Here is a 53,494-nt window from a genome sequence, read left to right on the forward strand (position 1 = left end):
CGGGGCGCGTCCGACGTTGGTGGGCACGGCGAGGCCCGTGACGATGCGGCGCTTGAGGCCGGCGACGCGCACCATGAAGAACTCGTCCAGGTTGCTCGCGAAGATCGCGAGGAAGTTCGCCCGCTCGAGCACCGGGAGCGTCTCGTCCTCGGCGAGCTCCAGCACGCGCTGGTTGAACGCCAGCCAGCTCAGCTCGCGGTCGAGGTACCGGTTCTCCGGGAGGAGCGCATCGTTCGGAGCGATGAGCTCGTCGAAGTCATCGTCCTCGGCATCGCCGAGTCCGGAGTCTGCCAGTGCGGGATCGATCATGCGCCCCATCATTGCAGGATGACGTGACCTGCAGGTGAACGCGACGAGATCCGGATCCGCGGTCCGCCTCACGGCCCGGATGACGCCGTCACGCGGACCCGCTCAGCGGGCGCCGGGGGCGACAGGGCGGGCCTCGTCCTCGTCGACGTTGAAGCGGTAGCCGACGTTGCGCACGGTGCCGATGATGTGCTCCTGGTCGCCGAGCTTGGCCCGCAGCCGCCGCACGTGCACGTCGACCGTGCGGGTGCCGCCGAAGTAGTCGTAGCCCCAGACTTCGCTGAGCAGCTGCTCGCGCGTGAACACGCGGGAGGGATGCGTGGCGAGGAAGTGCAGCAGCTGGAACTCCTTGTAGGTGAGATCCAGCGGGGTGCCGCGCAGCTTGGCGGAGTAGGACTGCTCGTCGATCGTCAGCCCCGAGGTCTGCACCTTGACGGGCTCGTTGGACGGCGCGTCACGGGACAGGGCGAGCCGGATGCGTGCGTCGATCTCGGCCGGGCCGGCCCCCGTGAGCAGCACGTCGTCGATGCGCCATTCGCCGTTCACCGCGGTCATCCCGCCCTCGGTGACGACCAGCAGCAGAGGCCCGCGCAGTCCCGTGGTGCGGATCAGCGTGCACAGCGACTTGGCCGCCACGAGGTCGGTGCGCGCATCCACGATCACGGCGTCCGCGTCGGGCGCGGTCACCAGCTCCGCCGGCTGCGCCGGAATCGTCCGGACGCGATGGCCGAGCAGTTCCAGGGCGGGCAGAACCGGCGCCTCGGCGGGAGACGACGTCAGAACCAGCAGTTGCGCCACGCGGATCCTTTCCTGTTGACACCTTACTCAGGACTGCACGCACAGCGCGGATGGGTGACAATGGGCGCATGGCCGATCCCGTCCTCGCTCCGCGCAGCCCCTTCGTCGGGCTCGTCGTCACCTGGGCCGTCGCCGCAGTGGGCGCGATCCTCATCGGCGTCGTCGCGCCCGACGATCGTCTGATGACCTGGTACGCGATCGGGTTCGGGATCTGCGTGCTGCTGTCCTTCGCCGTCCAGCTCTTCCGCGGCGAGACCCGCGGGTTCATCCTGCGCGTCTCGGCCGGGAGCCTCGGCGCGCTCCTGGTGATGGGGATCGTCTCCGCCGGCTTCGGCATCGCGGCGCTGTTCGGCGCCTGAGCCCCGTGCGTCACAGCGGGCCCCGCCCGGCGCGGCGGGGGCTGCGGACGGCATAGAGTAGTCGTATGGACATCGTCGCGCTCGAACTCTTCTTCGTCGGCCTGCTGGTCCTCGCGGGGCTCGCGATCACCTTCTGCGCAGGGGCCGTCCTGGTCAACCTGTTCCGCGGCCAGCGCTGATCAGCGCCTGCCCCGCGACGACTGCTGAGAGAAGGCTCCACGTGCTCGATCTCCCCTCCGACCTGCCCGCCGACATCGTGCCGCTGTCCTGGCTGCTCGGTGTCTGGGAGGGCACCGGCGTCATCGACTACGAGGTCCCAGGACCCGACGGCGATGATGACGCGCACCGCTATCAGGGCGAGTTCGCGCATCGCGTGAGCTTCAGCCACGACGGCGGGCCGTTCCTGAACTACGCGGCGACCGCGACCTTCACCCCGGAGGACGGCGAGCCGGTGGGGCTCGTCGCCGAGTCGGGGTTCTGGCGTCTGGCGCGTCCCGCCGAGGCGCAGGATGCCGGGCCGGGACTGCTCCCGCCACGCGAGGCCCGCGTCGCAGCGCGCACGGTGGATGACGTCGAAGCGCTGCGGCGGCCCGAGGGCGGTTTCGCGATCGAGGTCTCGATCGCGCACTCGGACGGCATGCTCGAGCTCTACCTCGGCCGCATCGACGGACCGCGCATCGACATCGCCACCGATGCCGTCGTGCGTGCCGAAGGAGCCAAGGAGTACGGCGCCGCGACCCGGATGTACGGCCTGGTCGATGGCCACCTGCTCTGGGCCTGGGACATCGCCGCGCTCGGCGCGGGGCTGCGCTCGCACGCATCCGCCCGACTGGCGAAGGTCTGATCATGGCCGGCTTCCCGTCCCTGGCCGGGGCGATCGCGGAGGGCGACGTCGTCCTGCACTTCGGGGATCCCATCCGCGAACAGCGCGCTCTGGAGCGCGGTGAGGCGCTGGTGCCGCTCGGGGACCGCACCGTGATCGAGCTGACCGGATCCGAACGGCTCACCTGGCTGGACTCCATCACCTCGCAGTCCGTCGCGCGTCTGCAGGCCGGGCAGAGTACGGAGTTGCTCGTGCTCGACCCGCAGGGGCGGGTCGAGCACGTCGCCGCCGTCTTCGACGACGGCTCCTCGACCTGGCTCATCGCCGACACCGCCGACGCCGAGCCTCTGGCGACCTGGCTGCAGCGCATGGTGTTCCGTGCCGACGTGAAGGTCGCGGTGCGACCGGAACTGCTCGTCGTCGGCTTCTTCGCCGGCGCGGGTGCGGAGCAGCGCGCGCAGCAGGCCGCGCTCGCCCCGCAAGGGCAGGCGGTCATCTGGACCGATCCGTGGCCGACCGTGCAGCCCGGCGGGCATCAGTACCACGTCGGCGAGCACCCCGGCTCCGGCTACCACTGGCGCACCGCTGTGCTCGACGAGCCTGCGGCCGCGGCGCTCGCCGCGGGCTCCGAGACGAGCTGGGCCGGAGCGCTCGCCGCGGAGGCCCTGCGGATCGCGGCCTGGCGTCCCCGTTGGGCCGCCGAGGTGGACGAGCGCTCGCTGCCGCACGAGACGGACTGGATCCGCAGCGCCGTGCATCTGAACAAGGGCTGCTACCGAGGCCAGGAGACCGTGGCGAAGGTGCACAACCTGGGGCACCCGCCCCGCCGTATCGCCGCCCTGCACCTGGACGGCAGCGAGAGCCTGCTGCCCGATGCGGGCGCTCCGGTGCTGGCCGTGGGTCCGGACGGCGCCGAAGACGAGGTCGGGCACATCACTTCGGCCGCACGACATCACGAGCTCGGCCCGATCGCCCTGGCGATCCTGTCGCGGCGCGCGCCGATCGGCGACCTCGTGGTGCGCACGCCGGACGGCGACGTCGCGGCCGCGCAGGAGGTCATCGTCCCCGGCGACGCCGGGGCGACGGCGGAGATCCCCCGGCTGACGCGACTCTCCCGCCGGCCGTCCGCGCCGGATCCGCGCGACGCGCACTGACGCGGTGCCACCGGTGGGCTCGGAGATCGAGAGCGCGGGGACCGATGCCGCCCCGGGTGCGGAGACCGGGGAGCCCCGGCCACTGCGCATCCTGCTGATCGACAATTACGACTCGTTCACGTACAACCTCGTGCACCAGATCGCGGCGACCGCCGGCCGGATCCCCGACGTCGTGCACAACGACTGGGCCGGGTGGGATCCGTCCGTCCTCGACCGGTACGACGCGGTCGTGCTGTCGCCGGGACCGGGCGATCCCCGTGTTCCGGAGGACTTCGGGATCTGCGCCGACGCGATCCGGACCGCGGCCGAGCAGCGCATCCCGCTGCTCGGCGTGTGCCTCGGTCACCAGGGGATCGGACACGCCTTCGGCGCCGCGGTGCGGCGCGCCCCCGAACCGCGGCACGGCAGGCCCTCCCTGGTCGCGCACGACGGCAGCGGCGTCTTCGGGGGGCTCCCCTCGCCCGTCGAGGTGGTCCGCTATCACTCGCTCATGATCGACGACGTCCCGGACGCGCTGGTCGTCACCGCGCGCGCGGACGACGGCGTGATCATGGGGATCCGGAACCGCGAGCTGCCGTTGTGGGGCGTGCAGTTCCACCCCGAGTCGATCGGCACCCTCGACGGTGCGCACATGATGGCGAACTTCGTGGCGTTCGCGCGCGCGACGCCGGCGCGCCGGCCGCCGCCCGTTTCCGCGGACGTCCCGGTGGAACCCCCGCCCCCCGCGCGCGCTGCGCGGCGCGCCGTGCGGCGACGCACGCTGCCCCTGCGCATCACGACTCGGACGCTGTTCACCGAGCTCTTCGGCGAGGCGACGCAGGCCGTGTGGCTGGACGGGAACCGCCCCGGGGATCCCCGCGCCCGCTACTCGATCCTCGGCGGTGGGGACGACCTGCCGACGGCGATCGCTGACGTGCAGGCGGGCACGGTGACGTTGCATGATGGCGCGGAGGAGCGCGTGCTGCGGACGGGCTTCTTCGACTGGCTCGACGCGGAACTCGCGGCCACCGCGACCGAGGAGGGCGACCTCCCGTTCGCGCTGGGCTGGGTCGGAGCGCTCGGCTACGAGCTGCGCGCGGAGTGCGGGTCCCCGCATGGGCGTCACGCCGCCACGCCCGACGCGGCGCTGGTCCGCCTCGATCGCGCGCTGGTGGTCGACCACGAGGAGGAGCGGATCCATCTGCTCGCCCTCGACGACGAGGCCTGGCTCACCCGGACGGCGGCCAGGATCGCCGCGCTCGAGACGGCGTCGTCCGACGGGGCAGGACCGCATCAGGATGCCTTCGTCGCGCCGTCGCTCGCGCTCACGGCGCGGCACTCCCGCGCCGACTATCTTCGGCTCATCGCCGAGGCGCAGGAGGAGATCGCGGCGGGCGAGACCTATGAGGCCTGCCTGACGAACCTGCTGCACGCCGCGGCGCCCGGCGCGGGGGATCCGCTCGCCGCCTACCTCGCGCTGCGCGCGCAGAATCCGGCGCCGTTCGGTGCGTTCCTGCGCCTCGGCGGGGTGAGCGTGCTGAGCACGTCGCCCGAGCGGTTCCTGCGGATCACGGCGGACGGCGCGGTCGAGTCCCGTCCGATCAAGGGCACCCGTCCGCGCGGGGGCACTCCGGAGGAAGACGAGCGGATCCGGGCGGAGCTCGCCGCATCGGAGAAGGATCGCGCGGAGAACCTCATGATCGTGGACCTCGTCCGCCACGATCTCGGGCGCACGGCGGAGCTCGGATCCGTGCACGTGGACGGACTGTTCCGCGTGGAGAGCTACGCGACCGTGCACCAGCTGGTCAGCACGGTGCGCTCCCGGCTCGCCGACAGCCCTGTGGCGTGCGTGCGCGCGGCTTTCCCTCCCGGTTCCATGACCGGTGCGCCGAAGCTGCGCACGATGGCGATCCTGGATCGGCTGGAGGGCGGCCCGCGCGGGCTGTACAGCGGCGCCCTGGGCTACTTCTCGTTCGACGGGTCGGTGGACCTCAGCGTCGTGATCCGCACCCTGGTCGCGCACGACGGCGGCTTCGACTACGGCGTCGGCGGGGCGATCGTCTCGCTCTCGGATCCCGACGAGGAGTACGCGGAGACCGTGGTCAAGGCGCGCCCGCTGCTGCGGCTGACCGGCGCGGCGTTCCCTGAGGCCTGAGGCCCGGCTCTATCGCTCGAGGATGAGGCGAGGACGCGGGCCTTCGATGCGCGCGATCGCGACCTTGACCTCGGTGAACTCGTGCTCGACGGAGGTGCGGAACTCGGCCTGGTTCTGCTCGACCCTGTCGATCCTCGCGCCGAGCTTCCGCTCGAGGGAGTCGATCCTCGTGCCGAGCTTCCGCTCGAGGGAGTCGATCCTCGTGCCGAGCTTCCGCTCGAGGGAGTCGATCTTCGTGTCGAGTCGCTGCTCGACCGTGTCGATCTTCGTGTCGAGTTTCGACTCGACCGAGCCGATCCCGGTGGCCAGTTTCTGCTCGACCGTGTCGATCCGGCGGATCACCCAGGCGAAGCCCGCGAACATCGCGAAGCCGAGTGTCAGCAGGCCGCCGAGGCCGCTGCCGATCACCGCGAGCGTGTCCGTGGACATGTACATGCCTCCATTCTGCGCGCCGTCCGTGATGAGGGCCAGCATAGATGGGCACTTGTACCCTCGGGGTGCGTCCCGCGAGATCCGTGCAGAAGTCGCTTCTTCGCTTCGCTGTGCGGACCGCTCAGGCCGGTGCGACCGCGCTCCAGGGCACCGTCAGCTCGCCGAGGCGCCAGCGGGCGCGCGTGCCGAGCACGGGGTGCCCGGCGTCGCGGAGGGCGGCGACCGCGGCGAGGAAGCGCTGGGTCGCCCCGAACGTGGACAGGGGAGCGGCGCGCTCCCACTCGCGGTCCAGGTCCTCGAGCAGGGTGTGGATCCGCTCGCCCGGCACGTTGTGATGGATGAGGGCCTTGGGCAGGCGCTCGGCGACGATCGACGGCCGTTCCAGGTCCGCGAGGCGGAGCGACAGTGTGAAGCGCTGCGCGACGCCGTCGGGATCCACATCGATGAAGCTCGCGATGCGGCCGATCTCGTCGCACGTGCCCTCCACGAGCAGCCCGCCCGGGGCGAGGCGCGACGCCATCCGCGCCCATGCGTCCGGCACGTCGCCCTCGTCATACTGCCGCAGCACGTTCATGGCGCGGATCACCGCAGGGCGCCGTCCATTCGGCAGCGGCACCTCGAAGCCGCCGCGCGCGAAGGACACCGGCAGGTCGGCGGCGAAGTGCCCCGCGCCGCCGCGGAGTTCGGCGAGCTGCGCGCGCGCCGTGGCGACCCGTTCGGGATCCAGTTCGAGCCCGAGCACCTCGGCGTCCGCGCGCACCCGGACGAGCCGCGTCGCGAGCTCGAACGCGGTCACCCCGCTCGCGCCGAATCCGAGGTCGATCACGAGCGGATCCGTCGCGCGGCGGAAGGCCGGTGACACGGCGATCCAGCGGTCGTTGCGCCGCAGCCGGTTGGTGCCGGTCGTGCCGCGAGTGGGCCGGCCGAGCGGAGAGGACGCCATGGATCCATCCTGCCCGGTCCGGAGTCCCGCACGGTCCGGTCGCCCTAGGCTTGTCTCCGTGCAGACGATCGAGGTCGGGATCCCCGGGACCGCGGACGCGGACGGGATCGTTCGCATCTACCTGACCGAGGTGGTCTCGCGGTACCACGGCAGGCCCGCCACGGACGGCGAACTCGACCTGGTCCTCGCGGACGAGCCGTACGACGACCTCCAGGGCGACACCGGGATCCTGCTCCTGACACGGGACGGCGGCGATGTGGTCGCCTCCGCCGGGGCGCGCTTCGTCGGCGACGATGCCGAGCTCACCAAGGTCTTCACGATGCCGGCGGCGCGGGGGCGGGGTGTTTCGCGCCGGCTGATCCTGGCGCTCGAGGAGGATGCTCGCGGGCGCGGCATACACGCGCTCCGGCTGAACACCCGCTCCGACCTCGTGGAGGCCTGCGCGATGTACGAGAGCCTCGGCTTCCGGTCGGTCGAGGCGTTCAATGCCGAGCCGTACGCCGATCGCTGGTACCGGAAGGACCTGGATCCCGCACCGCAGGGTACGCCGCCCCGGCCCTAGTCGCGCGCAGGTCAGCGCGGGCCGCCGCCCATCGATCCGCCGGTCGGGGCCGTCCGGGTGTCCACCCGCACGGTGAGCGTCGCCGTGTAGCCGCCTGCGGCGTCGCCGGTCATCGCGGCGATCTGCAGCGCCCCGCCGTCGTCGCCGAACACGTTGTCGGAGGAGAGCGAGGTCTGTGCGAGGTTCTGCGCGGAGCCGTCATAGCCCCCGGTCGCGTACACCGCCTCGCACGCCGACTGCGGCAGGGCGATCTGTGAGGTCGCGATCGCGTTCGCGGAGTCCGTGACGGCGGCGGCGTTCGGATAGACCTCGAAGTGGATGTGCGGCCACCGGCCCGAGTAGCAGCCGGGGAAGATGGAGGTGAACGACACCCGCCCATCCGCGTCGGCGACCTGCACCCCGCGCAGATAGGTCTCGTCCTCGATGCCGGACGAGTACATCGAGTATCCGCCGGCGGCGTTGCAGTGCCAGGCATAGACGGCAACGCCGGCGAACGGGGCATCTCCGTTCGCCATGTCGAGCACGTTCAGGGAGAACGTGAGCGGCACGCCCGGTGCCGTGGCGCCGCCGCCGATCGACGAGCGGATGTCCTGACGCACGATGCCCGAGTCGGCCAGCGCATCGGGGCCGTTCGAGCCGTCGCCGGGGTACGGACCCGCCGTCTCGTCGGGGATCTCCGCCGCAGGCACCGCTGTGGTCGCCGTCGACGTCGCGGAGGGGGCGGGCGTGCTCGTGACCGTGGGGCCCGCGGTCGACGCGGCGGTCGAAGCGGCGCTCGATGCGACAGGCGCGCAGGCCGCCAGCACCGCGCCGCCCGCGCCGAGCCCGACGAGGCTCAGCACCGTGCGGCGGGACATCAGGGTGCGGATGTCGAACGGCGCGCCCTGATCCACGACCTCCTCCTCCGGGCGGTCGAGCAGGCGGCCCTCGTATGCGGGGCCGTCGGGGGTGCGGGTCGGGTCGGGGAAGGTGCTCATGTCCGGATCCTTTCGTGGCTGACAGAAGGATCCTCTCGGGGCGACCGGATCCCGGCCTGTGCGCCTGCTATGCGTCGCATAAGCGATCTCCGTCATGCGAGGACCCCGGCTTCGGAGCGGCACGGCGCACGCCGTAGGCTGGGAGCATGACGCGCACCCTCATCCTGCTCCGTCATGGGCAGAGCGAATGGAACGAACTGAACCTGTTCACCGGCTGGGTGGATGTCCGCCTGACCGAGCAGGGCAAGAACGAGGCCCGCCGCGGCGGGGAGCTGCTGGCCGAGTCGGGAATACTGCCCGACGTGCTGCACACCTCCCTGCTCAGCCGCGCGATCCAGACCGCGAACATCGCGCTTGACGCCGCCGACCGGCTGTGGATCCCCGTGACCCGCTCGTGGCGGCTCAACGAGCGTCACTACGGCGCTCTGCAGGGCAAGGACAAGGCGCAGACGCTCGAGGAGTTCGGTCCCGAGCAGTTCCAGCTGTGGCGCCGCTCGTTCGATGTTCCGCCGCCCCCGCTCGACGACGCGAGCGAGTACAGCCAGGTGAACGACCCGCGCTACGCGGGCATCGACGGCGAGGTTCCGCGCACCGAGTCGCTCAAGCTCGTGATCGACCGGCTGCTGCCGTACTGGTCCTCGGCGATCGTGCCCGACCTCGAGGCCGGAAAGACCGTGCTCGTGACGGCGCACGGCAACTCGCTGCGCGGACTCGTGAAGCACCTCGACGGCATCAGCGACGAGGACATCGCCGAGCTGAACATCCCCACCGGCATCCCGCTGGTCTACGAGCTCGATGAGGACAACGTGCCCACGGGGCCCGGGCGCTACCTCGACCCGGAGGCCGCCGCCGCCGGCGCCGCCGCCGTGGCGAACCAGGGAAAGAAGTAGCCCCGCAGACGTCGATCCCGCCCCGACCGGTTCTCTGAGCCGGTCGGGGCGGGATCCGTCGTCTCGGGGCGCGTTCTCCCGGAGCTCGCGGCCGTGGCCCGCCCCGAAACGTGAAGATCCGCCCCGAACCGGACGGTGGGGCGGATCTTCGACGCGAGGGGTCAGGCGTGGCCGGATCCGGACTCCGCCTCGTGCTGCGCCTCGACGGCGAGGGCGATGTCCTCCTCGTCGATGGCCCAGTCGCCGGTGGCCAGGTAGACGACCTTCTTCGCGACGGCGACCGCGTGGTCGGCGAAACGCTCATGGTACCGGCTGGCCAGGGTGGCATCGACCGTCGCGCCCGCCTCGCCCTTCCAGTTGTCGCTGAGCACCTTCTCGAAGACGCTGGCGTGCAGCTCGTCCACGTCGTCGTCGGCGTTGCGGATGGTGTCCGCGAAGCGCAGGTCCTGAGTGCGGAGCAGCTCCGCGAGCGTGCGAGCGATCTCCACGTCCAGCTCGCCCATGCGGGTGAAGGTGCCCTTGAGGCCCTTCGGGATGGCGCGCTCGGGGAAGCGCAGCCGCGCGAGCTGGGCGATGTGCTCGGACATGTCGCCCATGCGCTCGAGCGATGCGCTCACGCGCAGCGCGGTGACGACGATGCGCAGGTCGCGGGCGACCGGCTGCTGACGGGCGAGGATCTCGATGGCCTGCTCGTCGAGCGCGACCGCGAGCTCGTCGATGCGGGCGTCGTCCGCGATGACCTCCTCGGCGAGGGCGACATCGCTGGTCGCGAACGAGCGGGTGGCCTTCTCGATCGACACGGCCACGAGGTCGGCGATCTCGACGAGCTGCGACTGCAGGTGCTCGAGGGACTGGTGGAAGACTTCGCGCATGGCTGCGCACCTTTCGTTCTGTGACCCGGGGCACCGGATGGTCTGAGTCGCACGGCGGCCCGCAGAGCGGGCACGGGACGGTGCCCGCCACGGGCCGTGACACGCACGTGGCGATTCTCTTCGGCGAAGGTTAACGATTGGTGCCGTCCTCGTGAACACTAGCGCGCCAGGGGGCGCGAGAGGCGCGAATCCGCCGATCCGGGGGGTGAACGACCTCTACGCTGGACCCATGGACAGCACTCTGCTCGCCCTCCTCGCCCTCGGGCTGGGAGTCGCGATCGGCGCAGGCATCGCCGCGATGATCGTGGCCGCGATGCGGGCGCGGACCGCCGCCGAGCAGCAGGCGTCCAGCGAGCTTCCGGACGGCCTCACCGACGTGCTGGCGGCCATGGACGACGCGGCCTGCGCGGTCGATCCCTCGGGTCTCGTCACCGCCGCGAGCGCGGCGGCCACGCGCTTCGGGATCGGGGTCGGCGCCACGCTGGAGAACCCGGAGCTGCGCCAGCTCGTGCGTTCGGTGCGCGAGGGCGGATCGCAGACCAGCACGCTGCGCCTGACGCGCGGCGGCCGCAACCTGGATCCGCGTCTGGTCGCAGCACGGGCGAGCCGGATCGGACCCCGGTTGACCCTGCTCATCATCCGCGACGTCACGGAGCAGGAGCGCCTCGAGCAGATGCGCACCGACTTCGTCGCCAACACGAGCCACGAGCTGAAGACCCCGGTCGGAGCGGTGAGCCTGCTGGCCGAGGCGATCGAGTCGGCCGCGGAGGATCCCGCCCAGGTGCGCGCGTTCGCCACCAGGATCCAGGCGGAGGCGGGACGACTCGGGCAGCTCACCGGGCGCATCATGAGCCTCTCCCGTCTGCAGTCCTCCGACGGGCTCGGAGCGTTCGGCCCGGTCGCGATCGACGAGGTCATCGCCACGAGCGTCGAGGGGCACGCGGTGCAGGCCGCTTCCGCCGGCGTCGAGCTCACCCGGGGCGGCGACCGCGGCGCGTGGGTGCAGGGCGACGCGCAGATCCTCATCGAGGCGGTCGGCAACCTCATCGCCAACGCGATCGTCTACTCGCCGCGCGGATCGCGCGTGGGGGTCGGCGTGCGGGTCGACGACGGCGTGGTCGAGATCTCGGTCTCGGACCAGGGGATCGGGATCGACGAGGCCGACCGCGACCGCATCTTCGAGCGCTTCTACCGAGCCGACGAAGCCCGCTCGCGACGCACCGGAGGCACCGGTCTCGGGCTGTCGATCGTGAAGCACGCCACGCAGCGCCACGGCGGCGAGGTGCGGCTGTGGTCGCGCCCGGGCCGCGGATCCACCTTCACCATGCGCCTGCCGCAGATCGCGGCGCCCGATGTCGAGGACGATGGGGGCAAGCGCAAGAAGCCCGCCAAGGACAAGAGCAAGAAGAAGCGCGAGGCGCGCAAAGCCGCGCGCCTCGCCGCGTCGCCCGCCACGACCACGGACCCGATCCGCACCGATACCGGAGAACTCGTATGACCCGCATCCTCCTCGTCGAAGACGAACCCGATCTCGCCGACCCGCTCGCGTACCTGCTGCGCCGCGAGGGCTACGAGGTCGAGATCGCCGAGGACGGTCCCACCGCTCTCGCCCTGTTCCGCGAGAGCGGGGCCGACATCGTCCTGCTCGACCTGATGCTGCCGGGGATGCCGGGCACCGAGGTGTGCCGACAGATCCGCACCGGCTCGGCCGTGCCGATCATCATGCTCACCGCCAAGGACTCCGAGGTGGACATCGTCGTGGGTCTCGAGCTCGGCGCCGACGACTACATCACCAAGCCCTACTCGTCGCGCGAGCTGCTCGCCCGCATGCGCGCCGTGCTGCGACGGGTCGTGCAGGCCGAGGAGGACGTCGACGAGCGGATCCTCGAGGGCGGTCGCGTCTCGGTCGACCTCGACCGGCACACCGTCGCGGTCGACGGCGAGGTGATCAACATGCCCCTCAAGGAGTTCGAGCTGCTCGAGGTGCTCATGCGCAACTCCGGCCGGGTGCTCACCCGCGGCCAGCTGATCGACCGGGTCTGGGGGAGCGACTACTTCGGCGACACCAAGACGCTCGACGTGCACATCAAGCGGATCCGCTCGCGCATCGAGCAGAACCCGTCCGAGCCGGTGATGCTCGTCACCGTGCGCGGACTCGGCTACCGCTTCGAGGGCTGAGTCCGCCGTTCGCGGGACGCCCCCGCCGCACACGCGAGAGCCCCCGGATCCTCACGGATCCCGGGGGCTCTCTGCGGAGAACGAAGGGCTCAGCCGACCGGGGTCTCGCTGGGCGTCGGGGTCACCTCGACGGCGGGCGCGACCGGCTTCGTGGTCGGGCTGGGCTGCGGGGTCGGGACCAGCTTCGAGTAGTACGGCAGGGTGCCGTCGAGCACGGGGATCGAGTACTTGATGCCCTCGGCGTCGCCGGACTGGAAGTAGACCTCGATGGTCTCCCCGGCCTTGGTGTCGAGGCTCTCGAAGGTCATCGGCTCCGCGTCGTCGCCGCCGAGGCTGACCGACTTCTGGCCCGCGATGCGCACGCTCTGGCTCGGGCCGTCCCCGACCGAGATGTGGATCGTCTGAGCGTCGGAGGTGGTGTTGACCAGACCCGCGACGAGGTTGCCGAGCGTGCCGGCCTCGTCCACGACGACGAAGGCGTTGCGGACCTCGATCGGGCCGCTCTTCGGCACGTTCGCGCCGTCGGAGGCCGAATAGTCGATGGTGGTCGCCTGCGGAGTGATCCCGGCGCATCCGGTGGCGCCGACGATGACGAGGGCGCTGAGGGCGATGGACGCAGCAAGGCGCGATTTCACGGGTCCTCCAGAAAATTCACGTGATGATCCAGCACCATTCTAGGGGCACGCGCCCGCGCCGCACGGCTCGCCCCGCCTGCGCGCGGGGCGGTCGGCCGGTGCAGGGGGCGCGAACCTTAGCGCATTCCCGCTGTGGTATCCTGGAGGTTGCCGAAAGGACACGACTTTATGCTTTTTGAGGTTGGTGAGACCGTGGTCTATCCGCACCACGGCGCCGCGACGATCATCGAGGTCAAGGACCGTGTGATCAAGGGGGAGACCAAGAAGTACCTGAAGCTGAACGTCACGCAGGGAGACCTCATCATCGAGGTGCCTGCGGAGAACGTCGACCTGGTCGGCGTTCGCGACGTGATCGGACAAGAGGGGCTGGATCGGGTGTTCGAGGTGCTGCGCGCCCCGTTCACCGAGGAGCCGACCAACTGGTCGCGCCGTTACAAGGCGAACCTCGAGAAACTCGCCTCCGGCGATGTGATCAAGGTCAGCGAGGTCGTCCGCGACCTGTGGCGCCGCGATCAGGACCGCGGGCTGTCCGCGGGGGAGAAGCGCATGCTGGCCAAGGCCCGTCAGATCCTCACCTCCGAGCTCGCGCTCGCGGAGAAGACCGACGAGGAGAAGGCCGGGGCGCTGCTCGACGAGGTCCTCGCCTCCTGAGTTCTGCGTGAGAAGGGGTGGATGCGATGGCATCCACCCCTTCTTCGCGCCCGCGGCAGGACCGACGGGCGTCAGATCGAACGCTGGTAGCTGCGGATCGCGCCGAGCGCCCAGGCGAACGCGAGCACGGCCAGTGCGGAGAGGCCCCCGGCCTGCCACCAGCCCTCGGCCGGGTAGGAGCCGGTGAGGCCGCCGCGACCGAGCTCGACCGCCCAGGTCATCGGATTCCACCGGGAGACGGTCTGCACCCAGTCCGGCATGGCCGTCGCGGGCATCATCGTCGTCGACAGGAACGTCGCGGGCAGCACGATCAGCTGGGACAGGCTGATGAGCGCGATCTGACTGCGCGAGGTGAGTGCGACCGCCGTGGAGGCGCAGCAGAAGATCGTCGCGAGCAGCGTCGCAACACCCAGGGCGACGAGCACGCCGCCGATGCCACCGGGATAGCGGGCTTCGCCGAGCCAGCCGATGCCGAGGACCACGAGGGACTGCAGGACGTTGATCACGAGCTGCTGCAGGAGCTGGCCCGCGATGATCGACGAGCGCCGCAGCGGCGAGGTCAGGTACTGGTCCATGACTCCGGAGTCGATGTCGTCGATGTAGCCGGTGCCCGCCCATGCGCCGGAGTACAGCACCGTCATCATCAGGATTCCGGGGACCAGATAGTCGACGTAGCCGTGTCCGCCGAACTGCGGGAGGGCGCCGAGCGTGCGGAACACCTGCCCGAACAGCAGGATCCAGATGACCGGCTGGATGAGACTCATGACGGGGCCCCAGGCCTGGCGGATCGACACGATCGACCAGCGGCGCAGCACCTGCCCGGTCTGGGTGAACCAGCCGGGGCGCGCGGGGGTGCCGGCGAAGGAGGGGGAGAGGGCGATCGCGCTCATGCGGCGACTTCTTCCGTGAGGGCGGCCGCAGGAGCGTCGCCGAAGGTGTGACCGACGAAGTGCAGGTACACGTCGTCGAGAGTGGGGTGGGACGCCGAGACCTGGCCGTAGCGGATCCCGGCGCCGTCGAGCGCGGCGATGACCGCACCGACCGCAGTGGCGGCGTCGTCCGTGCGGGCGACGAGCAGGCCGTCCACGCCGGCCGCTTCGACGAGCACGTCGCGGAGCCCTGGGACGGGGGAGACCGCGGCGCGGACGGCGAGCTGATCCGGCTCGATGAGCGTCACGCGGACCGCATCGCCGTGCAGGGCGGCCTTGAGCGCATCGGGCGTGCCCTGGGCGACGGCGCGCCCGCGGTTCACCAGCAGCAGCTCGTCGGCCAGCCGGTCGGCCTCCTCCATGTAGTGCGTGGTGAGCACCACGGTGAGGGACTCCTCGCCGGACAGGCGCCGGATCTCGGCCCACATCGCCGCACGGGCCTCGGGGTCGAGGCCCGTGGTGGGCTCGTCGAGGAACAGCACCTGTGGGCGGTGCACGAGGGCCGCGGCCACGTCGAGGCGCCGGCGCATTCCGCCGGAGAACGTGCGCACCGGCCGGCGGGTCGCGTCGTCGAGCCCGAACTCGGCCAGCAGCCGTGCGGCGCGCGCCCTGGCGTCGGGGCCGCCGAGGCCCCGCATGCGTCCGGCGATCTCCAGGTTCTCCGTCGCGGTGAGGTTGGGGTCCGTTCCGGTGCCCTGCGAGACGTAGCCGATCGCGGCGCGCACGTCGCCGGGGGCGTCGGTCACGTCGTGTCCGGCGACGCTGGCGCGGCCGGCGGTCGCCCGGGACAGGGTGGTGAGGATCTTGGTGGTGGTGGACTTGCCGGCGCCGTTCGGGCCGAGCAGCCCGAAGACGCGTCCGGCCGGGACGGCGAAGCTCAGGCCATCCAGGGCGCGGACGGCGGGGCGACGACCGCGGCCGCGGTACTCCTTGACGAGGTCTTCGGCGACGATGGCGTCGCCGTTGATGCGCTGGTGTGCGGGCATGACGAACATCCCTTCTGTTCTGAGGGTTTCTCTGCGTTGTGAGGGAGGGGGATCCGGTCTCATCCCGGTGACGGGACCGGATCCGCCGGACCGGTCAGCGGCGGTCGCCGGTGCGCGGTGCGAAGAGCATGCGTGCCAGGAGCAGCATCATGGCGGCGAGGCCTCCGATGAAGGCGACGGGCGCCCACCACCAGCCCGCGGTGAAGACGAGCACGACGATCACAGCGAGGGTGAGGAACCAGATCACCGCCGTGTAGATCCCGAAGCGGGCGGCGGACTCCGGGTCCGTCTCGAAGCGGTTCGGCGGCATCTGCCTCATGGCGCCGCGGGTCCAGGCCTTGTGCCGGTTGGTCTGCGTCGCCCCGAGATACGAGAACAGGGCGATGGATCCGACCAGGAGCACGGCCGCGAGGATCACGAGCCAGAGCTGGTCGAGGGCCAGGGCGAAGCCGCCGCCGAGGCCGAGCGCGAGCAGGGTGCCGCCGGTGGCCAGGCCGAAGCCGATCGCACGGGAAGCCGGCAGCGGGTGGTTCGTCGTGGTCTCCTGCCGCAGTGCGTCCGCGGTGACGATGCCGAGCGCGACCGCGACGACGGCGCCGAGTCCGGCGACGGCGAGCGGTGCGGCAGGCTGCACGAGCAGCACCACGAGGAGGATTCCGACGAGGGCGCCTGCCGCGATGAGGCTCAGCAGCACGGTGCGCACCACGAACCCTGGCTTCGGCCGCACCCTGTTGCGGGCGGTGAGCGCCTCCCAGCCCGGCGCATCGGATGCCCCGGCGGAAGGCTCGTCCTCGAGCAGCGCGCGCACGTCGCCGAGCTCGGTGATCGCGCTCTGCGCGGCTTCGGCGGGGGAGGAGCCTGCGGCGACCAGTTCGTCGACCTGTGCGGCGAGGTTCGCGCGGATCTCCTCCTTCAGGTCCTGTGCGGCCGGAGTCATCTCGATCCCGGCGAAGGCCTCGTCCAGGAGGCGGTGGATGTCGGTGTTCATGTGCTCAGTCCTTCGCGTCCAGAAGCGTGTCGATCACGCGGCGGGTGGCGACCCAGGCCGCGACGTTGCGCCGGTACACCGCGCGGCCCGCGTCGGTGATCCGGTAGTACTTGCGACGGCCGCCCTGCGTCTCGTCGCCCCAGTAGGACTCGACCAGCCCGTCCTTCTCCAGCCGGCGGTAGGTCGCGTAGAGGGTGGCCTCTTTGATCTCGTGGTGCCCTCCGGTCGCGTCCCGGATGGTCTTGTAGATCTCGAAGCCGTAGCGGTCGCCGCCGCGGAGCATGCCGAGCACGATCGTGTCGGTGTGCCCGCGCAGGAGGTCCGCGGAGAAGGCGTCATCGTTCATGTCAAGTACTGTATCAGGTCAAGTACTCATTCACGCAAGGCTTTGTTGCGAAAGGATCCGGACACGGGGGAGCGGAGGATCCGGCGCTAACGTGAGAGCGTGAACGACCTCCCTTCGCCGCTCGCGCGCACCGCCGTGATCATCGTGGCCGCCGGTTCCGGCACCCGGCTCGCGGCAGGCGCGCCCAAGGCGTTCGTGCCGCTCGGCGTCCGGACGATCCTGGAGCACGCGCTCGACGGCGTCTTCGCCGCGGCGCCGTCCCAGGTCATCCTCGTCGTGCCCGCAGGGCGCGAGGCCGACGTCTCGGCGATGACGGGCGACCGGCCCGTGCGGGTCGTCCCCGGAGGCGACACCCGGCAGCGCTCGGTGGCGGCGGGGCTCGCGGTGCTCGCCGACGGCGTCGACGTCGTGCTCGTGCACGACGCCGCCCGCGCGCTCACCCCGCCCGCGCAGTTCGGCGCTGTGGCTTCGGCCGTCCGCCCCGGCGTCGGCGTGATCCCCGCGCTGCCCGTCGTCGACACGCTCAAGCGCGTGCACGGCGACGAGGTCGTCGCGCCGGTGGACCGCGCAGAGCTCGCCGCCGCGCAGACGCCGCAGGGCTTCCCCCGGGCGGAGCTCGTGGCCGCGTATGCGCGGGCCGCGGACGAGGGCGTCGAGTACACCGACGACGCGGCGCTCTTCGCGGTCGCCGGGGGAGCGGTGCGTCATGTCCTCGGATCCGAGGAGGCCTTCAAGATCACCACCCCGCACGACCTGGAGCGCGCCCGCATGATCCTCTCGGCCTCGGCCTCGGCCTCGGCCTCGGCCTCGGCCTCCGCGCCTCGGCAGGCGCGGCACTCGGTCGCGGGGCCCGCGATCCCGCGCATCGGCATCGGCACCGATGTGCACGCCTTCGCCTCGGCCGGCATGCTGCGCCTCGCCGGCCTGGACTGGCCGGGCGAGCCCGCGCTCGAAGGCCACTCGGACGGCGACGCGGTCGCGCACGCGATCGTCGACGCGCTGCTGGGTGCGGCGGGGCTCGGCGACATCGGACAGCACTTCGGCACCGCGCACCCCGAATATGCGGGCGCGCACGGCGACGTGTTCCTCGCGCGCACCGCCGAGATCCTCGCCGAGGCCGGGTTCGCGATCGGCAACGTCTCCGTGCAGTTCCAGGGCAATCGGCCACGGTTCAGCGCGCGTCGCGCCGAGGCGGAGCGGGCTCTGTCGGCAGCGCTCGGCGGGGCGCCGGTCGCGGTCTCCGCCACGACGACGGACGGGCTCGGCTTCCCGGGGCGCGGCGAGGGCATCGCGGTCACGGCTGTGGCTCTCGTGCATCCGATCGCCCAGAGCTGAATCCTTAACCGTAGGGATCCTCCGGATTCGGATCCGTTCCCGCGCGCACGTGCCTACGCTGGATGCCGCGGCCACCCGCCGCACTCAACAGACGTCGCAGAGAGGGTCATCGTCATGCGCGCACTCGTCCACTCCTCCTTCGGGGATCCCGCCGAAGTCCTGTCCGTGCAGGACGTGCCGTCGCCCGAGCCCGGGCCGGGGCAGGTGCGACTGCGGGTGCTGCTGGCCACCGTGCACAACCACGACCTGCTGACCGTACGCGGCCTCTACGGCTACAAGCCCGAGCTGCCCGCCCGCTCCGGCACCGAGGCCGTCGGGGTCGTCGATGCGATCGGCGAGGGCGTCGACGCCGCGCTCCTCGGCCGCAGGGTCACCGTCGCGGGCGCCTTCGGAGCCTGGGCGGAGTTCGTGCTGGCCCCCGCCGTCGGGCTCATCCCGGTGCCCGACGACATCCCGGACGAGCAGGCCGCGCAGCTCGGATCCATGCCGTTCAGTGCGATCAGCGTGCTGGACTCGCTGGGCCTCGCGGCGGGCGACTGGATGATCCAGAACGCGGCCAACGGCGCCGTCGGGCGCATGGTCGCCCAGCTCGGCGCCGCCCGTGGCGTGCACGTGGTCAGCCTGGTCCGCCGTGCGGAGGGGATCGCAGAGCTCGAGGCGCAGGGCGTGCGGAACGTCGTCGCGACGGACGCGGAGGACTGGCAGGACCAGGTGCGCGCACTCACCGCCGGCGCGGCGATCCGCGCCGGCATCGACTCCGTCGGCGGCGACGCGAGCGGCCAGGTCGCCGCGATGCTCGGCGAGAGCGGTCTGCTCGTCGTCTTCGGCGCGATGGCGTCGCCGACCATGCGGATCTCCTCGGGCGACGTGATCTTCAAGCAGCTGACCGTGCGCGGCTTCTGGGGCTCCAAGGTCGCCGCGGCGATGCCCGCGGACCAGCGCGGTGCGCTCTTCGGAGAGCTGCTCCAGCGCATCCGCGAGGGCGTGCTCACCCTTCCGGTCTCCGCGGTGCTGCCTTTCGAGCGGATCTCGGAGGCGTCGGAGGACAACCTCCGCGCCGGGCGCGAGGGCAAGATCCTGCTCCGTCCCTGATCGCAGGCGGATCCCGGGGCGTGAACGCGCGAGCGGCACGCGAGACCGCCCCGGGAAACCCGCCGCGGTCTCGCAGGGGCGCCCCGGTAGGCTTGAGCGGTGACGATCCGCCTCCATGACACGCGCGCGCAGGAACTGCGCGACTTCGTTCCGCTCGATCCCTCGAACGTGACGATGTACGTGTGCGGACCCACGGTGCAGTCCGGCCCGCACATCGGGCACGTGCGCGCGGCGCTGAGCTTCGACCTGCTGCGGCGCTGGCTGCAGTTGCGCTACGGACGCGTCACGTTCGTCCGCAACGTCACCGACATCGACGACAAGGTGCTCGCGAACGCGACCGACGCCGAGCCGTGGTGGGGGCTGGCCTACCGGATGGAGCAGGAGTTCTCGGCGGCATACGCCGCCGTCGGGATCCAGCCGCCCACGTACGAGCCGCGGGCGACGGCATCGATCCCGCAGATGCAGGAGCTCATCGAGCGCCTCATCGAGCGCGGTCACGCCTACCCGGCCGCCGATGGATCGGGCGACGTCTACTTCGACGTGCGCAGCTGGGCCGCGTACGGCGAGCTCACCCATCAGTCCGTCGACGCGATGGAGGCCGCGGAGGACGCGGATCCTCGCGGCAAGCGCAACCCGCAGGACTTCGCCCTCTGGAAGGGCGCGAAGCCCGGCGAGCCGGCCGACGCGACCTGGGCGTCCCCCTGGGGCGCCGGGCGTCCCGGCTGGCACATCGAGTGCTCCGCCATGGCGCGGCGCTACCTCGGCGCCGAGTTCGACATCCACGGCGGCGGTCTCGACCTCCGCTTCCCGCACCATGAGAACGAACTGGCGCAGTCGACCGCGGCCGGCGACGCGTTCGCCCGGTACTGGGTGCACAACGGCCTCGTGACCGTCGACGGGCAGAAGATGTCGAAGTCGCTCGGCAACTTCACTCTCGCCGCCGACGTGCTCGGCCAGCACGATCCGCTCGTCGTTCGCTACGCGCTGGCCGCGGCGCACTACCGCTCGAGCCTCGACCTCTCGGACTCGTCGTGGAGCGAGGCCGAGGCGGCGCTGGGCCGGATCCGCACGTTCCTGGAGCGGGCGCAGCGTACGGCCGGCGGGCACGGCTGGATGGCGACGGGATCCCTTCCCTCCGCGTTCGCGTCCGCCATGGACGACGACCTCGGCGTGCCGCAGGCGCTGGCCGTGCTGCACGAGACCGTGCGGGCGGGCAACGCCGCGCTGGACCGCGGCGACGCCGACGAGGTGCGCGCATCGCTGAGCGCCGTGCGGGCGATGACCCGCGCGCTCGGCATCGATCCGTTCTCGCCCGAGTGGCGCGCGTCCGGATCCGACACGAAGACCACCACCGCGCTGGACGCGCTCGTGCAGGCGATGATCGCCCAGCGCGCGCAGGCCCGCGCGGACAAGGACTGGCCCGCCGCCGACCGCATCCGCGATGCGATCGGTGCGGCGGGCATCACCCTGGAGGACACTCCAGACGGAACTCATTGGAGTATCGATGGCTAAGCCGAGCAGGCCCGGAGCGGGCAACAGCAAGAAGAAGGGCGCCACCAAGGGCAGCGGCGGCAACGGCCGCAAGGCGCTCGAGGGCCGCGGCAACACGCCGAAGGCCGAGGACCGCGCCTGGCACGTCGCCGGCAAGCGCAAGGCGGCGCAGGAGCGCTACGCCGCCGCCGGCGGCAAGGGCCGTCCCGGGGCGCGATCGGGCGCGGGCCAGAAGCCGCAGGGCGGATCCAACCCGAACCGTCGTGTGTCCTCGTCCTCGGCCTCGAACGACACCGAGACCGTCACCGGGCGCAACTCGGTGCTCGAGGCCCTGCGCACCAAGATCCCCGCCACGACGATGTACATCGCCCAGCGCGTGGAGATGGACGACCGCGTGAAGGAGATGCTCGCGATCGCCCGGCACCGCGAGATCCCCGTGCTCGAGGTCACCCGTCAGGAACTGGACCGCATGGCCGGCTTCGACGGCGTGCACCAGGGCGTCGCGCTCAAGGTGCCGCCGTACGAGTACGCGCACCCGCAGGATCTGCTCGAGGAGATCATCGACCGCGGCCAGACCCCGCTGTTCGTGGCGCTGGACGGGATCACCGACCCTCGCAACCTCGGGGCGATCATCCGCTCGACGGCCGCGTTCGGCGGGCACGGCGTGATCCTGCCGCAGCGCCGCTCGGCGAGCGTGAACTCCGCCGCGTGGAAGACCAGTGCCGGAGCCGCCGCCCGGATCCCGGTCGCGCTCGCCGCGAACCTCACGTCCATGCTCAAGGAGTTCAAGAAGCAGGGCGTGTTCGTGCTGGGTCTCGACGGCGGCGGCGACGTCTCGCTGCCGGTGATCGAGCTCGCGGACCGACCGGTCGTCATCGTGGTCGGATCCGAGGGCAAGGGCCTCTCGCGTCTCGTCACGGAGACCTGCGATCAGATCGTCTCGATCCCGATCTCGGCCGCCACCGAGTCGCTCAACGCCGGCATCGCCGCCTCGGTCGCGCTGTACCAGGTCTCGACCGTCCGCGCCGCGAAGGGCTGACCTCCGCGGAGCCGCACGGCGCCTGATGCGTCGTGCGGCGCATGACCCACAGCGCATCGTGTTGACCGGACGTGCACATCCGTGCAGGATCCGGCGAGCGCGGAATAGTGCGCGGCCGCGGATCCTTGCACCTCCCGTGCCCGGTGCAGAAACCATCGGGACGGGAACGGAAGGAACGCGCATGGCTCGCATCGTCGTCATCGGAGGGACCGGCTACGCCGGTCGTCACATCGTCCAGGAAGCCGCGTCGCGCGGGCACGAGGTCGTCTCGATCTCGCGTTCCGAGCCGTCCGCTCCCGTGGACGGCGTCACGAACGTCCAGGGCTCGGTGACTGACCTCGACACCCTCGGCGACGTGTTCGAGAACGCCGATGCCGTGGTGTCCGCCCTGTCCCCGCGCGGCGACATGGAGAACGCGGTGATCCCCGCCCTGACCGCGCTGGTCGACAAGCTCCGCGGCACCGGAACGCGCGTGAGCGTCGTCGGCGGCGCCGGCGGCAGCCTTTCGGCGCCCGGCGGCCCGCGCCTGATCGACCTCGACTTCCCGGAGGAGTACAAGCACGAGGCGCAGGTCGGCATCGACTCCCTCGCCCTGCTGCAGAACGCCGACCCGTCGCTGGACTGGTTCTTCGTGCACCCGGCCGAGGTCTTCGGCCCGTGGGCCGAGGGCGAGCGCACCGGCTCCTACCGCGACGGCGGCGACGTGGTCGTGCGCGACGCCGACGGCCACTCGACCATCTCCGGCGCCGACTTCGCGATCGCCGTCGTCGACGAGATCGAGAACGGCAAGCACCGCCGCGAGCGCTTCACCGTCGGCTACTGACCCCGCCGCCCCCTCTCTGACCGCGAGACTCCATCTCCGCGACGAGAATGCACTCCAGCAGTGCAGTCTCGTCGCCCAGATGGAGTCTCGCGGTCGATAGGGGGCGGGGAGGGGCGGGGCGTCAGACGAGGTCGCGCCAGTCGATGTCGGGATCCTCGTCGACGGGGACGGATCCGGTGATCACCGGCAGCGACATGGTCTCGGTGGGCGGGCCCATGATCGTGGCCTCGTCGCGGCGGTGCCGCAGCACGTCGTTGATGTACGAGGTCAGCACCTCGGCCAGAGGCACCGACCGTCCCCGCGCCTGAGACATGTACCAGCGATGCTCGAGCACCTGGTGGAACACCTCGGCCGGCTCGAGCTTGGCGCGCAGGTCGTAGGGGATCGCGCGGACCACCGGTTCGAACACGCGCGTGAGCCACTCGTGCGCGTACATCTCCTCGTCCGCCCACTGCTTGGTGGAGCGGGCGCGGAACTCGTCCAGATCGTTCAGCAGTCGCCGGGCCTGGTTCTCCTCGACGTCGAGGCCGGTGAGGCGGATGAGGCGGCGCTGATGGTGACCGGCGTCCACGACCTTCGGCTCGATCTCCACCCTGGTGCCGTCGGCGGTGGTCTGGATCGACATCTCACCGATGTCGAAGCCGAGCGCGTTCAGCCGTTCCACGCGCTCCGTGATCCGCCAGGCCTCGCCCGCGGCGAACGACTCGTGCGCGGTGAGGGCGGCCCACAGCGACCGGTACGACGACACGATGCCGTCCGCGATCGCGACCGCGTCCACGCCCCGCTCGAGCCGTCCGCCGGCGGCGAGATCCAGGATCTCGCCGGCGATGTTGGTGCGGGCCAGATCCAGGTCGTAGGCGCGTTGGCCGTCGGTCAGCCCCTCCTCGTGCAGCTCGCCGGTCTCGGCGTCGACGAGGTAGGCGGCGAACGCCCCGGCGTCGCGGCGGAACAGCGCGTTCGACAGCGACACGTCGCCCCAGTAGAAGCCGACGTTGTGCAGGCGCACGAGCAGCAGCGCGAGCGCGTCGACCAGGCGCGTGGCGGTGTCCGGCCGCAGCACGCGCGTGAACAGCGCACGGTAGGGCATCGAGAAGCGCAGGTGCGAGGTCACCAGTGCCGCGGGCAGATGCTCGCCCTTGCTGTCGGTGCGGCCGGCGATCACCGCGACCCGGGACACGCAGGGCACATCGAGACGGGCGAGATTGCCCAGCATCTCGTACTCGCGGCGCGCCATCTCCTCCGTGGTCTCCTTCACGGCGACGACGGATCCGGACAGATCCGCGAAACGCACCAGATGGCGGGAAAGGCCTTTCGGCAGCGACACGATCACCTCGGACGGCCACTTCGACAGCGGCTGCGACCAGGGCAGCGACAGCAGGCCGGGATCCACGGCGCTCGCGGTGATGCTCAGCGCGTCCTTCAACGGTGCTCCTCGGGGGATCGGCGGGGGAGACGACGACGCGGCGCGGGGGAGAACCCCCGCGCCGCGTCGATCAGACGGTGATCAGGAAGCGGCGATCGGCTTCTTGTTCAGGCGCTCGCCCGACTCGAGGTCGAAGGCGTGCGCGTGGCCCGGGTTCGCCGCGAGCGTGACGGTCTCGCCCGCGTTCGGGTGGCTGCGGCCGTCGACGCGCGCGACCAGGTCGGTGCGCTTGCCGTTGATCTCGGTGTGGCCGTAGAGGTAGCCGTCCGCGCCGAGCTCCTCGACGAGGTCGACGACGACCGAGAGGCCCTTGCCGTCGGCCGGGCCGACGGTGATGTCCTCGGGGCGCACGCCGATCGTGACCTGCGAGCCGGTGGCGCCGCTGACCGTCTCGCGGTCGAGCGGGACGACCTCGGATCCGAACTGCACGCCGCCGTCGGCGAGGTCGGAGGTGAAGAGGTTCATCGCGGGCGAGCCGATGAAGCCGGCGACGAAGACGTTGCTCGGGTTCTCGTACAGGTCGCGCGGCGAGCCGACCTGCTGCAGCAGGCCGTCCTTGAGCACGGCGATCCGGTCGCCCATGGTGAGCGCCTCGGTCTGGTCGTGCGTGACGTAGACCGTGGTGACGCCGAGGCGGCGCTGCAGCGAGGCGATCTGCGTACGGGTCTGCACGCGCAGCTTGGCGTCGAGGTTCGACAGCGGCTCGTCCATGAGGAACACCTGGGGCTGGCGCACGATCGCGCGGCCCATGGCGACGCGCTGACGCTGACCACCGGAGAGGGCCTTCGGCTTGCGGGTCAGGTAGGGCTCGAGGTCGAGCAGCTTGGCGGCCTCGAGGACGCGGGCGGCGCGCTCCTCCTTGCCGACGCCGGCGATCTTGAGCGCGAAGCCCATGTTCTCGGCGACGGTCATGTGCGGGTACAGCGCGTAGTTCTGGAACACCATCGCGATGTCGCGGTCCTTCGGCGGGACGTCGGTCACGTCGCGGTCGCCGATGAGGATGCGGCCCGCGTTGACCTCTTCGAGGCCGGCGAGCATGCGCAGGGAGGTGGACTTTCCGCAGCCCGAGGGGCCGACCAGAACCAGGAACTCGCCGTCGGCGATCTCGATGTTCAGCTTGTCGACCGCGGGGCGGGTGCCGCCGGGGTAGAGCCGGGTGGCCTCGTCGAAGGTCACAGTTGCCATTGTCTTCTCCTTCACCGGCAGGTACGTGCCGGACGATCCGTAGTGAAAAAGCGACGAGGGTGAACCCGCCGTGGCCCGCCATCGGACCGGGATCAGTATGACATGGGAGCTCCCGGTGGGTCCAGCATCGCAGGTGAAGCGCTTTCCAAATCCGATCTCGCAGGGTCCGGCCAGGGGCCGTCTGGTCATTTCTCAGCCTCCCTGGCTAGCATCGAACCCGTGCCGTGCCGCTCCCGTCGGCAGCAGGCGACTGGGATGCCCATCCCGAGGAATCAAGAGGAACGATGTCGAGCGACGAAACGCCGAACGTCCCCACGCCCTCGCACTCTCGTGCGGCCGTGCGGGAGAAGGCCCAGCAGGTGAACGCCAAGCAGTCCCGCGCCCGAATCATGCGACGAGTGATCATCGCCGCGGTCGCGGTCGTCGTGGTCGGCGCCGCCGGAGGCGCCGTGGCCTGGGCCGTGGGCTCCGCTGTGTCGAAGCCGTCGCTCACTCCGTCGAACCTCCAGGATGACGGCGTCGTGGTGACCAAGGAGGATCTCGCCTCCGCGCGCGCCGGATCCGCGAGCACGCCCACTCCCTCTCCGACCACCGCCGGCACGCCTGCGGCGACCGAGACCGCTTCGCCAACGCCCGATCCGACGGCCACCGCTGGCACGGTCGACATCCACGTCTACGTCGATTACCTCTCGCCCGGTGCCAGCGACTTCGAGCGCGCGAACGCGAAGCAGCTCGCCACCTGGGTCGATCAGGACGCGGCCACCGTGACGTACCACCCCGTCGCGCTGCTGACGGCGAACTCCAACGGCACCAAGTACTCGCTGCGCGCCGCGTCCGCCGCCGCCTGTGTCGCCTCGATGCAGCCCGACGTCTTCTACGCGTTCAACCACGCGCTCCTCACCGACCAGCCGAAGCAGGACACCGACGGAAAGAGCGACAAGGAGCTCGTCGACCTCGCCGTCTCGAGCGGCGTCAAGGACGCGAAGGGCCTGCAGAGCTGCGTCGACGAGAGCACGTACGACTCCTGGGTGAAGGACGTCACGCAGCGCGCCGTGGACGGCCCGCTGCCCGGATCCAAGAAGGGCGCCCTGAGCGGCGCTCCGACGATCGTGGTGAACGGCCAGGTCTACGCGGGGTCCCTCACGGACGCCGCCGAGTTCAGCCAGTTCGTGCTGTCCGTCGCAAGCGACTCGTACTACGGTACGAGCGCACCGACGGTCTCGCCCACGCCGTCGCCCTCGACCGCGAAGTAACACGTGCGGATCCGCCCCCGTGCGTGCGTGCCGGGGCGTCGCGCGTTGCTACGCTGGGAGCGGCTCTCGGGCCACTCTCGCCTCCTTAGCTCATCTGGTAGAGCAGCGGCCTTGTAAACCGCAGGTGGCCGGTTCGAGTCCGGCAGGAGGCTCCAGATCCCGCTCAGGGCGCCGCGGTCATGGATGCGCTCTGCACCCACCGTGTCACGTCCGCCGAGGCCAGAAGCGCCTCGTCCATGAGCTCGCGCGTCGCCGCGCCGTCCAGCCAGTCCTGCGCGAACGCCGCCGGCAGCAGCACGGGCATGCGGTTATGGATCCCGGCCAGACGCGGGGGCGCGGGCTGCATCACGATCGAGTAGCACGTGAACCAGGATCCGTCCTCTGCGCGCCCGCGCTGCGTCACCGCCGCCATGCCGAACAGCGCGCCGTCCAGGCCGAATTCGTGCCAGGCCTTGGACGGCTTCTGCATCTCGAACCAGCGCGTGGCGGGCACGATCGCCCGGCCGCGCAGGCTTCCCGGACGCTCCTGCAGGCGCTCGGACCGGGTGTTGATCGACGGGAAGCGCGAGGGCCTGCCGTCGACGAGGAAGCCCCACCACGCCTCCTCGAGCTGCGGCGTCCGCGACTCCGAGGGCACGAGGATCGGATTGAGGTTGCGCAGCAGGCGTCCGGTGGGCCGCACGGTCTCATCCGCGTTACGCCGCGCCCAGGCGCGGATGCCCTCCATGAGTTCGTCGTCGGCCTCTTCGACCAGCTCCTGATCGCTGAACCGGGGATCCAGGCCGTAGTTCGCGCACATGGAGGGAGCGTACCTCCGCGCTCGGACATCGGCGAGACGGAGCGCAGACGGTCGGCGCTAGGCTCGGGACAGTGACAGTGCACCCTCCGACGCCGCGGCGCGGTCGCACCGCGCTGGCGCTCGGCGGAGCGGTCGCGATCGGTGCGATGACGGCGATCCAGGCGCGCGTGAACGGCCAGCTCGGGGTGCACCTCGACAACGGCATCCTCGCCGGCTGGGTGTCCTTCGCCGTGGGGCTGGTGCTGCTGAGCTTCCCCGTGCTGCTCACGCGCTCCGGACGCGCGGCGCTCGGGCGCCTCTGGCGGGGGATCCGCACCGGAGGCGTGCCGTGGTGGATGCTGCTGGGCGGGGCCTGCGGCGCGCTGACCGTGTCGACGCAGGGGCTCGTCGCGGGCGTCCTCGGGGTCGCGCTGTTCAGCGTCGGCGTCGTGGCAGGTCAGACGCTGCACGGCCTGCTGCTGGACCGGTTCGGCTTCGGCCCCGCCGGCGTGGTGGCGATCACCCCCGGCCGGCTCATCGGCGGCGCGTGCGCCCTCGTCGCGGTCGGTGTCTCCCTGGGCGGGGACGTGCTCGGGCGGGCGCCGTCGTGGATGCTGGTGCTGCCGTTCCTCACCGGGGCGGGCATCGCGTTCCAGTCCGCCGTGAACGGCAGGCTCGGACAGCGCATCGCGTCGCCCCTCGGCGCGACGTACATGAGCTTCCTCGGGGGAGTGCTGGTGCTGTCCGTGTCGGCGGGCGCGAGCCTGCTCGTCACGGGGGCGCCAGAGCCGTTCCCGACGGCGTTCCCCGGCGACCTGTGGCTGTACCTGGGCGGGCTGCTCGGCGCGTCCTACATCCTGCTGGGCGTCGTCATCGTGGCCCGTACCGGAGTGCTGCTGATGGGCCTCGGCGCCGTGCTCGGCCAGCTCGCGGTATCGGTGCTGATCGATCTCATCTGGCCGCCCGCCGCCGGACCCGCCGCGTGGCAGGTGGTCGTCATGGTGCTCGCCGCGGTGCTCTCGGTGCTGGCCGCGCTGCCGTGGCGCCGCCGCCGGCTCAGCGCCGCTTCTCAGCCTTCCTGAGCCGCCGCTCCGCCTTCTCGGCCTTCTTCCGCTTCTCGGCGCGTCTCTTCGCCTTCTTGGCGGCCTTCTTCGCCTTCTTCTTCGCCTTCTTCCCGCAGACGTCGGGCTGGCCGGGATCCTGCGCCGGTGCGTCGTCGTCTGCGCGCTCGGTCGGCATCCGGGAGAGCACGGCCTCGGCGTCGACGGGTGAGCGCCGACCCGGCTGCTTGCCCGGCTTGCCGCCCACGTAGAGCCATCCGAGCAGCTCCTCGTCGGGGCCGAGTCCGTGCGCGCGCGCCACGGCCGCGGTGCGGGTGTATCCGCCCGTGCGCCAGATGACGCCCCAGCCCGCCTCGTCGAGCAGCAGGCTGAGCACGTGCGCGACGCCGGAGGCGACCGCCTCCTGCTCCCAGCGCGGCACCTTGTCGCTGCGCCGGTAGCTGGCGACGACGGCGATCAGGAGGGAGGCGCGCAGCGGCTTGGACGACGGCGACGAGTCGCCCGTCGCCTCCGCGATCGCGGCTCCCAGCCGTTCCCGGTCCTCCCCGCGCAGCTCGATCAGGCGCCACGGCCGGAGCGAGGAGTGGTCCGCGACCCGGCCGGCGGCGGCGATCAGCGGCAGCAGCTGATCGCGCGTCGGCGCCTCGGGGGTCACCTTGGACCAGGACTGCCGGCGCCGGACGGCCTCGAGCGCGCTCATGCCTCGGTGGCGGATTCGTCCGGCTGGAAGGACAGCGCGATCGAGTTCATGCAGTAGCGGTCGCCGGTCGGCGTTCCGAACCCGTCCGGGAAGACGTGGCCCAGGTGCGAACCGCAGTTCGCGCAGCGCACCTCGGTGCGGGTCATCCCGAGACTGGTGTCCTCGATGAGCTGGACGGCCTCGGGGCGGACGGACTCGTAGAAGCTGGGCCAGCCGCAGCCCGAGTCGAACTTCGTGCCGCTGCGGAACAGCTCGGCACCGCAGGCGCCGCAGGTGTAGAGGCCGGCGCGGTGCTCGTCGAGCAGCTCGCCGGTCCATGCGCGTTCGGTCGCGGCCTCGCGCAGCACGGCGTACTGCTGCGGGTCGAGCTCGGCCCGCCATTCGGCGTCGGTCTTGGTCACGCGGTGCGACATGGATCCTCCCGGGGTCGGATCCATTCTCCCGCGTTCCGGGCGCTGAGGGGCCACGGGGCGGGCGCGCCGTCCCCGGGCGGCGCGCCCTGCGGCGTAGCCTGGGACGGTGACCGACCTCCTGAGCGACCGCGAACGCGTCATCCTCGCGTTCGAGGCGCGGCGTCCAGGGCACTCCAGCGCCAAGGAGGAGGCCATCCGCGCCGAGCTGGAGCTCACTCCGGCGCGGTACTACCAGCTGCTGGACCGGGTCATCGATTCCGAGCAGGCGCTGGTCGAGGATCCGATGCTGGTGCGTCGTCTGCGCAGGATCCGCGAGGACGCGGCCGCGCGCAGAGCCGGTCGCACTGCGCTCTCCGCAGGCTGAATCGCGGGACGCGCCTCGCGCTCGCGGCCTGTCGTTCACGGAAACCGCAGGAGCACCCCGGATAACATCATGGAATGCCTGAATCCGCCCGCGACCGATTCGACGTGATCCCGCACGCCCAGGGCCGGGTCGGCGCCCATCGTGCCGAGAACCCCGGGATGCGCGGCTGGTTCGTTCTGCTCTGGGCCGCCGTGGCGACGGCGGTGCTCATCGCCATCGGCATCTTCGCCGCGATGCTCGCCATGGGCAGGATCAGCTTCGACGGGGGCACGCCGGTGCCCAGCGTCTCGCGGACGGCGACGGCCTCCGCCCCGGCGCTGGACACGTCGTACGCGGTGCTGGTGCTGAACGCGACGACCGCGAACGGCCTCGCCGCGAGCACGCGCGACACGATCGTCGCCGCCGGGTTCGACGGGAACGCCGTGGCCGCGAGCGATGCCAGCACGCAGGACTTCCCGGCGACCACGGTCTACTACAAGACCGAGGCCGACAAGTCCGCGGCGCAAGCGCTCGCGAACCTCATCGGGGCGACGAAGATCGCCCTGAGCGATCAGTACGGCGACGACGTCGTGGCCGGGCAGAAGCAGCTTACGGTCGTGCTCGGGCTGGATCTCGCGAAGAACGCCCCGACGACCGAGCCGACCCCTGCGGACACCTCGGGCGACGGATCGCAGGGCTGAGGGCCGGCGCGCTCCGCGCCGCTTGCACTCTCAGGGGGCGAGTGCCAGACTGGGTTTAGCACTCGACTGATCTGAGTGCTAAACCCAATGTCTACGTCCAGGAGGGACGACAGTACTCATGGCAAAGATCATCGCTTTCGATGAGGAGGCCCGTCGCGGCCTCGAGCGCGGCCTGAACATCCTGGCCGACGCGGTCAAGGTGACCCTCGGCCCGCGTGGCCGCAACGTCGTGCTCGAGAAGAAGTGGGGCGCCCCCACGATCACGAACGACGGCGTGTCCATCGCCAAGGAGATCGAGCTCGACGACCCGTACGAGAAGATCGGCGCGGAGCTCGTCAAGGAGGTCGCGAAGAAGACCGACGACGTCGCCGGAGACGGCACCACGACCGCCACCGTCCTCGCTCAGGCGCTCGTCCGCGAGGGCCTGCGCAACGTGGCCGCCGGTGCCGACCCGATCAGCCTGAAGAAGGGCATCGAGAAGGCCGTCGCCGCGATCACCGCCGAGCTGCTCGCCTCCGCCAAGGAGATCGAGTCGAAGGAGCAGATCGCCGCGACCGCGTCGATCTCGGCCGCCGACCCGGAGATCGGCGAGCTCATCGCCGAGGCCATCGACAAGGTCGGCAAGGAGGGCGTGGTCACGGTCGAGGAGTCCCAGACCTTCGGCACCGAGCTCGAGCTCACCGAGGGCATGCGCTTCGACAAGGGCTACCTGAACCCCTACTTCGTCACGGACCCGGACCGCCAGGAGGCCGTCTTCGAGGACCCGTACATCCTCATCGCGAACCAGAAGATCTCGAACATCAAGGACCTTCTGCCCGTCGTCGACAAGGTGATCCAGGACGGCAAGGAGCTCGTCATCATCGCCGAGGACGTCGAGGGCGAAGCCCTCGCGACCCTGGTGCTGAACAAGATCCGCGGCATCTTCAAGTCCGTCGCCGTCAAGGCTCCGGGCTTCGGTGACCGCCGCAAGGCGCAGCTGCAGGACATCGCCATCCTCACCGGCGGCACCGTGATCACCGAGGAGGTCGGTCTCAAGCTCGAGAACGCGACCCTCGACCTGCTGGGCCGTGCGCGCAAGGTCATCGTCACCAAGGACGAGACCACGATCGTCGAGGGTGCCGGCGACGCCGAGCAGATCGCCGGTCGCGTGACCCAGATCCGTCGCGAGATCGAGAACACCGACAGCGACTACGACCGCGAGAAGCTGCAGGAGCGCCTCGCCAAGCTCGCCGGCGGCGTGGCCGTCATCAAGGCGGGCGCGGCCACCGAGGTCGAGCTCAAGGAGCGCAAGCACCGCATCGAGGACGCCGTCCGCAACGCGAAGGCAGCCGTCGAGGAGGGCATCGTCGCCGGTGGTGGCGTCGCGCTGATCCAGTCCGGCACGAAGGCCCTCAACGGCCTCGAGCTCACGGGTGACGAGGCGACCGGCGCGAACATCGTTCGTGTCGCGATCGAGGCGCCGCTCAAGCAGATCGCGCTCAACGCCGGTCTCGAGCCGGGCGTCGTCGCGCACAAGGTCTCCGAGCTCCCCACGGGTCACGGCCTCAACGCCGCGACCGGCGAGTACGGCGACATGTTCGCACAGGGCATCATCGACCCGGCCAAGGTCACCCGCTCGGCGCTGCAGAACGCCGCGTCGATCGCCGGCCTGTTCCTCACCACCGAGGCCGTCGTCGCCGACAAGCCGGAGAAGGCGTCCGCCATGCCGGCCGACCCGTCCGGCGGCATGGACTTCTGAGTCCATCCCCTTTTCGAGAAGGCCCCCGGGATCCGTCCCGGGGGCCTTCTCCGTCCGCGAGAGAGGGCTCGCGGCCTGAGGCGCGCCTCAGCGCCTGCCGTGCACGTCGCCCCACGTCGTGCGCGCCCGGTCAGCGGAACAGCGCCACAGACTCGCTCTCGGCCTGCGCGTAGAACTGCTCGGCGGATCCGAGCGCCTGGGCGATCGTCGCGAGAGCCTGCTCGACGTGGGCCTGCGCGCCGCGCCACTGCTCCGCGGCGTTCTGACAGGCGAGGGCGGCGGACCCTGTCCAGGACGTCTGCAACGAGGTGATCTGCGAGAGCATGGTCGCCGAGTCGCTCTGCAGCCGGTCGGCGGTGGCCTGCACGGCGAGCCGCGTGGTGGAGACCGCGTCGGTGTCGACGCTGAAGACGGTCATGGGGATCCTTTCGTCGAGGGGCATCGGATGCGTTCGACGATAGGGATCGGGGTGGCGCGGGGGCGGGCTCATCGCGCAATCCGTGCGGAAGTTGCGCCGCATCGGCGATGTGCGGACCGATCCGGGCGCCGGCGAAGGGCGCGGGCTCAGCGCGACAGATCCAACGGTTCGATGGGCTGCGTGTCCTGCAGCAGGTGCTCGGGCGTCGCCCGCGGCGGGGCGAGCGGCAGCGACACTGTGAAGGTCGCGCCGCCGCCCGGCGTCTCGGTCACCTGCACCGAGCCGTTCAGCGCTCGCACGATGGACGCCACGATCGCGAGACCGAGGCCTGCGCCGCCGGTGTCCCTGGTGCGCGAGGAGTCGGCGCGCCAGAAGCGCTGGAAGATCTGATCCCTGATCTGCTCGGGGACGCCCTCTCCGTGATCCACGATCGAGAACCAGCCCACGTCCCTGCGCCGGTCCGCGCCGACGACAACCTCGATCGGGGAGTCGCCGGGGGAGAAGCGCCGGGCGTTGCCGAGCAGGTTCGCGATCACCTGGCGCACCTTGTTCTCCTCGCCGAGCACGATCGGCGGGGTGGAGACGGGGGCGACGATCGCTTCGGAGAAGTCGATCTCGGGAACCGGGTCGCCGTCCCTCGGACGCCGGCGCAGGATCGCCGGTATGCGGCCGCGCGTGGGGGTGCTGCGCGTCACGGGGGCGGGCCGCATGATCGCGGTGGCGGAACGAACGGGCGGATCCGTGGGATGCGCCTCGGCGGTCATGTCGACGACCGTGACGGGGCGCTCCGGTGCGGCCGCACGCAGATCGAGTGCGGCGTCCTGCGCGAGCGGACGCAGATCGAGCGGTTCGATGGTCAGCTCGCGCTGCTCGTCCAGGCGGGCGAGGGCGAGCAGATCCTCGACGAGCACGCCCATCCGCAGCGCCTCCTTCTCGATCCGGTCCATCGCGCGTGCGGTGTCCTCGCCGGGCTTGATCGCGCCCATCCGGTACAGCTCGGCGTAGCCGCGTACGCTCACGAGCGGCGTGCGCAGCTCGTGGCTGGCGTCGCCGACGAAGCGGCGCATCTGCTGCACCGAGCGGTCGCGCTGGGAGATCGCCGCATCCAGGCGGTCGAGCATCGTGTTGATGGCGCCGTTCAGCCGCCCCACCTCGGTGGTCGGCTCGAGGTCGGTGAGCCGCTGGCTGAAGTCACCCGCGGCGATCGCCATCGCGGTGGACTCCACGCGCCCCAGCCGGCGGAACGCGAGCGTCACCAGCCCCCGGGTCGCGAGCGCGGCGATGATGATCGTCACGAGCGCCACAGTGGTGAACACCCCGAAGAACGTCGCGAGGATGCGGTCCGGCTCGTCCAGCGAGACCGCGACCATCTGCGTGTACGTGATGTTGGTGCTGGGATCCTCGCGCACCGCGACCGCCGCGCGGAACTCGGATCCGTCCGCGCCGCGCAGGACCATCGGCTCCGTGCGCCCGGCGTCGAGCGTCGCCCGGGCCAGGGGATAGGAGGTCGGGAATTCCGGCTTGACGGCCTTCGGTGCGCCGCCGCCGGAGTACACGAGCGCACCTGCCGCGTCGTACACGGCGACGAAGTAGTCGGCGAGGCCGAGCGTCTCGTCCTTCAGGGCGACGTTGAAAGCGCCGTATCCGTCAGGGGTGATCGTGGCGAGGTCGCTCGTCACGAGTGTCGGCAGCTGGGATTCGACGTTCTCGATGAGCAGATTGCGCAGGATCGGCATGGTGCCGATGCCGGTGACGACCAATCCGAGCGCGAGCACGCCGACGGTGACGCCGGTCACCTTCGCGCGAAGGCTGATCCGGCGCCACCATCGCGTGATCGCGTCGGGCTCTGCCATCCGTTACGCGGACTTCCCCACCTTGAGCATGTAGCCGAAGCCGCGCTTGGTCTGGATGACCGGCTCCTCGGTGTGCGGATCGATCTTGCGGCGGAGGTACGAGATGTAGCTCTCCACGATTCCCGCGTCGCCGTTGAAGTCGTACTCCCAGACATGGTCGAGGATCTGCGCCTTCGACAGCACACGATTGGGGTTGAGCATGAGGTAGCGGAGGAGCTTGAACTCGGTCGGGCTGAGCTCGATCGGGGTGGATCCGACGAACACGTCGTGCGTGTCCTGATCCATCGACAGCTCGCCGGCGCGGATCACGGACTCCTCATCCGCCTGCATCGTGCGGCGCAGGATGGCCTGCGCGCGGGCGACGATCTCGTCCAGCGCGAAGGGCTTGGTGACGTAGTCGTCGCCTCCGGCGTTCAGGCCCTCGATCTTGTCCTCGGTGTCGTCCTTCGCCGTGAGGAAGAGGATCGGCGCCGTGAATCCTGCGCCCCGCAGACGCTTGGTGACGCTGAATCCGTTCATGTCGGGGAGCATCACATCGAGGATGATGAGGTCGGGCTCCTCCTCCAGCACGGCCGAGATCGTGGCGGCGCCGTTGGCGACCGTCTTCACCGAGAAGCCGGCGAAGCTCAGGCCCGTGGAGAGGACATCGCGGATGTTGGGTTCGTCGTCGACGACCAGGATGCGCGCTTCAGTCATGCCCCCATTATGGTGACCCGATCCGTGTTCGCGCTGATTGCGGGCGGAACTTCCCTAGGGAATGGCTATGCGACGGCTCAGGATCCGTGACGATCCGGCCCCTCGGGGTGCAGAGTGAGACCCATGAAGATCGACATCATCGAGCACGAGGGACCGTACCGTGTCGGCGTCGTCATCGGCAGCCTCTCCCGGGAGTCCATCAATCGCCGCCTCGCGAACGCGCTGACGCATCTTGCCCCCGAAGGCTTCGAGTTCTTCGAGATCTCCTATGCCGAGCTGCCGTCGTACAACCGCGACTTCGACGCCGACTATCCGCAGGTCGCCCTCGACTTCAAGGCCGCGGTGGCGAGTGCGGACGCGGTGCTGTTCGTCACGCCCGAGTACAACCGTTCGCTGCCGGGGCCCTTGAAGAACGCGATCGACTGGGGGAGCAGGCCGTGGGGGCAGAACGTGTGGGCGCACAAGCCGACCGGCGTGGTGGGCGCGTCCATGGGCGCGATCGGCACCGCGGTCGGCCAGCAGTCGCTGCGTGCGACGCTGGGCTTCCTCAACGCCCGGCAGATGACGGCGCCTGAGGCGTACATCCACTACTCGCCGGGACTCATCGACGACGACGGCCGTGTCACGACGCCCGGGACCGAGGAGTTCCTGCGCCAGTTCATGGCTGCCTTCGCCGAGTTCACCGCCCGCGTGCTGACGGTCATCCCGCAGACCTGACCCGCCCCTCCTGCGTCCTTCCGGCGTCCTTCCTGACCGCGAGACTCCAACTGGGCGACGAGACTGCGCGTGGGAGCTGCAGTCTCGTCGCCCAGTTGGAGTCTCGCAGTAGGTGACGGGGGTCAGGTCTGCAGCGCGGCGTCGACCGCGCGAGCGATCACGTCGTCGATCGGCACGTCCGGATCCACCGTGAGGCGGTGCAGGAGAAGGCCGTCGCACGCCGCCATCAGGAAGGTCGTGTTGCGCGCCGCGCTCTCGCCGCCGAGCTCCGTCAGGACGCCGCGGATCCACTCCTCCATGCCCCGGCGCTGATCCCGCAGTGGTCGGATCGCGTCGTCATCGGCCTCGAGGAACAGCGCGTATCTCGCGCGGGTGCGCGTGGCCAGCGGGCCGGTCTGCGCGGCGCCCATGCGGGAGAGCAGTGTCACGAGCTCGTCCCGGCTATGGGGCTCGGGAAGACCTCCGTCCTGGCGCTCCTCGTGGGCGAGCCACTCGACCACGCCCGCGACGAGAGCAGCCCTGGTGCGGAAGTGATTCGACGTGGAGCCCGCGGGCAGCGCGGCCGCGGCGTCCACCTTCCCATGCGTGAGGGATCGGATGCCCTCCGTCCCGATCAGGGTCACGGCGGCATCGAGGGCGCGGCGGCGGGTGCTGCTCATGTAGAAGAGCGTAACTACTACGTTCCTAGTGACGCGACACTATGAACGTAGTAAAGTCAGGGCTGCGGGCACACGAACCCGCGTCGTGCGACGACAGGGAGGTCTCGCCATGGACATGCAGGCGTCTTCGCCGGGGGCGGTCGGACGGACGTGGTCGCCGCCGCTTCCCGAGGTGCACGGCTTCGAGCACCTCGTGGTCGAGACCCCGGGCATCCGCACGCACGTCGCGGTCATCGGGGAGGGCGAGCCGGTCGTCGCCCTGCACGGCTTCCCGATGCACTGGTGGCAATGGCGTGTCATCGCGCCCGCGATCGCCGCGCAGGGATATCGAGTGATCTGCCCGGACCTGCGAGGATCCGGCTGGACCGAGAGCGAGGATCCGGGATTCCACGCCGAGTCGCAGGTCGATGACGTCGAGGCCGTGCTCGACGCGCTCGGCATCGAGAGCGCGTTCCTCCTGTGCCACGACATGGGGGCGATCTCCGGGATGCAGCTCGCGTACCGGCGTCCGGAGCGCGTGCGTGCGATCGTCCAGGTCTCGGTGCCCCCGGGATTCATGGAGTTCACGCCCCGGGTCATGCCGGCGTTCGCGCACATGCCCGCTCTGCTCACGCATCATCCAGGGCGTCCGCTGCGGTATCTGTTCGGACCGCGCTATGCCGCGCAGCCGATGGCCGACAGCACGATCGATACGTATCTGAGCGTCCACGATCGACCCGAGGTCGAGCGCGCCGTCACCGCGCTGTACCGCGGCATGGTGATTCCGGTCTCGATGCGGCTCATGCGCGGGGTCTACACGCGAATGCGGCTGCATCCGCCGATGCTGTGCGTGTTCGGCCAGCAGGACGGGCCGTTCGCGGAGCCGATCGTGCACCGCATCTGTCGCAACCATGCCGAGCACGCCGATCGGTTCGCGTTGGCCTTCGTCGAGGGCGGCGCGCATTTCCTCACCGACGACAGGCCCGATGACGTCGTGCGGTTGAGTCTGGACTGGTTCGCCCGAGCCGCCTAGGGATGCCCCTCCCGACCGCGAGACTCCAACTGGGCGACGAGACTGCGCGTGGCGACTGCAGTCTCGTCGCCCAGTTGGAGTCTCGCGGACAAGGAAGCGGGCGGGAGAGAGCGGAAGCGGGCGGGGAGAGGGCGGTCAGGCGGCTTCGAGCTCGTGCGCGTCCAGGATCGTGTAGCTGTAGCCCTGTTCGGCGAGGAAGCGCTGGCGGTTCTGCGCGTAGTCCTGATCGACCGTGTCGCGGGCGATCAGCGTGTAGAAGCTCGCCGTGTGCCCGGATTGCTTCGGACGCAGCAGGCGTCCGAGCCGCTGCGCCTCCTCCTGCCGGGAGCCGAAGGATCCGGAGACCTGGATCGCGACCGAGGCCTCCGGCAGATCGATCGAGAAGTTCGCGACCTTCGACACCACGAGCAGTTCGATCTCGCCTTCGCGGAACTGCCGGTACAGCTCCTCGCGCTCGTCGACCGGGGTGGCCCCGGTGATCGACGGGGCGTCGAGGGCCTGGGACAGCTCCTCGAGCTGGTCCAGGTACTGCCCGATCACGAGGATGCGCTCGCCGGGGTGCTTCGCGATGAGCTCACGCACGGCGGTGATCTTGGCCGGCGCGGAGGCGGCGAGGCGGTAGCGCTCGTCGTCGGTCGCGGCAGCGTACTCCAGCCGGTCGTCCGGCGGCAGGTCCACGCGCACTTCGTAGCAGGCGGCCGGGGAGATGAAGCCCTGCGCCTCGATCTGCTTCCACGGCGCGTCGAAGCGCTTCGGTCCGATCAGGCTGAACACGTCGCCCTCGCGGCCGTCCTCGCGCACGAGCGTGGCGGTCAGGCCGATCCGCCGCCGCGCCTGCAGGTCGGCGGTGAGCTTGAACACCGGCGCGGGCAGCAGGTGCACCTCGTCGTAGACCACGAGACCCCAGTCCATCTCGTCCAGCAGCGACAGGTGCGCGTACTGGCCCTTCCGCTTCGCGGTGAGGATCTGGTACGTCGCGATCGTGACCGGCTTGACCTCCTTCACCTGTCCGGAGTACTCGCCGATCTCCTCCGCGGTCAGGCTGGTGCGCTTGATGAGCTCGTCGCGCCACTGCCTCGCCGAGACGGCGTTCGTGACCAGGATCAGCGTGGTCGTCTTGGTCGCGGCCATCGCGCCGGCGCCGACGATCGTCTTGCCGGCGCCGCAGGGGAGCACGACGACGCCGGATCCGTCCTTCGCGAACGCGTCGACCGCGTCCTGCTGATAGGGGCGCATCGTCCAGCCGTCTTCGGCCAGGGTGATCTCGTGCGGGGTGCCGGGCGTGTAACCGGCGAGGTCCTCGGCGGGCCAGCCGATCTTCAGCAGTTCCTGTTTGATCTGCCCGCGGGCCCAGGCGTCGATGACGTAGGTGTCGGGGGAGGGATGCCCCACGAGCAACGGCTGGATCCGCTTGTTCCCGGCGACCTGGGTGAGCACCGCGGGGTCGGTGGAGCGCAGGATGAGCAGGCCCTCCTCGTCCCGCTCGATCACGAGCCTGCCGTAGCGGTTCACGGTCTCGCGGATGTCGACCGACACGGACGGCGGCACCGGGAACCGCGACCAGCGGTCCAGGGTCTCGAGCATGTCCTCGGCCGTGTGGCCGGCCGCGCGGGCGTTCCACAGACCCAGGCGGGTGACGCGGTAGGTGTGGATGTGCTCGGGTGCGCGCTCCAGCTCCGCGAAGATCGCGAGTTCGTGCCGCGCGCTCTCGGCGTCGGGGTGCGCGACCTCGAGCAGCACGGTGCGGTCGCTCTGGACGATCAGCGGGCCATCAGACATAGCGGATCAGTCTACCGGTCGTGCCGGGGAAGAGGCGTCCGCCGCCGGCGCGGCCGTCGAGGACGGCATCAGGATCCGGTGTCCTCGATCGCGCGTGTGGACAGGATCGAGCGGATGGGCAGCGTGCGCTCGACGTCGCTCGCGCGGTCGCGGCCGCGCAGGCGCCCGCCTCCGAAGCCGGTCACCTCGAGCACGAGCTCCCGCGCCGTGCCGTCGGGCATCGCCACCTCGACGGCGAGCACGGCGCGCTGCTTCGCGGCGTGCTCGAGCTCGCGCTCCAGCCAGGCGGCGTCCGCGTCGCCCTCACGGGCCTCGCGCAGGTGCGCGATGAGCGCCGCGTAGCGCAGCGTGTCGGAGGGCGCCGGGGGAGCGCTCTCCGCGGTGGTGCGCACCGGGCGCTCGACGGCGCCGTCCGCGTCCACGAGGGCGGCGGGGTAGTGCTCGTCGGTGAGCGCCCAGAACACGGTGTCGCGGTTGACGCGCGTGGTCAGCACGGTCCCGTCCTCCGCGCTGTCCTCGGGGACGAGGCCCAGCGGGCGCAGAGCCTGATCCACGCCGATCGCCTGGAGCAGGTGCGGGTCGCGGCTGCGCACGCGGGTGCGCCCGGTCTCCGGATCCGCGCCCACCTGCACCTGGCCGTGCCGGCTCGCGCTCTGCGCCAGCAGGTAGCGCAGCGGCTGAGGCACGCCGGTGAGCGAGATCTCCTCGAGGAACGCCAGGACGCCGTGCTCCGTCTCGCCCGCGGACAGCGCGGTGCTGAGCGAGTCGGCGGTGAAGCGGTAGGAGGAGGCCTGGCTCGCCGACTCCCGGGCCGCCATGCCGCGCAGCCGCAGATCGAGGGCGGGCAGCAGGGGGCCCGGGGCGATCGCGGTGAGGTCGTTCTGCAGGAAGATCCGGTCGACCTCCGCGGGGACATAGGCGGCGAGGGCGGCCGGATCCGGATCCGCACCGCGGCGCGGCGCCTCGGCCCATGGGGTCTCGAGAGCCGAGCGACTCGCTCGATCGTCCATGACGAGGCCGAGCAGCCGTGCCTGCCGGAGCAGGGCGTCGGTGCGCGCGGGCCAGGCGGGATCCCAGGGATGCGCGTCCCCCCACTCCCGCAACGGGATCCAGCCGCCGTCTGCAGTGCGCAGCACCTCGGGGAGCGCGGCGCGGAAGCCGGAGACCAGCTGCGCCCACCGCTCGGCGCCGGGGAGCCGGAGCCACGCCGCGCCGGCGGCGGAGAGGAGCAGCGTGCGATCGATCGGCCGCAGCAGGCCCGCGGCCGTGCCCACCGCCAGCACGTCGTCGAGCAGTGCAGGGTCGTCCGGGAGACCGCGTTCGCTCAGCCGGCGCTTCTCCGAGAGCCCCACCGTGCCGCCGGCGAGCAGGGCGAGCGGTCCCTCCTCGGCGAGGAGCAGGGCGTCGGCGAGGGTGGCGACCGTGGTGAAGGCCCGCTCGGCCGCGCGGGCCGCCGAGGGTTCGTCGGCGTTCCCGGCGAAGGCGTCGGAATCGGGAGAGGCCGCGACCGCGGCGGCCGGTGCATCGCGCCCCGCGACAGCGGCCGCCACCGACGGCGGCAGCGTCGAACCGGAGGGCGGGAGCAGAGCGAGCGAGCGCAGGGACTCCGCGACGGGACCGGGATCCGCGCCGGCCGCGGCCGCCACGAGTCCGCCGGCCTCGGCGCGGGTCAGACGGGGGAGGATGCGTGCCAGCGACGACGGATCCAGTAGCGCCTCCGCGGCGTCGAAGAAGTCGTTCCAGCCGGCCTCGGGGCGCACCTCTCGACGGCCGAAGAGCGCGGCGAGCTCCTCGTCGGTGCGCGCGGACAGCGCCTCGGCGAGTAGGCGCGCATGGGTGCTCATGGGGAGAACAGCTCGCGGCGGCGTCAGGAGCGCCGCGCCGCGCGGCCTCTCCGCACGAAGCTCATGATGAGCAGCACGACGATCATCACGAACGCGATCGGCAGACCCCAGAACGGGAACACCCCCACGACCGGCCAGGCGCCGTGCGCGAAGTCGGCCTGCTTCATCCCCACCGCGGTCGCGATGATGATCACGAAGAAGCAGATCACGGAGAGTGCGGCCAGCGTCAGCGCGCCGAACGTCAGGAACCGATCGATCCGGCGGATCTCGGGCTCGGGGGCAGGCTGCCGAGTGCTCATCCGTCCCAGCCTACCCGCTCCGTGACCGGTAGGCTGGTGGGGTGCGGGGCTTCCGCACGCGTCCCGATCGGATCCGCTTGGATCCGGCGCCCGAGTATTGCAGCGAGGTTCTCCCATGCCCACCGGCAAGGTCAGGTTCTACGACGACGAGAAGGGGTTCGGCTTCATCACCACCGATGACGGCCAGGACGTCTTCCTGCACGCCACGTCCCTCCCCGCCGGGTCCGCGGTCAAGGCCGGCACCCGAGTCGAATTCGGTGTCGCCGACGGCAAGCGTGGTCTGCAGGCGCTGTCCGTGCGCGTGCTCGAGGCTCCGGTGAGCCTCGCGAAGACCAAGCGCAAGCCCGCGGACGACATGGCCGTGATCGTCGAGGACCTCGTGAAGCTGCTCGACGGCATCGGCGGAGACCTCCGCCGCGGCCGCTACCCCTCGTCCAGCCACGGCCGCAAGATCGCCGCCGTGCTGCGCAACGTGGCCGAGGACTTCGATGCCTGACGGTGACGTCACCGGCGCCGAGCCGGTCGAGCCGGGGCGGGCTGCGGACGAGACGGTCGCGCCGGCGGTCGAGGAGCGCTTCTCGATCGACGAGCCCCTTGCGATTCCGCTCGTGAGCGAGCGCCTGCTGGGCGCGCGCGATCTGGCGCTCGCGGCCCTGCACGAGATCACCCCCGCCGCGTCCGTGGGCCCGGCCGCCGGCTACCTCCCCGAGGTCGACGGCGTGGTCTCGCTGCGGTTCGAGAACCGCCTCGGCGGCTACCCGGGCTGGTACTGGACCGTGTCCGTCGCCCAGGTGGGCGACGAGGAGCCGACCGTGCTGGAGGCCGAGCTGATGCCGGGCGACGGCGCCCTGCTGGCACCCGAGTGGGTGCCGTGGGCCGAGCGTCTCGCCGACTACCGCGCGCATCAGGCCGAGCTCGCCGCTTCGGCTCAGAACGACGCGGAGGCGAGCGGCTCCGACGGTCTTCCCGGTGAGGAGCTCGTGGAGGGAACCGGCGACCTCGACGAGGACGATCTCGACGAGGACGAGCTGGACGAGGACGAGTTGGACGACGACGAACTGGACGATGAGGCAGCGCCGCGTCTGCACGCCGGCGACCTCGACGGCGTGGACATCGACGAGCTCGACGACTCCGCAGAGGACGACTCGGACGACGAGGACTCGGACGACGAGGACGACGACTCCGAAGAGGAGTGAGCATCCGTCTTCCCGGGCAGCGCCCGGGAAGCTCCCGATACGAGAGAAGGCGCCCCCGAGCGGGAGGCGCCTTCTCTCGTATCGCAGCGGGGCTCAGGCGCCCTGGTCGCAGCGGGGCTCAGGCGCCCTGGTGCTCCAGCACGTAGTCGATCGAGCGGATGAGCTGGCGCACGTCGTCCGGCTCGATCGAGACGAACGTCGCGATCCGCAGCTGGTTGCGGCCGAGCTTGCGATACGGCTCGGTGTCGACGATGCCGTTCGCACGCAGCGTCTTGGCGACGGCCGCGGCGTCGACCGAGTCGTCGAAGTCGATCGTCGCGACGACGGGGGAGCGGTCTGCGGGGTCCGCGACGAACGGCGTCGCCACGGAGCTCGCCTCCGCCCAGCGGTAGAGCTCCTGAGCGGACTCGGTCGTCCGCGCGGCGGCCCAGGCGAGTCCGCCGTTGCCGTTGATCCACTGCAGCTGGGAGTCGAGCAGGTGCAGCGTGGTCAACGCCGGAGTGTTGAGCGTCTGCTCGAGGCGGGAGTTGTCGACCGCGTTCTTCAGGCTGAGGAACTCGGGGATGTAGCGTCCGGACGCGGCGATCCGCTCGATCCGCTCGACGGCGGCGGGGGACACCGCCGCGAACCAGAGGCCCCCGTCGGATCCGAGGTTCTTCTGCGGGGCGAAGTAGTAGACGTCGGTCTCGGTCACGTCGAAGTCGATCCCGCCGGCGGCGCTGGTCGCGTCGATCACGGTGAGAGCGCCGTCCGCGGCGACGCGGCGGATCGGGGAGGCGACACCGGTCGAGGTCTCGTTGTGCGGCCAGGCGTACACGTCCACGCCCTCGACGATCTCGGCCTCGGCGCGCGAGCCGGGCTCGGCGCTTCGCACATCGGGCGCCTGCAGCCAGGGTGCTGCCGCCGCCTTCGCGAACTTTCCGCCGAACTCGCCCGAGACGAGGTTCTGCGCGCGGTTCTCGATGAGGCCGAACGCGGCGGCGTCCCAGAACGCGGTGGATCCGCCGTTGCCGAGGATGATCTCGTAGCCCTCGGGGAGGCGGAACAGTGCGGAAAGCTGCTCGCGGACACTGCGGACGAGGTTCTTCACCGGCGCCTGGCGGTGCGAGGTGCCCAGCAGGCTCGACCCGACGGCGGCGAGTGCGCTCACCTGCTCGGGGCGGATCTTGGACGGGCCGCATCCGAAGCGGCCGTCGACGGGCAGAAGTTCGCGGGGAATCTCGATCGCCATGCACAGATTCTAGGTGCCGTCGAGGGGGCGCCCCCGACCGTGTGACACCATGCGACGGGCTCCGCGCCGTCGCCCGTGATCCCGTGCCGCCGGGTGTGCGACGCCGGGTTGCGGTGCAGAGCCGGCGCCTATCCGCAGAAGGTAGGCTTGCCTAACAGCAGGCGACCGCATCCGCGGCACGACAAGGGGAATCGATGGCTGATCTGATCGACACCACGGAGATGTACCTCCGCACCATCCTCGAACTCGAGGAGGAGAACATCGTCCCCCTGCGCGCCCGGATCTCCGAGCGCCTCGGGCACTCCGGTCCCACGGTGTCGCAGACGGTCGGCCGGATGGAGCGCGACGGCCTCGTGGTCGTCTCCGAGGACCGCCGCCTCGAGCTGACTGAGGCCGGGCGCCGCAAGGCCGTGGACGTGATGCGCAAGCACCGCCTCGCGGAGCGCCTGCTCTCCGACGTGATCGGGCTGGACTGGGCCTACGTGCACGAGGAGGCCTGCCGCTGGGAGCACGTCATGAGCGAGCAGGTGGAGCGCCGCCTGGTCGAGCTGCTGGGGCACCCCACCGAGTCGCCGTACGGCAACCCGATCCCGGGGCTGGATCAGCTCGGAGGCGCACCTGCGCGCACCTTCGACGAGGGCGTGATCGGCCTCGTCGAGCACATGAACACCGCCGGCACGCCCACCGAGGGCACCGTGCGCCGTCTCGCCGAGCCCGCGCAGGTGGATCCCGAGCTGCTGGAGCAGCTCCGCGACGCCGGGGTCGTCCCCGGTGCGCGCGGCCGGTTCCGCTTCAACGAGGGCTACGTGCTCATCGAGGTCGACGGGCAGGACGAGGGACTCGAGCTCCCCGTCGAGCTCGCCTCGCACATCTTCCTGGTCGCCTGAGGGGCCTCGCACCGTTCCAGGCGGCCCCCGCCTGGACGTCGCCTGTACGCGCTCGACGGAATCCGCGGGAATCCGGCGTTCAGCGGATCCTTTGGGCAGCGTGACACGTTCGTGACTTTCCGGTAGCGTCGAGAGGGCCGTCGGCGAGAAGCCTGTCGACGGACTCCACGGCGCTCGCCTCATCGGCCCGTCGCCGCCGTGGGGAGACATGCGTCCGAACCCTGTGCGGACCGACCCGATCGACGACGGACCGGCGCGATCTCGCGCAGAGGCCGGAGGACAGACTTTGCCTGAGACCACGATCGAGACCCCGAGCCAGACGAGCGCCGACGCCCCCGCGCACCAGAAGGCTGCGAGCCGATCCGCTGCTTTCGTGCGCCCGGTGCGGACCGTGGCCATTCTCGGGGCCGTCGGCGCCCTGGTCGCCGCGATCGCCCTCCCGGCGTTCGTCTCGACGAGCGGTGCCGCGGATGCGGCTCCGGTGACCACCGAGCAGCTGGCAGCCGACAACGCGCAGTCGATCGTGGTCGCGTCCGAGGCCACGCAGGCCCCGAGCACGCGCGGGCAGTTCACCGCCACCACGCCCGACGAGATCGAGAAGCGCAAGGCCGAGGAGGCCGCCGCTGCGCGGGCCGCCGCCGCGGCCGCGGCTTCTGCGGCGTCGGCCGCGTCGACCAGCAGCTCCTCCCGCCCGTCCCTTGCCGGGATGGCACTGGTCGCTCCGGGTTCCGGCGCCGTGCGCTACCCGGTCACCAGCTTCACCCCCGGTGAAGGCCCTGGGTCCGGTCGCGGTCACGAGGGCTGGGACATGATCGCCCCCGAGGGCACCCCGATCTACGCGGCCGCCGCCGGCACCGTGACGGCCTCCGCCGAGAGCATCGGCGGCTACGGTGTCTCGATCATGATCATGAGCAACCTCAACGGCACCATGGTGGAGACCCGCTACGGTCACATGATCTACGGCAGCCGGATGGTGGAGGCGGGCGACCAGGTCTCCGCGGGCCAGCTCATCGGGCTCATGGGCAACACCGGGAACTCGTACGGATCCCACCTGCACTTCGAGGTGCGCATCGGCGGCTCGGTCATCGACCCCGAGCCCTGGCTCGCCGCGAACGCGGGCTGACCGGCATCAGCCACCCCGGGCGACCGCTCGGATATCGGTCATCCCGAATCGGGGGGTGACAGATTCATCACGATCGGGTAACGTCGGGGAGGTCGCCGACGAGAAGCCCGCCGGTGATAACCCCGGCGGCCGCCTCCCGGTTCGTCACCGCCGTGGTCATCCTGATGCACGTCGAAATCCCGACGTGCAGTGAGTACGGACGAGCCGACGCACGGCGCCGAGGCCTGGAGGAAGCCCTTGGCTGCAGAACTCGATCAGACCGATACGTCCGTCGACACGCATTCCCCGAAGCGTGCGAAGAACCCGGCCTCCCGTTCCGTCGTGCGCCCGATCCGCACCTTCGCGGTCCTCGCCGCCGTGGGCGCGCTGGTGACCGCGATCGCCCTGCCTGCCCTCGCGACCGGCGCCGCTCCCGCGACCGCCTCGCCGGTGACTGCTCAGCAGATCGCCGCCGGCCACGCGCAGTCGATCGTCGTCGCGTCCGAGGCGACGGCCGTCGCCGGCACCCGCGGTTCCTTCACCGCGACCACTCCTCAGGAGATCGAGCAGAAGAAGGCGCAGGAGGCCGCTGTCGCCGCCGCCAAGGCCGCGGCGGAAGCCGCCGCCGCCAAGCCCGCCGTCGCGTCCGTCCGCACGAGCATGGCGCCGATCGCGAACCCCGGGCAGGTCATCTACCCGATGGCGGCCGGCTCCTACACGCTGAGCGACGGCTTCGGGGCGGCCCGCAGCGGTCGCAGCCACATGGGTCAGGACTTCGCCGCGCCGATCGGCACGCCGATCTACGCGGCTGCCGACGGGTGCGTCACGATCTCCCAGGACGGCTACGGCGGCTATGGCGAGACGATCCAGCTCTCCCACCCCGCGCTGAGCGGATCCGCGGCGATCTCCACGCTGTACGGGCACATGAACTACGGCAGCCGGGCCGTCGGGGTGGGCCAGTGCGTGACCGCCGGCCAGTACCTCGGCGAGGTCGGGAACACGGGCTGGGTGTCCGGATCCTGCCTGCACTTCGAAGTGCTCGTGAACAACACCGAGATCGACCCGCTCGCGTGGCTCGAGGTCAACGTCCGCTGATCCAGTACGGCGTTCACCGGAAGTTCTCCGCGTCGTCGTCGGGGCATGGGTTAGCCTGATTCCGTCGTCGCAAGGGCGGAGGAACACGATGGGACGAATACCGAGCATCCGAACCACGGATGCACTCGGTCGACTCGTCCTTCGGCATTGCCCGCAGGAACTGCACGGATCACCCGTGCGCTCACGGCGCTGTCTCTCGTAGACAGCGCCGTTTTCGTATCCTGCGGACCCTCAGTCCGCGCACGGTCGAGAGACCGGGAAGCCGTCCCGGTCGGATCGAAGGGATGCAGGATGCGCACACTGGTGCTCAACGCCGGGTACGAACCGCTCGCGGTCGTGTCGTTCAGACGCGCGATCGTACTGGTCATGAACAAGAAGGCCTCCGTCGTCGAATGCGCCGTCGACGATCCCGTCTGGGCGGCGAGCGGCCGTTTCGACCGCCCCGCAGTGATCGTGCTGAGCCGGTACGTGCGGATGCCGAGAGCCCGGTACACGCCCGTCACGAGACGCGGGGTGCTGCGCCGCGACGGCAATCGCTGTGGATACTGCGGGAAGTCCGCGTCCACGATCGACCACGTGATGCCGCGCTCGCGCGGGGGCAAGAACTCCTGGGAGAACCTCGTCGCCTGCTGCTTGCGCTGCAACAACGTCAAGAGCGACCGCACCCCGCAGGAGATGGGGTGGGAGCTGCGCCTGACGCCCGCTCCGCCACGCGGGACGGGATGGACGGTGCGCGGATCCGAACGGGGCGACCCCCGCTGGGAGCCATACCTGGCGATGGCGGCGTAGGACCGCGAGCGCTCGTTAGACTGGGGGAGCGCCTTCGTAGCTCAGTCGGATAGAGCGGCCCTCTCCTAAAGGGCAGGTCGCAGGTTCGAATCCTGTCGGGGGCACGAACAGGAAAGGGACCGCCCGAATGGGCGGTCCCTTTCCTGTTCGATCGCGATCAGTGCGCGGCGCGGTAGGCCTCGATCACATCGGCCGGAATGCGGCCGCGCTCGGAGAGCTTGTAGCCGTTGTCGCCGGCCCAGGAGCGGATCGCCGCGGTCTCCGGGTTGCGGTTGGGGCGCTTGGCCGCCGCGGACGGCCGGCCGGCCGCCGCGCGCTGCGTGCGCCGACCCGAGGAGATGAACGGAGCGAGCGCCGCACGCAGGTCTGCGGCGTGCGCGCTGGTCAGATCGATCTCATAGGCGGAACCGTCGAGCGAGAAATGCACAGTCTCGCCCTCGCCCACCTCGAGAACGGAACCGTCGATATCGTCGACGAGCTGATGAACGATTTTGCGTGCCATGGCGACAAATCTACGTGCAGGAATTGTCCGTGGCAATGATTGGAATGCGGAATGTCATGAATGCCCCGGATCGATCAACTTCAATCCGACAATGCATCCCACCAGACCGAGGATCAACAGGATCCGGATCCAGGACACCTCGGAATCACCGGTGAGCATGGCCCAGACGACGGTGAGCGAGGCTCCGATGCCGACCCACACCGCATAGGCGGTGGCGGTCGGTATCTCCCGCATCGCCCAGGCCAGCCCGAACATCGATGCGGCCAGGCCGATCACGAAGACGATGCTGGGCCAGAGCCGTGTGAACCCCTCGGCTTTGCCGAGGGCCGTCGCCCAGACGGCCTCGAGGACTCCGGAGATGATGAGCACGATCCACGCCATGGCGGGCCTCCTGAGAGCCAGTCTTTTCGCTGTCCGGGTACTGGCCCGCCTCGTCCGGGTGCGCAATGCGCTGTGTCGAGACTACTGCGGACGCCTGGGCAGGAGCAGGGCATCCCGGCTCAGGGGATCAGACCGTCGCGTCGCGCCCGCGCGACGGCGGCATGCCGGGTCGGCGCGTCGAGCTTCGACATCGCCGTTCCCAGATACGCCTTCACCGTCGATTCGCGCAGCCCCAGCTCTGCCGCGATCCGGGCGTTGGTCTGCCCGAGGGCAGCGCAGCTCAGCACGTCCAGCTCGCGCGGGGAGAGGTGCACGTCGGAAGCGCCGTGCAGCGGTGGTGGCGCGGAGAGGGCCAGCAGGCGGCGCTCGAGGTCTCCGAGGCGTTCCCGCACCGCCTCATCCGGCACGAGGGCGGCGATCGATCGCAGTTCGGCGAAGCTCTCCCGCAGCTCTTCGAGGTGTGCGGGGCTCAATGCCGGCGGAGGAGCGGGCGCGCCCGCGGAGCGCACGCGGCGCTCGACCTCCTCGCGAATGCGCAGCTCACCGGCGAGCGCGTCCGCGATCTGCATCGCCGGGGCGGTGGTGACCCCGCCGGCCGGCGGTTCCTCCCAGGCGCCGGCGTACAGCACGCCGCGCGGCCTCCCCGATACGATCACCGGGATCGCGAGCAGGGTGCGGAGCCCCTCGCCCAGGACGAAGCCGTCGTAATCGTGCGTGATCTGCTGCGATGCGCCGTAGTCGTGCGTCATGCGCGGGCGCAGCTCGATCATCGCCCGTCCGCCGAGACCGCGTTGCGGCTGGACGCGCAACCCCTCGAGGCTTCGGGTGCGCGAGCCGACGATCGCGGTGACCGGGACCTCGCCGCTGTCCAGCAGCCCGCCGAATGCCACGGGGAAGCGGGTGCGCCGGATCAGTTCGCGCACGGCCTGCGCGACCAGATCCGCATCGGATCCGACGGTCTCGAAAGAGTTCACCCGACTACCAGCTTCCGGGGTTTCCACCCCGTTGTTTCGTAGCGTCGACGCTATCACTCGGGCGCGCGCGAGGGCGTGCCGGAGAATGCCGATGGGGGCCGAAGAGGCCCGCGCCCGATCCGCCATTCCCTCTGCGTCCGGAACGCGCGGGTGTCGGCGCAATACGGGCACGGCGTCAGCGCCTCTCCGGAACGGGAGGCGTCCGCCCCGGCGGCCTACACGCCGGGGCGGACGTCGTGCACGGTAGGGGCTCGGGTGGCTGCATCCGCCTCCAGGTCCAGGAGATATCGCTTCCGTTCGGGATGCGCGCCGTACTCGCCGGGCGAGCCGTCCGCACGCACCACGCGGTGCACGGGCACGACGATCGAGAAGGGAGTGTTCCTGCACGCCGTGCCCACCGCCCTGGCGGCGCCCGGGCTGCCGGCCATCGCCGCGACCTCGCCGTAGCTCGCGCTCTGGCCCCAGGGGATCTCGCACACGGACTGCAGCGCGGAGCGGGTGAAGCCGTTCGCCAGACGCCAGTCCAGGGCGAGCTCCTGATCGAAGCGGATCGGCTCTCCCGAGAAGTACGCGTGCAGCAGCTCGTCGATCTCGGCGCTCGCGCCCGGATCCGGCTCCGGTACGGCGTGCAGCATCCGGGCGGTCGCCTCGAGCGCCCAGGGCGAGTCGCGGTGCATCCCCTCCGGCAGGTCGAACGTCACCAGCCCCTCGTCGGAGAACACACACAGCGCATCCCCGAACGGGGTGTCGGCGAAGTCGTAGCGGTAGGTCATGCACCCATCCTCTGCCACCGCGTGCGCGCAGGACGGCCGGATCCGCAATCGGTGCGAAGGATCCGGAAAAGGCCCGCTGTGGAGGGGGAAACCACCTGAATCCGGCGAAACCCAGTGGATCTGACGGTTCTGCCCATCCCGCACGCCTAGTCTTTGTCGTGTGTGGCGACGTGACGGGAAGAACGCGGAGGAGAAGTCCGTGATGCCCGGCGACGTCGATGTGGCAGAGCCGGGCGTGCAGGCGGTGCACGCCGCGACAGCGGAGCGAGCCCGCCTCAGGGCGGAAGCGGCGGAACTCGGCGGCCCCTCGCCGCTGACCGCATACCGCGATGTCGCGGCCGGCGGAATCGACATCTCGCGCGCCCACCCCGGCAGCCTGCCGCAGTTCATCACGGGCCGTTCCACCCTGCTGTCCAACCTGTTCCGCGATGAGGTGGGGCTCCGCGGCGCTCGTCTCGCCGCCGACCGGATCACGGCGAAGAACACCGAGCTGCGCACCGTGCGCGGCCTCGACGCCGTGCACCTCGCGGTCGGGCTGTGCACCTGGCGGATCGGCGGCGTCGACTACGCCGCCCCGATGCTGCTGCGTCCGCTCGCGATCCGCCGGCACTACGCGGACTACGAGCTGAAGCTGCACGGGCAGTTCTTCCTCAACCCAGAGCTCGTGCGCATCGCGCGCGATCACTTCGGGATCACGATCGACGACGCCCGCCTCGCCGCCCTGGCATATCAGAACGGCGTGTTCGCGCCGCAGCCGGCGATCGACATGCTGCGCGCGGCCACCTCGTCCGTCGACACGTTCTCGGTGCAGCCGCGCATGATGGTGTCCACGTTCGCCGACGTCGGCACCGCGATGGCGCGCGACGCGCACGACCTCGACCATCTGATGCTCAACGCGCTGGCCGGCCATGCCGCCGACCGCGAGCGCGTCTCCGCGCCGGGACCGCAGCCGTCCACAGCCGGGCCCGATGACCGTGCCCCTGCCTCCGACAACCTCCTGCTCGACGCCGACAACGAGCAGGAGCAGGTGCTCGCCCGCATCGCGGCGGGGCACTCCCTCACGGTCTCGACGCTTCCGGGGACCGGCGGGACGCAGACCGTGATCAACGCGATCGGTGAACTGGTGCGCGCGGGCAAGCGTGTGCTCGTCGTCTCGCCTCGGCGCTCGACGCTCGACGGCGTGCGGCACCGACTGAGCGGGATCGGGCTGGACGGGTTCGCCGTCTCGCCGGCCTCGGTGCGCCGGGATCTGGTGCGCGCCATCGGTCGCAACGAGAAGGCCGCGGCGCCCAAGCTCGCCGAGATCGACGACGCCCTGCTGCGGCTGCGCACGGTGCTGCGCGATTACCGCCGCGCGCTGACCGAGACGGATCCGGCGCTGGGCGCCAGCGTGCTCGACGCGACCCGCATGCTCACCCGGCTGGCGCTGCTCCCGACACCGCCGACCACGACGGCGCGGCTCGGGCGCCCTGCGCTGCAGAACCTCGCGGAGGATCGCACCCACGCCGCGGAAGCGCTCGCGCAGGCCGCGCGGCTGGGGGAGTTCCGGTTCGGCCCCGACGACTCGCCCTGGTACGGGGTCGTCTTCTCCTCGTCGGACGAGGCGCACCGCGTGCACGCGCTCGCCGAGACACTGCACGCGCGCACCGTGCCGGATCTTCTCGAGCTGGGCTACGAGCTCGTCGCCCAGACGCGCATGCGCCCGTTCGCGACGATCTCGGAGCTGGGCGAGTACCTTCGTCTGCTCCGGGGGATCCGCGACTCGCTCGACCATTTCACTCCGGCGGTGTTCGAGCGCCCGCTCGGGGAGCTCATCAAGGCGCACGGCAACCGGCGGGACAGCGCGGCGATGACCGGCGCGAACCGCCGGCGGCTGCGCCAGCTGGCCAAGGAGTACGTGCGCCCCGGCGCGCACGTGGGCGACATGCACGACGCGCTCACGCGCATCCAGGCCCAGCGCACCGAGTGGCAGCGGTACGTCGACGCCGGCGTCGCACCGGAGGTGCCGCTCGGACTCGCCGACGTCTCCGTCGCCTGGCGGGACGTCGACGCGCAGCTCGCCGAGCTCGACACGGCTCTGGGGCGCAGGGAGCCGCTCGCGACGCTTCCGGTCGCGCGCCTGCTGCGCACGCTCGCCGGACTCGCGGCCAAGTCGGATGTCTTCGACAACCTCATCGAGCGCGCCCGCATCCGCGACGAGCTGGCGGGACTCGGCCTCGAGCCGCTCCTCATCGACCTGTCCACCCGGCACCTCTCCGAGGATCGGGTGGGCGCGGAGCTGGAGTACGCCTGGTGGCAGTCCCTGCTCGAGCAGGCGCTGCGGCAGAACCGCTCCCTGCTGGGGGCGAATACCTCGGTCGTCGACCAGCTCGAGCGCGACTTCCGCCTCGTGGACGAGGCGCACGCCGGGGCAGCCGGCCCGCTGCTCGCCTGGCAGCTGAGCGGCCAGTGGCGGATCTCGATCGTGGACGAGGCGGCGGAGGCGCAGAACCTCCGGCACGGGCTCACGCAGCACCGCACCACGGTCGCCGAGCTCGTGGCCGCGGCCCCGACGCTCATGCGCGTCCTTGCGCCGGTCTGGATCGCCTCGCCCTATCAGGTGCCGGACCTGCCGGACTCCGTGGAGTTCGACACCGTGATCCTCGTCGACGCCGCGGCCATCAACCTCGCCGAGGCGACGCCGGCGATCCGCCGCGCCCGCCAGATCGTCGCGTTCGGCGACCCCGTGCTGCAGAAGCCGACCGCGTTCCAGGTCGCCACGATGCCTGCGGAGGACCGCGAGGAGGAGGTGCCGTTCGACGAGGTGTCGGTTTTCGAGCGCCTCTCCGAGCTGCTGCCCGTGGTCACGCTGACCCGCAGCTACCGCGCGGGCGGCGAGGATCTGGCCTCGCTCATCAACGACGCCTTCTACGGCGGCGAGATCGTGTCGCTGCCCTGGGCCGGGTCCTA

Annotated in this window: 55 protein-coding genes, 2 tRNA genes, 1 pseudogene and 1 riboswitch (2 of these 59 cut by a window edge); of the genes and pseudogenes, 30 read left to right on the forward strand and 28 right to left on the reverse strand. The window is 71.0% G+C overall.

Annotation, left to right across the window (positions count from 1 at the left end):
• Both ACFC1J_RS15725 and ACFC1J_RS15730 read right to left on the reverse strand, forming a co-directional pair.
• Positions 1-309: the 5' portion of an RNA degradosome polyphosphate kinase gene (locus ACFC1J_RS15725; protein ID WP_375908049.1), read on the reverse strand. Its footprint begins 1,857 nt before the window's first position; only the first 309 of its 2,166 coding nucleotides appear in the window; the start codon lies at positions 307-309; its stop codon lies off the left edge, out of view.
• Positions 310-411: 102 nt separating this feature from the next.
• Positions 412-1,104, reverse strand: a complete 693-nt coding sequence (locus ACFC1J_RS15730; RefSeq protein ID WP_375908052.1) for a winged-helix domain-containing protein — start codon at positions 1,102-1,104, stop codon at positions 412-414.
• Between the two features lie 68 nt (positions 1,105-1,172).
• Here ACFC1J_RS15730 and ACFC1J_RS15735 point away from each other — a divergent pair, with 68 nt between their 5' ends.
• The 4 genes from ACFC1J_RS15735 to pabB all read left to right on the forward strand — a co-directional run bounded on the left by ACFC1J_RS15735 (position 1,173) and on the right by pabB (position 5,574).
• Positions 1,173-1,463 (forward strand): hypothetical protein, encoded by a 291-nt coding sequence (locus ACFC1J_RS15735; protein ID WP_045273450.1) that lies wholly within the window; start codon positions 1,173-1,175, stop codon positions 1,461-1,463.
• Between the two features lie 220 nt (positions 1,464-1,683).
• Entirely contained in the window at positions 1,684-2,307 is a 624-nt protein-coding gene (locus ACFC1J_RS15740; RefSeq protein ID WP_375908056.1) for an FABP family protein, read from the forward strand.
• Between the two features lie 2 nt (positions 2,308-2,309).
• Complete coding sequence (locus ACFC1J_RS15745; RefSeq protein ID WP_375908059.1) at positions 2,310-3,440, forward strand: YgfZ/GcvT domain-containing protein; 1,131 nt, start codon at positions 2,310-2,312, stop codon at positions 3,438-3,440.
• 13 nt (positions 3,441-3,453) lie between these two features.
• A complete protein-coding gene (gene pabB, locus ACFC1J_RS15750) occupies positions 3,454-5,574 on the forward strand; it encodes an aminodeoxychorismate synthase component I (RefSeq protein ID WP_375908062.1) in 2,121 nt (706 codons plus the stop codon).
• Between the two features lie 9 nt (positions 5,575-5,583).
• Here the strand turns inward: pabB and ACFC1J_RS15755 are convergent, their stop codons facing one another.
• Both ACFC1J_RS15755 and ACFC1J_RS15760 read right to left on the reverse strand, forming a co-directional pair.
• Entirely contained in the window at positions 5,584-6,009 is a 426-nt protein-coding gene (locus ACFC1J_RS15755) for a hypothetical protein (protein ID WP_375908065.1), read from the reverse strand.
• A gap of 118 nt (positions 6,010-6,127) precedes the next feature.
• On the reverse strand, positions 6,128-6,949 hold the full coding sequence (locus tag ACFC1J_RS15760; RefSeq protein WP_375908068.1) for a class I SAM-dependent methyltransferase: 822 nt from the start codon (positions 6,947-6,949) through the stop codon (positions 6,128-6,130).
• Between the two features lie 58 nt (positions 6,950-7,007).
• On the opposite strand from ACFC1J_RS15760, the gene ACFC1J_RS15765 reads away from it, so the two are divergent.
• Complete coding sequence (locus ACFC1J_RS15765) at positions 7,008-7,511, forward strand: GNAT family N-acetyltransferase (protein WP_375908071.1); 504 nt, start codon at positions 7,008-7,010, stop codon at positions 7,509-7,511.
• Positions 7,512-7,522: 11 nt separating this feature from the next.
• Here the strand turns inward: ACFC1J_RS15765 and ACFC1J_RS15770 are convergent, their stop codons facing one another.
• Positions 7,523-8,488, reverse strand: coding sequence for an intradiol ring-cleavage dioxygenase (locus tag ACFC1J_RS15770; protein WP_375908074.1), 966 nt, complete (start codon positions 8,486-8,488; stop codon positions 7,523-7,525).
• Between the two features lie 146 nt (positions 8,489-8,634).
• On the opposite strand from ACFC1J_RS15770, the gene ACFC1J_RS15775 reads away from it, so the two are divergent.
• Complete coding sequence (locus ACFC1J_RS15775; RefSeq protein ID WP_375908077.1) at positions 8,635-9,378, forward strand: phosphoglyceromutase; 744 nt, start codon at positions 8,635-8,637, stop codon at positions 9,376-9,378.
• Positions 9,379-9,539: 161 nt separating this feature from the next.
• Here ACFC1J_RS15775 and phoU read toward each other — a convergent pair whose 3' ends face one another.
• The gene (gene phoU, locus ACFC1J_RS15780) at positions 9,540-10,250 is read right to left on the reverse strand and encodes a phosphate signaling complex protein PhoU (protein ID WP_292718393.1); all 711 of its coding nucleotides are present in this window, start codon (positions 10,248-10,250) and stop codon (positions 9,540-9,542) included.
• A 229-nt stretch (positions 10,251-10,479) separates the two neighbouring features.
• On the opposite strand from phoU, the gene ACFC1J_RS15785 reads away from it, so the two are divergent.
• On the forward strand, positions 10,480-11,748 hold the full coding sequence (locus ACFC1J_RS15785) for a sensor histidine kinase (protein ID WP_375908081.1): 1,269 nt from the start codon (positions 10,480-10,482) through the stop codon (positions 11,746-11,748).
• Positions 11,745-12,428 carry a response regulator gene (locus ACFC1J_RS15790; RefSeq protein ID WP_375908084.1) on the forward strand — a complete coding sequence of 228 codons (684 nt, stop codon included), beginning with the start codon at positions 11,745-11,747 and terminating at the stop codon, positions 12,426-12,428. Before ACFC1J_RS15785 ends, ACFC1J_RS15790 begins: the two co-directional genes overlap by 4 nt.
• A gap of 89 nt (positions 12,429-12,517) precedes the next feature.
• Here ACFC1J_RS15790 and ACFC1J_RS15795 read toward each other — a convergent pair whose 3' ends face one another.
• Complete coding sequence (locus ACFC1J_RS15795) at positions 12,518-13,063, reverse strand: DNA modification methylase (protein ID WP_375908087.1); 546 nt, start codon at positions 13,061-13,063, stop codon at positions 12,518-12,520.
• 168 nt (positions 13,064-13,231) lie between these two features.
• Here ACFC1J_RS15795 and ACFC1J_RS15800 point away from each other — a divergent pair, with 168 nt between their 5' ends.
• The gene (locus ACFC1J_RS15800) at positions 13,232-13,714 is read left to right on the forward strand and encodes a CarD family transcriptional regulator (RefSeq protein ID WP_045273462.1); all 483 of its coding nucleotides are present in this window, start codon (positions 13,232-13,234) and stop codon (positions 13,712-13,714) included.
• A 71-nt stretch (positions 13,715-13,785) separates the two neighbouring features.
• Here the strand turns inward: ACFC1J_RS15800 and ACFC1J_RS15805 are convergent, their stop codons facing one another.
• From ACFC1J_RS15805 to ACFC1J_RS15820, 4 genes are all read right to left on the reverse strand, one after another.
• The gene (locus ACFC1J_RS15805) at positions 13,786-14,604 is read right to left on the reverse strand and encodes an ABC transporter permease (protein WP_375908090.1); all 819 of its coding nucleotides are present in this window, start codon (positions 14,602-14,604) and stop codon (positions 13,786-13,788) included.
• Entirely contained in the window at positions 14,601-15,629 is a 1,029-nt protein-coding gene (locus ACFC1J_RS15810) for an ABC transporter ATP-binding protein (RefSeq protein WP_375908093.1), read from the reverse strand. The genes ACFC1J_RS15805 and ACFC1J_RS15810 overlap by 4 nt, the downstream gene beginning before the upstream one ends.
• Before the next feature lie 94 nt (positions 15,630-15,723).
• Positions 15,724-16,617: a permease prefix domain 1-containing protein gene (locus ACFC1J_RS15815; protein WP_375908096.1), complete on the reverse strand. Its 894-nt coding sequence runs from the start codon at positions 16,615-16,617 to the stop codon at positions 15,724-15,726.
• A 4-nt stretch (positions 16,618-16,621) separates the two neighbouring features.
• On the reverse strand, positions 16,622-16,963 hold the full coding sequence (locus ACFC1J_RS15820) for a PadR family transcriptional regulator (RefSeq protein WP_375908099.1): 342 nt from the start codon (positions 16,961-16,963) through the stop codon (positions 16,622-16,624).
• 99 nt (positions 16,964-17,062) lie between these two features.
• Here ACFC1J_RS15820 and ispD point away from each other — a divergent pair, with 99 nt between their 5' ends.
• The 5 genes from ispD (at position 17,063) to ACFC1J_RS15845 (ending at position 22,743) form a co-directional block, all read left to right on the forward strand.
• Entirely contained in the window at positions 17,063-18,298 is a 1,236-nt protein-coding gene (gene ispD, locus ACFC1J_RS15825; protein ID WP_375908102.1) for a 2-C-methyl-D-erythritol 4-phosphate cytidylyltransferase, read from the forward strand.
• 114 nt (positions 18,299-18,412) lie between these two features.
• Positions 18,413-19,390: a zinc-binding dehydrogenase gene (locus ACFC1J_RS15830; RefSeq protein ID WP_375908105.1), complete on the forward strand. Its 978-nt coding sequence runs from the start codon at positions 18,413-18,415 to the stop codon at positions 19,388-19,390.
• 99 nt (positions 19,391-19,489) lie between these two features.
• Positions 19,490-20,902 (forward strand): cysteine--tRNA ligase, encoded by a 1,413-nt coding sequence (gene cysS, locus ACFC1J_RS15835; RefSeq protein WP_375908108.1) that lies wholly within the window; start codon positions 19,490-19,492, stop codon positions 20,900-20,902.
• Positions 20,895-21,920 (forward strand): 23S rRNA (guanosine(2251)-2'-O)-methyltransferase RlmB, encoded by a 1,026-nt coding sequence (gene rlmB / locus ACFC1J_RS15840; RefSeq protein ID WP_375908111.1) that lies wholly within the window; start codon positions 20,895-20,897, stop codon positions 21,918-21,920. Before cysS ends, rlmB begins: the two co-directional genes overlap by 8 nt.
• 181 nt (positions 21,921-22,101) lie before the next feature.
• The gene (locus ACFC1J_RS15845) at positions 22,102-22,743 is read left to right on the forward strand and encodes an NAD(P)-dependent oxidoreductase (RefSeq protein ID WP_375908114.1); all 642 of its coding nucleotides are present in this window, start codon (positions 22,102-22,104) and stop codon (positions 22,741-22,743) included.
• 121 nt (positions 22,744-22,864) lie between these two features.
• On the opposite strand, the gene ACFC1J_RS15850 is transcribed toward ACFC1J_RS15845, so the two are convergent.
• Both ACFC1J_RS15850 and ACFC1J_RS15855 read right to left on the reverse strand, forming a co-directional pair.
• Positions 22,865-24,166 carry a DUF4032 domain-containing protein gene (locus ACFC1J_RS15850; RefSeq protein WP_375908117.1) on the reverse strand — a complete coding sequence of 434 codons (1,302 nt, stop codon included), beginning with the start codon at positions 24,164-24,166 and terminating at the stop codon, positions 22,865-22,867.
• A gap of 81 nt (positions 24,167-24,247) precedes the next feature.
• Entirely contained in the window at positions 24,248-25,351 is a 1,104-nt protein-coding gene (locus tag ACFC1J_RS15855; protein ID WP_375908120.1) for an ABC transporter ATP-binding protein, read from the reverse strand.
• A gap of 284 nt (positions 25,352-25,635) precedes the next feature.
• Here ACFC1J_RS15855 and ACFC1J_RS15860 point away from each other — a divergent pair, with 284 nt between their 5' ends.
• Both ACFC1J_RS15860 and ACFC1J_RS15865 read left to right on the forward strand, forming a co-directional pair.
• Entirely contained in the window at positions 25,636-26,604 is a 969-nt protein-coding gene (locus tag ACFC1J_RS15860) for a DsbA family protein (protein WP_375908123.1), read from the forward strand.
• A gap of 79 nt (positions 26,605-26,683) precedes the next feature.
• Positions 26,684-26,759, forward strand: a tRNA-Thr gene (locus ACFC1J_RS15865).
• Between the two features lie 8 nt (positions 26,760-26,767).
• Here ACFC1J_RS15865 and ACFC1J_RS15870 read toward each other — a convergent pair.
• Positions 26,768-27,403 carry an SOS response-associated peptidase family protein gene (locus ACFC1J_RS15870; protein WP_375908126.1) on the reverse strand — a complete coding sequence of 212 codons (636 nt, stop codon included), beginning with the start codon at positions 27,401-27,403 and terminating at the stop codon, positions 26,768-26,770.
• Positions 27,404-27,474: 71 nt separating this feature from the next.
• Here ACFC1J_RS15870 and ACFC1J_RS15875 point away from each other — a divergent pair, with 71 nt between their 5' ends.
• On the forward strand, positions 27,475-28,464 hold the full coding sequence (locus ACFC1J_RS15875; protein WP_375908128.1) for a DMT family transporter: 990 nt from the start codon (positions 27,475-27,477) through the stop codon (positions 28,462-28,464).
• Positions 28,465-28,615: 151 nt separating this feature from the next.
• Here ACFC1J_RS15875 and ACFC1J_RS15880 read toward each other — a convergent pair.
• Both ACFC1J_RS15880 and msrB read right to left on the reverse strand, forming a co-directional pair.
• A pseudogene (locus ACFC1J_RS15880) lies at positions 28,616-29,143 on the reverse strand (nitroreductase family protein); the annotation flags it as partial.
• Complete coding sequence (gene msrB / locus ACFC1J_RS15885; protein ID WP_292720660.1) at positions 29,140-29,556, reverse strand: peptide-methionine (R)-S-oxide reductase MsrB; 417 nt, start codon at positions 29,554-29,556, stop codon at positions 29,140-29,142. The gene msrB and the pseudogene ACFC1J_RS15880, both read right to left, overlap by 4 nt.
• 106 nt (positions 29,557-29,662) lie before the next feature.
• Between msrB and ACFC1J_RS15890 the strand changes: the two genes are divergently transcribed.
• From ACFC1J_RS15890 to groL, 3 genes are all read left to right on the forward strand, one after another.
• A complete protein-coding gene (locus ACFC1J_RS15890; RefSeq protein WP_292720663.1) occupies positions 29,663-29,920 on the forward strand; it encodes a DUF3263 domain-containing protein in 258 nt (85 codons plus the stop codon).
• A 74-nt stretch (positions 29,921-29,994) separates the two neighbouring features.
• Positions 29,995-30,600: a LytR C-terminal domain-containing protein gene (locus ACFC1J_RS15895; protein ID WP_375908133.1), complete on the forward strand. Its 606-nt coding sequence runs from the start codon at positions 29,995-29,997 to the stop codon at positions 30,598-30,600.
• A gap of 118 nt (positions 30,601-30,718) precedes the next feature.
• Positions 30,719-32,338: a chaperonin GroEL gene (groL, locus tag ACFC1J_RS15900; RefSeq protein WP_375908136.1), complete on the forward strand. Its 1,620-nt coding sequence runs from the start codon at positions 30,719-30,721 to the stop codon at positions 32,336-32,338.
• Positions 32,339-32,468: 130 nt separating this feature from the next.
• Here the strand turns inward: groL and ACFC1J_RS15905 are convergent, their stop codons facing one another.
• The 3 genes from ACFC1J_RS15905 to ACFC1J_RS15915 form a co-directional block, all read right to left on the reverse strand.
• Complete coding sequence (locus ACFC1J_RS15905) at positions 32,469-32,756, reverse strand: WXG100 family type VII secretion target (RefSeq protein WP_375908139.1); 288 nt, start codon at positions 32,754-32,756, stop codon at positions 32,469-32,471.
• A 146-nt stretch (positions 32,757-32,902) separates the two neighbouring features.
• Positions 32,903-34,609 (reverse strand): sensor histidine kinase, encoded by a 1,707-nt coding sequence (locus tag ACFC1J_RS15910; RefSeq protein WP_375908142.1) that lies wholly within the window; start codon positions 34,607-34,609, stop codon positions 32,903-32,905.
• Positions 34,610-34,612: 3 nt separating this feature from the next.
• Positions 34,613-35,305, reverse strand: coding sequence for a response regulator transcription factor (locus ACFC1J_RS15915; RefSeq protein ID WP_292720678.1), 693 nt, complete (start codon positions 35,303-35,305; stop codon positions 34,613-34,615).
• Between the two features lie 123 nt (positions 35,306-35,428).
• Between ACFC1J_RS15915 and ACFC1J_RS15920 the strand changes: the two genes are divergently transcribed.
• A complete protein-coding gene (locus ACFC1J_RS15920; RefSeq protein WP_375908145.1) occupies positions 35,429-36,022 on the forward strand; it encodes an NADPH-dependent FMN reductase in 594 nt (197 codons plus the stop codon).
• A gap of 122 nt (positions 36,023-36,144) precedes the next feature.
• Here the strand turns inward: ACFC1J_RS15920 and ACFC1J_RS15925 are convergent, their stop codons facing one another.
• Complete coding sequence (locus ACFC1J_RS15925) at positions 36,145-36,681, reverse strand: TetR/AcrR family transcriptional regulator (RefSeq protein WP_375908148.1); 537 nt, start codon at positions 36,679-36,681, stop codon at positions 36,145-36,147.
• 109 nt (positions 36,682-36,790) lie between these two features.
• Between ACFC1J_RS15925 and ACFC1J_RS15930 the strand changes: the two genes are divergently transcribed.
• A complete protein-coding gene (locus tag ACFC1J_RS15930) occupies positions 36,791-37,693 on the forward strand; it encodes an alpha/beta fold hydrolase (RefSeq protein ID WP_375908151.1) in 903 nt (300 codons plus the stop codon).
• 135 nt (positions 37,694-37,828) lie between these two features.
• Here the strand turns inward: ACFC1J_RS15930 and ACFC1J_RS15935 are convergent, their stop codons facing one another.
• From ACFC1J_RS15935 to ACFC1J_RS15945, 3 genes are all read right to left on the reverse strand, one after another.
• The gene (locus ACFC1J_RS15935; protein WP_375908154.1) at positions 37,829-39,472 is read right to left on the reverse strand and encodes a DNA repair helicase XPB; all 1,644 of its coding nucleotides are present in this window, start codon (positions 39,470-39,472) and stop codon (positions 37,829-37,831) included.
• Positions 39,473-39,540: 68 nt separating this feature from the next.
• A complete protein-coding gene (locus ACFC1J_RS15940; RefSeq protein ID WP_375908157.1) occupies positions 39,541-41,316 on the reverse strand; it encodes a helicase-associated domain-containing protein in 1,776 nt (591 codons plus the stop codon).
• A 23-nt stretch (positions 41,317-41,339) separates the two neighbouring features.
• The gene (locus ACFC1J_RS15945) at positions 41,340-41,615 is read right to left on the reverse strand and encodes a hypothetical protein (protein WP_045273484.1); all 276 of its coding nucleotides are present in this window, start codon (positions 41,613-41,615) and stop codon (positions 41,340-41,342) included.
• 115 nt (positions 41,616-41,730) lie between these two features.
• Between ACFC1J_RS15945 and ACFC1J_RS15950 the strand changes: the two genes are divergently transcribed.
• Together ACFC1J_RS15950 and ACFC1J_RS15955 are read left to right on the forward strand one after the other, a co-directional pair.
• Positions 41,731-42,111, forward strand: coding sequence for a cold-shock protein (locus ACFC1J_RS15950; protein ID WP_251446244.1), 381 nt, complete (start codon positions 41,731-41,733; stop codon positions 42,109-42,111).
• On the forward strand, positions 42,104-42,811 hold the full coding sequence (locus ACFC1J_RS15955) for a DUF3027 domain-containing protein (RefSeq protein WP_375908161.1): 708 nt from the start codon (positions 42,104-42,106) through the stop codon (positions 42,809-42,811). The genes ACFC1J_RS15950 and ACFC1J_RS15955 overlap by 8 nt, the downstream gene beginning before the upstream one ends.
• Positions 42,812-42,929: 118 nt before the next feature.
• Here ACFC1J_RS15955 and serC read toward each other — a convergent pair whose 3' ends face one another.
• Positions 42,930-44,042: a phosphoserine transaminase gene (gene serC, locus ACFC1J_RS15960; protein WP_375908164.1), complete on the reverse strand. Its 1,113-nt coding sequence runs from the start codon at positions 44,040-44,042 to the stop codon at positions 42,930-42,932.
• 194 nt (positions 44,043-44,236) lie between these two features.
• Here serC and ACFC1J_RS15965 point away from each other — a divergent pair, with 194 nt between their 5' ends.
• The 5 genes from ACFC1J_RS15965 to ACFC1J_RS15985 all read left to right on the forward strand — a co-directional run bounded on the left by ACFC1J_RS15965 (position 44,237) and on the right by ACFC1J_RS15985 (position 48,019).
• The gene (locus ACFC1J_RS15965; RefSeq protein WP_375908167.1) at positions 44,237-44,929 is read left to right on the forward strand and encodes a metal-dependent transcriptional regulator; all 693 of its coding nucleotides are present in this window, start codon (positions 44,237-44,239) and stop codon (positions 44,927-44,929) included.
• 286 nt (positions 44,930-45,215) lie between these two features.
• Complete coding sequence (locus ACFC1J_RS15970; RefSeq protein WP_375908170.1) at positions 45,216-46,052, forward strand: peptidoglycan DD-metalloendopeptidase family protein; 837 nt, start codon at positions 45,216-45,218, stop codon at positions 46,050-46,052.
• Positions 46,053-46,289: 237 nt separating this feature from the next.
• Positions 46,290-47,126, forward strand: a complete 837-nt coding sequence (locus ACFC1J_RS15975; protein ID WP_375908173.1) for a M23 family metallopeptidase — start codon at positions 46,290-46,292, stop codon at positions 47,124-47,126.
• Positions 47,127-47,417: 291 nt separating this feature from the next.
• Positions 47,418-47,915: an HNH endonuclease gene (locus ACFC1J_RS15980; RefSeq protein ID WP_375908176.1), complete on the forward strand. Its 498-nt coding sequence runs from the start codon at positions 47,418-47,420 to the stop codon at positions 47,913-47,915.
• A gap of 30 nt (positions 47,916-47,945) precedes the next feature.
• Positions 47,946-48,019, forward strand: a tRNA-Arg gene (locus tag ACFC1J_RS15985).
• Positions 48,020-48,072: 53 nt separating this feature from the next.
• On the opposite strand, the gene ACFC1J_RS15990 is transcribed toward ACFC1J_RS15985, so the two are convergent.
• The 4 genes from ACFC1J_RS15990 to ACFC1J_RS16005 all read right to left on the reverse strand — a co-directional run bounded on the left by ACFC1J_RS15990 (position 48,073) and on the right by ACFC1J_RS16005 (position 50,545).
• A complete protein-coding gene (locus ACFC1J_RS15990) occupies positions 48,073-48,417 on the reverse strand; it encodes an Lsr2 family protein (protein ID WP_375908179.1) in 345 nt (114 codons plus the stop codon).
• A gap of 54 nt (positions 48,418-48,471) precedes the next feature.
• Positions 48,472-48,798 carry a DMT family transporter gene (locus tag ACFC1J_RS15995; RefSeq protein WP_375908182.1) on the reverse strand — a complete coding sequence of 109 codons (327 nt, stop codon included), beginning with the start codon at positions 48,796-48,798 and terminating at the stop codon, positions 48,472-48,474.
• Between the two features lie 11 nt (positions 48,799-48,809).
• Positions 48,810-48,874: riboswitch (guanidine-III (ykkC-III) riboswitch) on the reverse strand.
• Positions 48,875-48,917: 43 nt separating this feature from the next.
• Positions 48,918-49,772: a LuxR C-terminal-related transcriptional regulator gene (locus ACFC1J_RS16000; protein ID WP_375908185.1), complete on the reverse strand. Its 855-nt coding sequence runs from the start codon at positions 49,770-49,772 to the stop codon at positions 48,918-48,920.
• 215 nt (positions 49,773-49,987) lie between these two features.
• A complete protein-coding gene (locus tag ACFC1J_RS16005; protein ID WP_375908187.1) occupies positions 49,988-50,545 on the reverse strand; it encodes a methylated-DNA--[protein]-cysteine S-methyltransferase in 558 nt (185 codons plus the stop codon).
• A 202-nt stretch (positions 50,546-50,747) separates the two neighbouring features.
• Between ACFC1J_RS16005 and ACFC1J_RS16010 the strand changes: the two genes are divergently transcribed.
• Positions 50,748-53,494, forward strand: partial view of an AAA family ATPase gene (locus tag ACFC1J_RS16010; RefSeq protein WP_375908386.1) — the 5' portion only. 910 nt of this gene lie beyond the right edge of the window; 2,747 of the gene's 3,657 nt are visible here — the first part of the coding sequence; the start codon lies at positions 50,748-50,750; its stop codon lies beyond the right edge, outside the window.

It is taken from the genome of Microbacterium sp. NPDC056052, assembly GCF_042266785.1.
Lineage (GTDB): Bacteria > Actinomycetota > Actinomycetes > Actinomycetales > Microbacteriaceae > Microbacterium.

What these genes read in the sequence shown, in the direction of transcription:
- ACFC1J_RS15735 (WP_045273450.1), top strand. Translation starts at nt 1,173, where the DNA reads ATGGCCGATCCCGTCCTCGCTCCGCGCAGCCCCTTCGTCGGGCTCGTC.
- ACFC1J_RS15745 (WP_375908059.1), top strand. Translation starts at nt 2,310, where the DNA reads ATGGCCGGCTTCCCGTCCCTGGCCGGGGCGATCGCGGAGGGCGACGTC.
- ACFC1J_RS15755 (WP_375908065.1), bottom strand. Translation starts at nt 6,009, where the DNA reads ATGTACATGTCCACGGACACGCTCGCGGTGATCGGCAGCGGCCTCGGC.
- ACFC1J_RS15760 (WP_375908068.1), bottom strand. Translation starts at nt 6,949, where the DNA reads ATGGCGTCCTCTCCGCTCGGCCGGCCCACTCGCGGCACGACCGGCACC.
- ACFC1J_RS15770 (WP_375908074.1), bottom strand. Translation starts at nt 8,488, where the DNA reads ATGAGCACCTTCCCCGACCCGACCCGCACCCCCGACGGCCCCGCATAC.
- ACFC1J_RS15775 (WP_375908077.1), top strand. Translation starts at nt 8,635, where the DNA reads ATGACGCGCACCCTCATCCTGCTCCGTCATGGGCAGAGCGAATGGAAC.
- phoU (WP_292718393.1), bottom strand. Translation starts at nt 10,250, where the DNA reads ATGCGCGAAGTCTTCCACCAGTCCCTCGAGCACCTGCAGTCGCAGCTC.
- ACFC1J_RS15785 (WP_375908081.1), top strand. Translation starts at nt 10,480, where the DNA reads ATGGACAGCACTCTGCTCGCCCTCCTCGCCCTCGGGCTGGGAGTCGCG.
- ACFC1J_RS15790 (WP_375908084.1), top strand. Translation starts at nt 11,745, where the DNA reads ATGACCCGCATCCTCCTCGTCGAAGACGAACCCGATCTCGCCGACCCG.
- ACFC1J_RS15800 (WP_045273462.1), top strand. Translation starts at nt 13,232, where the DNA reads ATGCTTTTTGAGGTTGGTGAGACCGTGGTCTATCCGCACCACGGCGCC.
- ACFC1J_RS15805 (WP_375908090.1), bottom strand. Translation starts at nt 14,604, where the DNA reads ATGAGCGCGATCGCCCTCTCCCCCTCCTTCGCCGGCACCCCCGCGCGC.
- ACFC1J_RS15810 (WP_375908093.1), bottom strand. Translation starts at nt 15,629, where the DNA reads ATGCCCGCACACCAGCGCATCAACGGCGACGCCATCGTCGCCGAAGAC.
- ACFC1J_RS15815 (WP_375908096.1), bottom strand. Translation starts at nt 16,617, where the DNA reads ATGAACACCGACATCCACCGCCTCCTGGACGAGGCCTTCGCCGGGATC.
- ACFC1J_RS15820 (WP_375908099.1), bottom strand. Translation starts at nt 16,963, where the DNA reads ATGAACGATGACGCCTTCTCCGCGGACCTCCTGCGCGGGCACACCGAC.
- ACFC1J_RS15830 (WP_375908105.1), top strand. Translation starts at nt 18,413, where the DNA reads ATGCGCGCACTCGTCCACTCCTCCTTCGGGGATCCCGCCGAAGTCCTG.
- rlmB (WP_375908111.1), top strand. Translation starts at nt 20,895, where the DNA reads ATGGCTAAGCCGAGCAGGCCCGGAGCGGGCAACAGCAAGAAGAAGGGC.
- ACFC1J_RS15845 (WP_375908114.1), top strand. Translation starts at nt 22,102, where the DNA reads ATGGCTCGCATCGTCGTCATCGGAGGGACCGGCTACGCCGGTCGTCAC.
- ACFC1J_RS15855 (WP_375908120.1), bottom strand. Translation starts at nt 25,351, where the DNA reads ATGGCAACTGTGACCTTCGACGAGGCCACCCGGCTCTACCCCGGCGGC.
- ACFC1J_RS15860 (WP_375908123.1), top strand. Translation starts at nt 25,636, where the DNA reads ATGTCGAGCGACGAAACGCCGAACGTCCCCACGCCCTCGCACTCTCGT.
- ACFC1J_RS15870 (WP_375908126.1), bottom strand. Translation starts at nt 27,403, where the DNA reads ATGTGCGCGAACTACGGCCTGGATCCCCGGTTCAGCGATCAGGAGCTG.
- msrB (WP_292720660.1), bottom strand. Translation starts at nt 29,556, where the DNA reads ATGTCGCACCGCGTGACCAAGACCGACGCCGAATGGCGGGCCGAGCTC.
- ACFC1J_RS15895 (WP_375908133.1), top strand. Translation starts at nt 29,995, where the DNA reads ATGCCTGAATCCGCCCGCGACCGATTCGACGTGATCCCGCACGCCCAG.
- groL (WP_375908136.1), top strand. Translation starts at nt 30,719, where the DNA reads ATGGCAAAGATCATCGCTTTCGATGAGGAGGCCCGTCGCGGCCTCGAG.
- ACFC1J_RS15905 (WP_375908139.1), bottom strand. Translation starts at nt 32,756, where the DNA reads ATGACCGTCTTCAGCGTCGACACCGACGCGGTCTCCACCACGCGGCTC.
- ACFC1J_RS15910 (WP_375908142.1), bottom strand. Translation starts at nt 34,609, where the DNA reads ATGGCAGAGCCCGACGCGATCACGCGATGGTGGCGCCGGATCAGCCTT.
- ACFC1J_RS15915 (WP_292720678.1), bottom strand. Translation starts at nt 35,305, where the DNA reads ATGACTGAAGCGCGCATCCTGGTCGTCGACGACGAACCCAACATCCGC.
- ACFC1J_RS15920 (WP_375908145.1), top strand. Translation starts at nt 35,429, where the DNA reads ATGAAGATCGACATCATCGAGCACGAGGGACCGTACCGTGTCGGCGTC.
- ACFC1J_RS15925 (WP_375908148.1), bottom strand. Translation starts at nt 36,681, where the DNA reads ATGAGCAGCACCCGCCGCCGCGCCCTCGATGCCGCCGTGACCCTGATC.
- ACFC1J_RS15930 (WP_375908151.1), top strand. Translation starts at nt 36,791, where the DNA reads ATGGACATGCAGGCGTCTTCGCCGGGGGCGGTCGGACGGACGTGGTCG.
- ACFC1J_RS15935 (WP_375908154.1), bottom strand. Translation starts at nt 39,472, where the DNA reads ATGTCTGATGGCCCGCTGATCGTCCAGAGCGACCGCACCGTGCTGCTC.
- ACFC1J_RS15940 (WP_375908157.1), bottom strand. Translation starts at nt 41,316, where the DNA reads ATGAGCACCCATGCGCGCCTACTCGCCGAGGCGCTGTCCGCGCGCACC.
- ACFC1J_RS15945 (WP_045273484.1), bottom strand. Translation starts at nt 41,615, where the DNA reads ATGAGCACTCGGCAGCCTGCCCCCGAGCCCGAGATCCGCCGGATCGAT.
- ACFC1J_RS15950 (WP_251446244.1), top strand. Translation starts at nt 41,731, where the DNA reads ATGCCCACCGGCAAGGTCAGGTTCTACGACGACGAGAAGGGGTTCGGC.
- ACFC1J_RS15955 (WP_375908161.1), top strand. Translation starts at nt 42,104, where the DNA reads ATGCCTGACGGTGACGTCACCGGCGCCGAGCCGGTCGAGCCGGGGCGG.
- serC (WP_375908164.1), bottom strand. Translation starts at nt 44,042, where the DNA reads ATGGCGATCGAGATTCCCCGCGAACTTCTGCCCGTCGACGGCCGCTTC.
- ACFC1J_RS15965 (WP_375908167.1), top strand. Translation starts at nt 44,237, where the DNA reads ATGGCTGATCTGATCGACACCACGGAGATGTACCTCCGCACCATCCTC.
- ACFC1J_RS15980 (WP_375908176.1), top strand. Translation starts at nt 47,418, where the DNA reads ATGCGCACACTGGTGCTCAACGCCGGGTACGAACCGCTCGCGGTCGTG.
- ACFC1J_RS15990 (WP_375908179.1), bottom strand. Translation starts at nt 48,417, where the DNA reads ATGGCACGCAAAATCGTTCATCAGCTCGTCGACGATATCGACGGTTCC.
- ACFC1J_RS15995 (WP_375908182.1), bottom strand. Translation starts at nt 48,798, where the DNA reads ATGGCGTGGATCGTGCTCATCATCTCCGGAGTCCTCGAGGCCGTCTGG.
- ACFC1J_RS16005 (WP_375908187.1), bottom strand. Translation starts at nt 50,545, where the DNA reads ATGACCTACCGCTACGACTTCGCCGACACCCCGTTCGGGGATGCGCTG.